Raw genomic sequence first — 57,671 nt, forward strand, 5'->3', positions numbered from 1 at the left:
ACAACAACTGAGCAGCCCGGGCGGTGTGCTTAAGTTCTTAATAAAATACAACACCATATTCATCTTCTTGTTATTGGTGCTGTTTTCCGCAATCATTTCAGATGTATTCTTTACCTCGGTGAACCTAAGTAACCTTTTAAAGCAAGTATCGGGTATCGGTATTATAAGTATCGGCATGTTGATCGTCATCTTGACCGGCGGAATAGATTTGTCCGTAGGTTCCATGGTGGCCCTATTGGCCGTGACCTTTGCCATTCTCGTTAATATTTTCGCCTTGCCCTTGGCCATTCTTATTACCATTGCCATCGGATTTGGCCTGGGCAGTGTTTCGGGCTATTTGGTGGCTTACCAAAAAATGGCGCCCTTTATCGCAACCTTGGCGTTAATGACCGTAGCGCGGGGAATGGGCTTTATTTACTCTAAAGGCTCTCCGGTAACTTTCAAGACCTATGGCGGTTTATTTATGTCGGATTTTGCCAATAATTCCTTTTTGGGCATACCCAATATTGCCATTGTGTTTTTTATAATCGTGATTTTGGCGATGGTCATGCTCCGTCACAACGTTTTCGGGAGAATCGTCATTGCCATAGGAAGTAACGAGGAAGCCTCTCGACTCTCTGGAATCAAGGTAAACAAGTACAAGTTTTTGGTCTATGCCATATCTGGGGCCTTGGCGGCCATTTCGGCCATCATCGTAGCTTCGAGAACCAACCTAGGCTCACCCAATATGGGCATGGCCTGGGAACTGGATGCCATTGCCGCCGTAGTAATCGGCGGCGCCAGTTTAAATGGCGGTAGGGGTACGGCCATAAATACCTTGATGGGGGTATTGATCTTAGGCTTGATCAGCAATATCCTAAATCTTTTAAACGTGCCTTCATATCCACAGCAAGTCGTAAAAGGAGGGATCATCATTTTTGCCGTATTGCTTCAACGATTTGAGAATAAATAAACAAAGATCTTCCATGAAAAATTATAAATTAAACAGCACTAATCTTTCCCATATTTCAGAAAGAGTTTCAGTTCCAAAATACAACAGATCTAAGCTTAAAACGGGCATCGTACATGTGGGTATCGGTGGGTTTCACCGGGCACATGAAGCTTTTTATACCGATCAACTACTGCAAGACGAATCCGTCACGGATTGGGGGATATGTGGCGTAGCCCTTTTGGATTTCGACACTAAGATCTACAATACCCTAAAAGAACAAGACGGCTTGTACACCTTGATCGTCAAGGAACTGGACGGCACCCATACCCGACAGGTCATCGGTTCCATCGTTGAATATCTCTTCGCTCCGGAAGCCCCCATAAAGGTTATCGAAAAAATGGCGAGTCCTGAAGTCAAAATTATCACCTTGACCATTACCGAAGGTGGGTATAACTATAACGAGGCCACCAAAAAATTCGACTTTGACAATCCCTTGATCCAACATGATCTAACACATCCCAACAGCCCTAAGACCATTTTTGGTTACCTGACCCAAGCTTTAAAACTGAGAAAGGATAGAGGTCTCAAAGGATGTACCATTCAGTCTTGCGACAACATTCAGGGGAATGGCCATATGGCCAAAAGGATGTTGCTCACTTATGTTTCCACCGCAGCACCTGATTTGGTGGAATGGATAGAAAGCCATGTGTCTTTTCCCAATGCCATGGTCGACAGAATAACCCCGGCGACCTCGGAAGCCGATATTATAAACTTACGGGAAACTACCGGTATTGAAGATGCCTGGCCCGTGGTATGCGAACCTTTTAAACAATGGGTCATAGAAGATGATTTTATTGAGGGAAGGCCGGCATGGGAAACCGTAGGGGCACAATTTGTAAACAATGTCGAGCCCTATGAAAAAATGAAACTGAGCCTTCTAAACGCCGGACATTCCGTACTGGGCATTCTAGGCGCGCTACTAGGATACGATACCATAGATGAAGCGGTGAACAACCCAAACGTAAGAAGCTTTTTGAACAGCTATATGGATGTCGAGGTGAGTCCCGTTTTAGGCGATTTGGAAGGCATCGATTTAAGTGACTACAAGCGATCCCTGTTGGAAAGGTTTGGAAACATCAATATAAAAGACCAGATCGATAGAATCTGCTCTGAAAGTTCCGCCAAGATCCCCATATTTATTTTACCGACCGTAAATGCCCAATTAACGGAAAACGGACCCATAAAGCGCGCCGCCTTTGTCATTGCGGCTTGGGCAATCTATAGCTTGGGGAAAGATGAAAAAGGCCATGTCCTGAATATCAAGGACGCCATGGCTTCCTTGATAAGTGAAAAAGCCAAGGTCGCGGTAGAAAACCCGAAGACCTTTTTGGAAATAGAGTCGGTATTCGGAAAACTCAAAAACGATTCAAGCTTTGTAGAGGCGTACACCCAAGCCTATAAAAACATTATGGACCAAGGTGTGGAAAAATGTGTGATCGCTATAAACCGTAACCAGGAGAACAACAATTAAATGAAAAATATAGTCTGTTTTGGGGAAGTTTTATGGGATGTTTTCCCCACACACGAAAAAATTGGGGGAGCCCCCTTGAACGTAGCGTTACGCTTACAATCCTTAGGTAACCAGGTATCCATCATCAGTAGGATAGGTGAGGATGAAAAAGGCAAGGAGATAGAGAAAAGCATCATAGAAAAAGGGATTAACGCCGAAAACTTACAAGTAGATCAAGAGTTGAACACGGGAATAGTACAGGTAAGCTTGTCCCAAAACGGTTCCGCTTCCTATGAGATTACATTTCCCAGGGCTTGGGACAACATAAAAATAGACGACAAGGCGATAAAAGCGACCCAAGGGGCCGACGCCTTTATTTACGGGAGTTTAGTAGCTCGCGACAAACGATCCAAACATACGCTTTACGAGTTATTAAAATTAGCAAAGTATAAGATTTTTGACGTGAATCTCAGGGCGCCCTATTATAACATGGAAGTTCTGGGCCACTTGATGAAAGCGGCGGATTTTATTAAGTTCAACGACGATGAGATTTTGGAAATCGGTCAAGAACTGGGCTCCGAATCAAATGCTTTGGAACAGAACATTAGTTTTATAGCAAAACGTACCGATACAAAATCTATCTGTGTAACACGTGGGGCGCATGGGGCTATTTTGTACTACAAGGATAACTTTTACCAGAATAAGGGCTACCCCATTGAAGTTGTGGATACCGTAGGGGCCGGCGATTCTTTTTTGGCATCATTGACCAACGGCTTAATAAAAATGGAAGACCCGCAAAAAACCATAGATTTCGCCTGTGCCATAGGAGCTATGGTAGCCGGTAGGGAAGGGGCCAATCCGATATTTACCCCGGAAGAAATCCAAGCCTTTATCAAAAGTCGCCAATAAATCACGACATGGCTTAAAGACATAAAAGCAGCCGCCCGTAATAAGGGACAGCTGCTTTTTATTTACAAATTGTTTCGTGATCAGTTACACGAAGTAATACTACCTAGATTTTGGTTACATACTTTAGGGGTATTATACTTTACGTTTAAAACGTAATTATTGGGAAAGCCCTGAACACTGGAGGTGCTTACATTGACGTTATAATTGCCAAGGCTGTTGTCCCTTTTCGTGTTATCGATGGTAACTCCCAAGGAGGGTCCGTTATACTCGAACCCATCTGGACCTGGCCGACAAACCTTAGAACGTTCCGAACAGGGTAAATAGGATAAGAATGCCTGCTTGAGTTTGGCGCCAGTACTCTTATAGGTTGCCTTAACATTGGTTACCTTAGATGTGGCGAATTTCCCTGGTTTGATTCCGCTAACGGCAGGATTGGAGTGGTTATACGCCGCTTCGTTAAAGTCGTTTGCGATACGTGCCGCCCATGTTCTTCCGTTATTACGTTTGTACACGACTTCTACCGAGCCAGCTCCTAGAATACCTTCAATATAGTTCTTGAAAGCGTCGGCACTTGCCCTATTCCCCTTATCGAAAATCTCTATAAAACCGTGCTCTACACGTACGGCATATGCACAACCGATGGCGGTTACATCATCTATGGTCACTTTACCGTTTTCCATAAAATGGGGAGAGAACATTACCGGGGTCAAGCCATTGGTATTCTTGATCTTTGTAGCAAAAATATCCCTTACCCCCCCTTTTTTAGCGGTTTTCATAGCGAGGTTGTCGGTTTCTAAACGCAAGGTTACCCCGCCCGTACAACTTAGATTGTTGAACAGAATGTTATCTGCCGCGTACGCCTGTATGAGTCCATATCCCGTATGGGCATTCGCCTGGTCTATATTCTCAATAATACCTTTATGTGGCCAAGCATTGCCTGCCTTATCCGTAAAGCTTACCAATATCGAAGCAAAGATGGTTTTTTCATCCTTGATCGTAAAATTCGATATTTTAAAGTTGGTTACGTTACCAACATCGGCTACAATTTGGTTTTTAGAACTGTTGCCTCTTAGGTCTACTATAAACTTACCTCCTTTACCCACTATACTGGCGTTTTCTATTTTTTCCTCTGTTTTACTGGCAAAATCAAAAATTCTGTGATTCTTCGCAGGAGTCAACCCCTTGGTCGGATAGATTACCGTTCCCTTTTCTATTTCAAGATGTACATTAGAGCGCATTCTAATTTTGGTCAAATAGTACTTTCCCTTAGGAAGGGTCAGTATACCACCGGTATCCGATAAATCTTTGATAGCCAGGTTTAATTTGCTACTATCATCGTTCTGATCATTGTGGTTAACACCGTAATCCGTGACCAGGTTTTTTTTATTGGCCCGTACATTCTGACCCGGTGGGGTATAAAATGAAGAAGCCGCGGCCCTCAATTCAGTTGGAACTTCCGAAATTTCGGAGGTATCGTTTTCCGTCACTTCTTTGGTGCATCCTATTGCCATTATGGCAATTGACGCTAAATAAACAGGTTTAAATTGTAATTTCATTGTAAGAATTTAAGGTTAATAATGTCGCAATCTATAGTGTATTTTCCTACTTATATAGAAGTTAATTAATACACTTAAACACTATTTTACCTTTACCCCCCCCTTCCGACAGGGGCCAATTATAAGTAACGGTCCTACACCCTTCCACCTCTTTTACACAACCACCTGATATTAAGTATTTTATAATTAGCAAGCCCCAAGAATTCAAGAGGTTAATAAAATGTAAGTCAAAAAAGAAGGCATCATTTATTAAACTAGAATTGCACCAAAACCAGATTAACTCCCTATAGTTTAAACGTATACATCAAAGGGTATGAAGAATAGTTTTCACAAAAAAACTTCCCATAACAAGAATGGAATAGTAGAACCCAAATAAATAAGGGGCACAATTTCAAAAAATTTAGAAAGGCCGATAGGTTAAGGATAATTTGTAGAAAACCTATGTTTTACAAGCCTGTATTGAGATAATGTAGAGTTATTTTCTGCACTTGTCAAGTTTTTTTCGAGGTGCGTTTTTGAAATAAAAACCTTACAAATTTTAGTTTTGCACTCAAGAAATTATAAAACATACCCCATGAACTTAACTAAAATGGCTGTTTTCGCAGCAAGTCTATTTTGTCTCGCCTGCAAGAATGATATAGATACCGAATTGGAAAAAAAATCCATACCGGAATCTGAAATTCAAAAGTCGGAAGAAAAACTACCGAACGAAGAAGAATTGACCCCGACCGACCCCGATGAAGAAACGAACAAGGAAGAAACTGTTACAGCGAACGCGACCTATGATTTTACCGGAAACACCCCACCTCCGGCACCCCAAGGCATGAAATGGGTAAAAATATCACAACTTTCCGATGAGTTCAACAATGGTTTCAATACTGATAAATGGACCAAATCGCTTTGGAACTATGGTGTACCCGTACAAATGAAGGCCGAAAACTCTGGAGTTAGCGATGGCAAACTGTGGATCAAAGCTACCTTGGGCAACGACCCCGAGCGTTGGTTCGAAACCTCCCGTGTTATGTCGAAGGCCCAAGTCAATTACCCCATGTATACCGTAAGCCGTATTAAAGGGGCCCATATTTCGGCCTATAATACCTTTTGGTTGAACAATGGGAATATTTCCAACCGTAACGAAATTGACGTTATAGAGAATAACTCCAACCCCTCCTGTAACTGTCAGCCCGATTTCCCTTGGCAAATGAATTCGCAATATTTTCACGTGGTCAATGACGATACCAAACGTAATAAGGGCAATTTTGACAATCGCGAACTCTCCGATGCCAACCCGCTTAAGGGCGTAGCTTGGAACGAAGAATACCACACCTTTGGCGTTTGGTGGAAAGACGCCACACACATTCAATTTTACCTAGATGGCGAACCCGCCGGAAGCGTGGTTTCGGCACGTGATTTTACCCGTGAGCTAAATATCATATGGGACCTATGGACGGTTGATGCCGATTGGCTCGGGGGACTTGCCAAAAAGGAACATCTGTCGAACAACAATATCAACACCATGAAAATAGACTGGATACATACCTATCAATTGGTAGAGGAATAACTATTCATAATAGTGAGTTGTTTAGTTGAATAGGGCATTAACATTACGTTTTTGCCTTATTTTTTTACCAACCGTCCAATACACACTGCATGGTATAGGGTTCGGTCTTCGATAGGGGAAGGTCTTGTAGTTCATCGCCCAGGTAATTGCCTTCGGCCATACCCGTAACATTGTTAAAACGGTAAGACCAGCAGTACCTTAGGTTGGGATGCGCTTCGGAGTAGGTCACTAAATTATCGACCAATACGGCATTGTCAAAATCGGTAAACGACATAAAATAACCGTAAAATTTATTACGCCTTACATCGGCATCCGAACTTTTGTACATATACATGCCACAACTGTTACAAACATTGTCATGAACATAGGTCGCACGGTTATGTCCTTTGTCCCCGCCACCTGAATACTGTATATAGCCTAACCGGCCATTGACCGAGCCATCGACCATGGTAATGGTATTTCGGGCTATGATGTTATGGGTTTTGTGCCAGCTTACAATGGGGCCGTCTACATAGGTGCTTCCTTCCCCTTGCTCCATAACGTTATCCAATATATAGACATTTTTACCACTTGTATTTACGATATCACCTCCCGTATTATGATGGAAATAGTTGTCTTGGATCAAGATATCTTCATCTACTCGGCCGGCACCCTCAATATCGATTCCAAATTGCGGGCTCGTTCCCTTTATATGATGAATCTCATTGTCGGTAATCGTAATGCGCGTACCGCCCACAATAGAAATTCCCTGCCTTCTGTTATTATAAATATCATTGTTGGTAAATGTAACATCGGTAGCCTCCAATACTAGGGAACCGTCGCCCGTGGTATTTCTGATAATCATATTATCTACAAGAACAATATTGCTGTCGTTCCAAACACAAATACCGTGGCCCTCGTCATGAGCAGTGTTTCCGTCGCTCTCCCGTGGGGTAAAAACATGGGTATCCCTATCTCCTTGAACAATACCGTCCCTGATTATTATATTATCGCCATCTAAACTGATTACACAATAGTTCCACTTGTCATTGGTATCGATTTCCAAAATAGCACCTTCACTAAATACGAACTCCGTATTCCCATGAATTTCAATACCCCCTTGGTATATATCGTTTTTCTCTTCCCCGACCAGGTAGTGGCCTTCAGGCAAGATTACCCGCCCATATCCTTCGTCGTGCGCCCAATCGATAGCGGCCTGTAGGTTTGCCGTGGTTTTAAGAGGGTCGGTTCCGTCATTTGGAATATCCCACTGCTCCAAGTCTATCGTATATTCCTTGGTGTCGGCCATACTCGGCAATTCAACTTTGAACTTTAGCTTAGGCAAGCCTTGGTCGTCTAAGTCCTCGGAATCGGCTCCATAAGTAGAAGTCGTTCCCCCTAGGTCTAGCACATCCTTTTTACATCCGGCCAGTGAAAGCAGCACGAAGATCAGTAGGTAAGTTGTTAGGTTTCTCATTTCTATAGAAAATAGGGCTTTACACCAATTGAAACTCCTTTTTAAAATGAATAGTATGTGTATTTTCCATTTTTCGATAGATTACACCGTATGAACGGGGCATCCTAAGCCGTAGAAAACCGCTTGATCAGGAGACATCCCGCGAAAGCAAATTCCAACTACATCAAAACATTTACTATATTGTAATGCAGCTGAAGTGTTTGGCCTTAACGGGATTTATTTTCGGGGGATTAAAACCGTTGGCCGAACAACATCGGAATATGACAAAAAGAATAAGCCTGATCCTTATATGTTTTACCTTGGGCAACCTGTTCGCACAAAGTGATAGTACCGAGATACGCCCCCGAACAAACCTGATCAAAAAAAGTATTTTACCCCTGTCGCTCCTCACTACCGGTATCCTCTTATCCGATAGCGGGTGGGAGCAAAGCCTGAACGCCACCATCGTTGATGGGGTAGGCAACGACTTTCGCACGCATATTGACGATTTTTCGAGATATGCCCCCATAGCCACACTGGTTATTGCAAACGTAGCCGGTGTCAAGGCGAGACACCACTGGTTCGACCAGACCAAAAAACTGGCCGTTTCCATGATCTTGACCGATGTGTTCACCAGGGCCATAAAAAATTCGGTGTACAAGCTCAGGCCCGATGGTTCCGACAAAAATGCCTTTCCTTCCGGGCATACCTCCATCGCCTTTGCGTCGGGTGCGGCAGTCTACGAAGAATACAAAGACACCAATCGATACCTGGCCTATAGCGGCTATGGATTTGCCACCCTTACGGGAGGTTTACGCTTGGCCAATAACAAACATTACCTATCGGATGTATTGGCCGGGGCGGGAATTGGTATTCTAGTGACCCGGCTCGTTTATCATTTTGACTATCTCTTTCAATGGAACCCCTTTTTAAAATGGAAAAACGTAAGCCTTATTCCCCGCTATAGCGATAGGACACTGGGACTCTATTTTTCCAAATCCTTTTAAGCTTGAAGCTAGCAAAAGCGGCCCCAAATTCTTGGCTCTTTCAAAAAAATAGTTGCATATTGCAATTAATTAAATTCAAAAATCATCAAAACAGAGCAGTTCAACTCTTCCTCGCGACTCATAAGTGCCACAGAACGACTTCTATCGGCGCATTTGCAACGCGCCTTTCAGGAAAACGGCGTTGAAATCACCATTGAACAATGGCGGATTTTGTTCTATTTATGGAAAGAGGACGGTATCAACCAACAGGAACTGGCCAAGCGGTCGAAGAAAGAAAAAAGTACCATGACCCGCCAGCTGGATACTTTGGAAAAAAAAGGATTGCTCATAAGACGCTGCCTTGATGAGGACAAGCGCAACAAACAAATATTTTTGACAAAACAAGGAAAGGCACTTGAAAACAAGGCCTTAAGCATTGCCAATACGATAACGGAACTATCGGAAAATGGTATCGCCCCCGATGAATTGGCACAGTTCAAACAGGTTTTGCACAAAATTATAGAGAACTTAGAATAGATGTTTATAGACAACGATCAAATAGAGAAGCTTTTACCCATGTCGGAGTGCATTGAGGTTATGCAGGCACTGTTTCTCTTAAATGCCGAAACGGATATCGTCAATCCACTCCGCACGACCATGCCCTTACACAATGACAGCCATGGAATTATGGGCATGATGCCCGCCTACATACGCCCGTATGAAGTCATGGGGATCAAAGTGTTGAGTATTTTTCCCGATAACTATAAGAAAGGACTCAGCTCGCACCAAGGGGTTATCCATCTCTACGAAACGCGTACGGGACAGTTAATGACAAGTTTGGATGCCGATGGTATTACGGGAATCAGAACAGCGGCCGTAAGCGCCTTGGCCACAAAGCACTTGGCGATTCCTAAGGCCAAGACTTTATGTATTCTTGGTAGTGGGGTACAGGCAAGAAAGCACATTGAGGCCATGCTTGAAATCCGCGATATCGAAAAGATTACCCTATGGAGCCTCAACAAGAGTAGTGCAGTACGACTTGCCGGCGATATGGAGCAATACAAGGAAATTGATTTTAAGGTCTGCGACACCGTAAGGGAAGCGGCCATCGACGCCGATATTATCTGTACGGTTACCGCCGCTACGGAACCTATATTGGAAAACGCCTACCTAAAACCCCATGTTCACATCAATGCCGTAGGGGCCTGTACGGCAACCACCAGGGAACTTGCCTCAGAAATCATCAATACCTCTGATGTGTTTGTAGACAACCGGGTTTCGGCGGCCAATGAGGCAGGAGAGCTGTTGCTTCCGGCCAAGGAAAACGGTCATGATGCCCTTGACTTCGTAAAAGCCGATATGTCGGAACTATTGAAAGATTCCAGCCTGTACGATGCATCCAAAAAAACGGTGTTCAAGTCACTGGGTATCGCCTCTGAGGACTTGGCTGCGGGACTGCATTGCTATACTAATTTGAAGGGATAATCCCTACAGCACAAATATTGAACGGCTACCGTCGATTGCTTTATCAACCTCGCTTATATCCCTGAATCCCAACCCCTTCAAATGGGTTACCGATTCTCTATTGCCATTCACTGAAAAGAACCGCCTATTCACTGATTCTTCAAAATAGCAGTCTTTCTATTCCGCATCTTTGTACCCTAATACAAATTCTCAAACCCATTTAAAATGAAAAAAATAAGCCTATTGCTCGTACTGGCAATGCAACTTACCTTTATCGTTTCCTGTTCCGACGATGATGTGACCAATACAGACAGCGACTCGGAGACTACCGAGGAGCTCAACGACGAAACAGGGGATGAAGACGCCTATGTTGAACAGTACGCCGATACCGATTTTGAGGCCACGGATTGGACCGACGCAACACACAGCAAATCGGCCGACCCTGATTTTGAGGAAGTCTTTGCCGACAACGCCGTAAAACGTATAGACCTAGTGATTACCGAAGAACGTTGGCAGAGCATGCTTGACAACATGACGTCGTTATACGGTGAATTTGGGGGCGACTTCGGTGCCGGAAGTGGCCCTGGGGCAGGAGGCCCACCTGCTGGAGGAGCCGGTGGGGGAGGACTGGTAGAAATCGACGAGGACCCGATTTTCGTACCTGGTGAAGTTTTCTATAATGGAAAGGAATGGTATCGCGTAGGCCTTCGCTTTAAAGGAAATTCAAGTCTACAATCAAGCTGGTCCAGTGGTATCTTAAAACTATCGTTCAAGCTCGATTTTGATGAATTTGAAGATGAGTACCCACAAATTGACAACCAAAGATTCTACGGTTTCAAAAAACTAAGCCTTAAAAACAATTACAACGACAAATCGATGTTACGCGAAAAAGTGGCCACCGATGTATTCAGGGAAGCCGGATTGGCCAGTTCACATGCCGCTATTTACGAAGTGTATGTTGACCATGGCGACGGTCCTGTTTACTTTGGGGTATACACCATGGTAGAGGAAGTAGACGATACCGTAATCGATACCCAGTTTAGCGATAACGACGGCAACTTGTACAAACCTGACGGCGATGGGGCCAGTTTTGCCGAAGGCACTTTCTCCGAAGAGGTCTTTGTTAAGAAAACCAATGAAGACGAAGCCGATTATTCCGACATCCAAAGCCTTTTTGCCGCACTACACGCCGATAATCGAACAAGCGACCCCGAAGCTTGGCGAGCCAATTTGGAGACTGTTTTTGACACCGATACCTTCTTAAACTATCTGGCGGTGAATACGGTTATTCAAAACTGGGATACCTATGGTAGAATGACACACAACTACTTTCTTTACAACAATCCCGATACCGAAAAACTGGCATGGATTCCGTGGGATAATAACGAAGCCCTACAAAGAGGAAATCAAGAAGGCGCCTTGGCCTTGGATTTCTCCGACCTAAATGAAACGGAATGGCCCTTGATCGGTTATCTATACGAAGATGCCACCTACAAGGCCAAGTACGACGACTATGTTCGCGAAGTAGCCAGCAATATCTTTAGCGTAAGTAATATGCAGGCCAAATATTCGACCTATGCCGCATTGGTAGAGCCCTATGCTACCGCTGAAGTCGAAGGATACAGTTTCTTGAATTCAAGCGCCGATTTTCAGGCAGCCATAAGTGAACTGAACAGCCATGTGTCGGAAAGGGCAACGGCAGTCGATAATTATTTGAATTAGTAATATGGATGTAGTGTGATGATGCTGATATAATTCTAGAGGGGGAAATCCGGTTGCCATAGGTAACCGGATTTTTTATTATTACCATGGTTTAGAACCTAAACCGTATCGATAAGGAAAACTGGCTTATGGGTGGAAGCTTCGGTATATTCGTTTGTCCGGCAAATATCCCTACTTCCAAGACCCTCTTTTTCTTCATTCTATAACCAAGGCCCAAGTTCACGTTGATTAGGCCTCCCTGCTCGCTCCCACTACCTTGATCGATGTCATAGGTCTTTCCCACACGTGTAAACAAATAGGTCTTCTCGTTCACATCGTATTTAAAAACTAGGGAAGGCGTAATTTGCTCATGCGTTCCAAACTTGGCGTAATTGCGTTCTAGGCCGGCGCTGAACTTTTCAGATAACTGGTAATCAAAATAACCTGTTGTAAAGACTTCTCCGTTTATACCCACGGGAGTCTCAAATCGGTATTGCGATAAATTGGTGATCAATAAGGAATCTAGGGAGACCTGTTCTTTAGGGGCTATTTGACCATACAGGGAGGAAGAAAAATAGAAACCGAAAATCACAACTACAAGATTCCGCATGAATATAGCTTTTAGCACACCTTTTTCCAAATACAGGAAATAGACTACATCAGGTTTGGAGAAGGACTATTTTTTGATAGAAGTTTAACAGTGATGCTTACCATAGAAGAAAAAAGCTCATGGCTTCGTTCTAAATTCCTTTTCCGATATCATCACAAAAATTCCATCGATAAAATTCGGGGTTCCGTATAGTCAAAAGGGCCAGACTTCTATTCCTTTTTATAGTGTAGCCACATAGTTTCACCTTTGAAGTGTTAATTAAAAATACGCTTAAATGAAACTATATATACTAATGGCAAGTTTTTTAGTCGCCCAGATCGCTTTTGCCCAAGAAGCAGATACTTCTTCGGCCCCTAAAGTGTGGTCTTTGCAAGATTGTATCTCCTATGCCATAGAGAACAATATCACGGTCAAGGATGCCACCTTGAGCAAGAACATTTCCGAAGTAGACTACAGCAAGGCCAAATCATCACGATTGCCCAATCTTTTCGGTAGCGCCTCACAGGGATTCTCCAACGGAACCACCATAGACCCGATTACCAGCGATTATGTGTCGGACCAGATCCACAACACCAATTTGGGAGTCAATAGTTCCGTGACCTTATTCCAAGGGAACCAGATCAATAACCAGATCCAACAGAACAAACTGCTTCTGGAGCAAAGTAGTCTATTGGAAGAGGAAGCCAAGAACAGTATCGTAATCAGCATCTTGGAAACCTACCTACAAACACTTTACAGTAAAGAAGGAATCACCATTGCCGAAAGCAATCTTGAAGCATCGGAAAAAGAAGTGCTAAGGGCCAAATCACGCCTAGATGCCGGGTCTATAGCATTGAGCGACTACACCGAGGCCCAAAGTCAGGCCGCCACCAACAAATATCAGTTGATCGCCGCCAAGAACGACTATGCACAACACATCATAACCCTGAAACAGTTATTGGAACTATCACCTTTGGAAACCATGGAAATTGAGACCATGGCCGAAAACTCCGACCTAATCAACCTCGAACTCAACAAAGAGATCATTTATAGCAATGCCCTAGCATATTTACCCGAAGTGGAAGCGAGCCAGACGAACATCGCCATAAACGAAAAGGAACTGGATATTGCAAAAGGAGGTTACTTGCCCACCTTATCCTTGGTCGGTAGCCTAGGAACAGGATACACCAGCCTGAACGACAACACCTTTGGTGATCAATTAGATGTCAATTTCAACCAGAAATTAGGGTTAAGCCTAAGCATTCCCATCTTCAATAGAAACCAAACCAAGGCCGCGGTAAAGACCGCTGCAATAAATATTGAAAGAGCCCAATTACAAAAGCAAAGTGTAGAGAAAGAAGTCATAAAAAAAGTAGAAACGGCCTATGAAAATGCCGTGTCATCGCAAGAACAGCTTATTGCGGCCCAAGCCTCTTTGGAAGCGGCGGAGCAGTCCTACAAATTGGCCCAGAAAAAATACGAATTGGGGGCCCTAAGTACCACGGACCTAGTGATCAGCCAAAACACTTACACCAATGCCCAACAGAACTATTTACAAGCCAAATATCTAAATATTCTTTACCATCAACTCTTACAATTCTATCAAGGAAACGAAATTAAACTTTAACTAAAATGAAAAATAAAAGAAAAATCATAATAGGCGGTCTTGCCTTGGTTCTCATAGCTTTTGTCGCATATAGCTTTCTAAACGGAGGTGATAGCGTAACGATTGAAGCAAAGACGGTAGCGGCCCAAAAAGGAAATGTAACGACCATGGTTACGGCAACCGGAACCATTGAGCCCATCACCCAAGTGGAAGTAGGTACCCAGGTATCGGGGGTCGTCGAAAAGATCTATGTGGATTATAACAGTGTGGTTACCGAAGGACAACTGATTGCCGAGTTGGACAAAACAAACCTCAAGGCCGCTACCGTTCAGGCACAAGCGGCCTATGACAATGCGGTCAGTCAGAGAAACTACACCAAGACCATCTACGAAAGACAAAAGACCTTGTTCGAAAACCAAGTTATTAGCCAATCGGATTTCGATGATGCGGTATACAATTACGAAACGGCAAAAGGTAACGTAACCCAACGTTTATCGGACCTACAAAAGGCCAAGACCAATCTGGAATACGCCAATATCTATTCTCCCATAGACGGGGTCGTACTGTCGAGGGATATTGACGAAGGCCAAACGGTCGCGGCCAGTTATAGTACGCCCACGCTTTTTACCATTGCACAAGACCTAAGGGAAATGCAAGTAGAAGCCGATGTAGATGAAGCCGATATAGGGCAGGTTCAAGAAGGCCAACGCGTAAGTTTTACGGTAGATGCCTATCAAGGAGAGATATTTTCCGGAATCGTAACACAGGTGAGGCTCAACCCCACGGTAACCTCAAATGTAGTTACCTACACCGTGGTCATTAAAGCCGACAACCCTGACTTGAAGCTTAAACCAGGACTAACGGCTACCATTTCCATATACACCTTGGAATTGAAGGATGTACTATCGGTCGAAGCCAAGGCCATCAATTTTAAACCGAGCCCGCCGGAACTAATGGCTTACAACAAACAACAGAACCTAAGTATGGCCCGACCCGAACACCCTATGGAATCGGATGAAGAAGCGACCGTAGTTTGGATCTACGGAGCCAATGGGGCCATATCTCCACAGAAAGTGACCCTAGGGGCCAGCGATGGGGTAAAGGTTCAGATTTTGAGCGGAATAAAAGAAGGCGATCAATTGGTCTACAGTCTAAAATCGGAATCCACTATAGCCACCTCTGAACCTAGCGGCTCAAGTGAAAGTCCTTTTATGCCCAAACCACCGGGAAGCAAAAAGAAATAACAAACAGCCATGAGCAAAGAGATCATTAAAATACAAGATTTAAAACGCGACTTTACCATGGGCACTGAAACGGTCCATGCGCTACGGGGTATCTCGTTCGCCATTAATGAAGGCGAGTTCGTGACGATTATGGGATCGAGTGGTTCTGGAAAAAGTACCTTACTGAATATTTTGGGCTGTTTGGACCAACCTACATCGGGCACGTATGAAATTGACGGGCTAAAAGTAAAGGATCTGAGCCGAAACGAGTTGGCTACCATCCGCAACGAGAAAATCGGTTTTATTTTTCAATCGTACAACCTGTTGGCACGTACTTCGGCCATTGAGAACGTAGAACTTCCCCTTTTGTACAATAGCAAGGTCTCTACCGAAGAACGTCGTGAACGTGCCATAAAGGCATTGGAAATGGTAGGTTTGGCCGACCGCCTGCACCATACACCTTCACAGCTTTCGGGCGGTCAGCAGCAGCGTGTGGCCATTGCCCGTTCATTGGTGAACAATCCGGTAATGATCCTGGCCGATGAGGCTACGGGAAATTTGGACACCCGCACATCTTACGAGATCATGTCGCTTTTTCAAGAACTGAACAAGCAGGGCATCACCATCACCTTTGTTACCCACGAACCCGATATTGCCACCTTTAGTAGTAGAACTATCGTATTGAAAGATGGTAATATCATTCAAGATTACTTGAACGACAACATACAATCGGCAGCAGAAGAATTAGCAAAATTACCTAAAGAAGACCATTGACCATGAGACTATTAAACTTATTAAAAATAGCCTATAAAGCTATTGTCCTTAACAAGTTAAGGACCTTATTGACCATGTTAGGAATCATTATTGGCGTGGCTTCGGTAATCGCCATGTTGGCTATTGGCGAAGGTTCCAAGGAAAGTATTCGCAGTACGATCTCGAGTATGGGTTCGAACATGATCACGATACGGCCGGGCGAAGATGTGCGCGGAGGGGTACGGCAAGATGCCAGTGCCATGGAATCGCTTACCCTAGATGATTATTACGCCATTAAAGAAAAGACCGAGTTATTGAGTTATGTTTCTCCCTTGGTCAATGGGGGCGGTCAGGTCATAAACGGATCAAATAACTGGCCTTCTACGATTTACGGGGTAAACCCCGAGTATTTAGACATTAAGGTGGTCGGCCTGCAAAGCGGAAGCATGTTTACCGATGCCGAAGTAAAGTCCGCCTCCAAGGTAGCCGTGATCGGGCAAACGGTGGTCGATAATGTCTTTCCCGATGGAACCGACCCCGTTGGGCAAATGATCCGTTTTAACAACATTCCCTTTATGGTCATCGGGGTACTCGAGGAAAAAGGGGAAAACACCTTTGGCCAAGATCAAGACGATGTGGTCATTGCCCCTTATACCACGGTTCAAAAGCGTATTCTGGCCATTGACCATTTAAACCAGATCATGGCCTCTTCCATTAGTGAGGAAGACGCTCCGGATGCCGTTGAGGAAGTGACCGAAATTTTACGGGCCCAGCACAAACTATCCGCCACCGAAGACGATGACTTTCATGTTCGTTCTATGGAAGAATTAATTTCTACCTTTAGCTCCACCAGTGAAATGCTGACCATTCTTTTGGTAGCCGTAGCGGGTATTTCATTGCTGATCGGCGGTATAGGGATTATGAACATCATGTATGTTTCGGTAAAGGAACGTACCAAGGAAATCGGTCTGCGAATGGCCGTAGGAGGGAAGGGTTCCGATATTTTGATGCAATTTTTGATCGAGGCCATCCTTATTAGCATTACCGGTGGTGTCCTTGGGGTCATCTTAGGATTGGGAGCTACCGTTTTTATTGAAAAGTTCTTACATTGGCCCACAAGTGTGGCCTTATATTCCATAATCATATCCTTTGCCGTATGTGCGGTTACAGGTATATTTTTTGGATGGTACCCCGCAAGAAAAGCTTCGGTCTTAGACCCGATTACCGCATTGCGCTATGAATAAAACAGTTATGTATAAAAACAAAAAAGTAATATTCTTTCAGCATCTACTGATATGGCTTGTCCTATTTAGTATGCCCTATATATTATCATACGGGCAAGATCCGGATATCAATAGGCTTATCGCCCACTTTTTGGTCCCGATGTTGTTCTATGCGATTATTTTCTATCTCAATTTTTTCCTTCTGATAGACAAGTTCTTGTTTCCCAAGAAAACCCTTAGGTTCATCCTTATCAACCTTATGGCCATTGCTTTCTTTATGTTTTTGAAAGAACTGATAGAGGACCTCTTTTTTCAAGATCTTACGCGAAAACCTCCGGGTGATAATACAAAAGATGGGCCGCCCATAAAACTGTTCCTATATGTGCAGATGATTTCCTATGCGGCACCCGTACTTTTTTCCATTGCGATAAAAACCACGAAGCAATGGATGAGGACGGAAGCGGAACGCAAAGAGGCCATTAATTTTAAACTACAGACCGAACTGCAGCATTTGCGCTATCAATTACAGCCGCATTTCTTTTTCAATTCGCTGAACAATATCTACTCATTGGTCGATATTTCCCCGGAAAAGGCCAAATCTACCATTCATAGCCTAGGGAAGCTCATGCGCTACCTTTTGTACGAAACCAATACGGAATTGGTGCCCCTCTCCAAGGAGATTGAATTTATGAGAAAGTATATTGACCTTATGAAATTGAGGATTTCGGACAAGACGGAAGTGGAATCTAGTTTTCCGGTTGCCGATCCCTCTATAAAAATTGCCCCGCTATTATTTATATCCTTGATAGAAAATGCTTTTAAACACGGGGTTTCCGCCAATAGGGAAAGCATTATATCCATTGATATGACGACGCAAAAAAACACGGTGAACTTTACTATAGAGAACCACAATTTCCCGAAAGAAGACAATGACAAAAGCGGTTCGGGCATCGGCTTGAAAAATCTTGAAAAACGTTTGCAGTTATTATATCCCAATAAATATACCTTTGAAAAGGAACTCAAAACGGGGGTTTATAGGGTTCATCTAACAATAGAAACTAACTAAGCATCATAGGGCCCATATTTTTTTGAATAGTATTGAAAATGATAAACCAAATACTCTAATCCAATTATAACTATGTTGTGAATAATATTTCTTAGTGTTATTAAATAAGTACAATAACCTTACTCAAGTTATCTTATTTCATAGACACAATTCGTTCAAACTTTAATATATGAAAGATGCCTCTAAGCAAACGCTTGTAGAGCTTTTTAAAAAACTTTGGGATTACGTTAAACCTTATAGAAAATTGGTCATTGCGTCTTTAATCCTAACCATAATTGGCGCATTATTGGCGCAGGTTAATGCGTTAGTATTACGCTACACCGTTGATGAATTAACAACCTTAAGTAACGCTAATAAAACACTAAAAGAAGGGTTTACGCTATTAGCCATAATTAGCATTATTCTTCTATTAAAAGAAGGTTTTTATGCACTAGTACAATTTGGTCAAAAGTTCTATGGAGAAAAAATGAAAATTTACATTTCAAAAGACTTTGCGCAAAACATTGTAGAACGCATATTGACTTACAAAATGGCCTTTTACAGTTCTCCAACTAATGAAAGCGGCAAATTACAAACCAGAATAGATTTAGGCGTTACAAGCCTTACGCAGTTGGTAAAAAACTTTTTTATTGACATATTACCTTTATTCTTTAATGCTTTTGTCGCTTTAATTATCATGTTTAACGCCAACGTATATGTGGGATTAGTGAGTCTATCAATTATTCCACTTTTCTTCTACATAAGCAGTCTACAAGCTAAAAAATTGAAAGGCTTTAGACGCACCATGAGGAAGTATAGAGAAACAAAAAATAATGGCATTATTGGTTTAATAAATTCTATTACCGTTATAAAATCTTTTACAAGAGAAAGTTTTGAAAGTAAAAAGCACGAAGCCATTCAGTTAGACATGACTGAAAATCAATTACAAACAAGAAAATTAAGTTTCTTATTTGACGGATTGAAGAAATTCACAGAACAATTTGGAGTCGTAATTATTATCATATTAACCGCTTATTTTGTTTTAAATGGTAGCATGACTATCGGCGCCATAATGTTTCATATTTTACTATTTAACAATGTATCGGCACCTATACAACAATTGCATCGCATATATGACGAAGTACAAGATGCGATAATATATTCGGATGCGTTTTTTGAAATTATGGACGCCGATGAAGAAACAGAATTAAGTGGTACTTATATTCCCGAAAAATTCACCGGTACTTTTGAAATTGAAAATGTAGATTTTGCATATCCTAACGGAACTAAAGCCCTTTATGATGTTTCCATGGTTTTTAAACCCAATACGATAAATGCTCTAGTTGGTCTAAGTGGTGCTGGAAAAAGTACAGTGATTAATTTGTTAGATAAGTTCTACGCACCCACTTCAGGTAAAATACTTTTAGATGGTGTTGATTTACAAGAGTATGATACGCATTGGTTAAGAGATAACATCGGATTGGTATTACAAAAGAACCATATATTCAATGGTAGCATTAAAGAAAACATCCTTTACGGAAAAGAAAATGCTACAGACGACGAGGTTGTAGCAGCAGCAAAACAAGCCTATATTCATGAGCAAATTATTCAATTGCCAGAGGGCTATAATTCAAAAGCAACATTATTATCTGGAGGACAACAACAGCGGGTTTCTATAGCACGATTATTTCTAAAAAACCCTCCTATTATTTTTCTTGATGAACCCACGGCGAGTTTGTATGCCATAGCAACTGAAAAAATCAAGAAAAGTTTAGACGCCATAAAAAAAGGGCGAACGGTAATCGTTATTTCCCACAGTATTTCTCAAATAATTGACGCCGAAAATGTCATTGTTTTAGAAAAAGGAAAAGTTATCGAACAGGGTACGCATGAAGCATTATATAATAATGAAAGTGCTTATTTCAAAATATTTAATGCGATGGCAAATAGCTTAAATATTGATAAAATTAAAAACACATTAAAAGAATAAATTTCTGATTTTAATTTCAAAACAACTATAAAGATTAAAGCGAAAGACTATGAAATATTTAATTTTAATTATCCTCGTCGTCTTATCTTTTAGTTCTATTTCCGCTCATGAAGGTGGACATGGAATTCCATTAAAACAATGGGAGTTAGCAACAAATAAATTATTCAAAGCCGATTTTATTAAATATGAAAACGATGAAGTTTGGCTTTTGGATAGCGACCATACTATTAGAATCTTTCAGATTTCAGATTTTTCGGACGAAGATCAAAAGTATATTAAAAACAAAAGTGAATATATCCATTCTTTAAACACCAATACGACTATTGAAAGTGGTTCGCAATCATTTTCAAGTTATAATGGGGCGCTCATTGGTTTGGGTATTTTTCTTTTGTGCTTCTCTCTTTTTAAATTGATAAAACAAAAAAAATCAATTTACCTGATCCATGGCGTACTTGGTTTAGGTGTTGTTTTAATTGTATCGTGCAAAGACACTAGCATCCCTAAAACCGGGAGAAGGGAAGTACCATCAAATGACGTTTCACTGATGCAAACCTATTTTGGCAAGTTTGAAGGTGTTACAACACGTTCAGACGAAAACTATCTCTATGTTTCATCAAATGGCCTACCGGATCACGACATGATGGTAGGTATAACAAACTGGCAACAACAAGTTCCTATTAACCAAGATTACACGGGAGATAATAGTTGGGCCATTCCCATCCATCCAAAAATGGCGGAACATCCGCTATCTACAAAAACCAATTTGTTAAAAGGTGCAATTGCCGTTGCCGTAAACGGAATTCCCATTTTCAACCCTTTGAACAATAGGGGGGAAGATGCCAATGCTATTGGGGAATTGGACAATTGGGGCGGACATTGTGGTCGTGCAGACGATTATCATTATCATTTACCGCCATTACACCTACAAGATCAAGTGGGCACCGGCAACCCCGTGGCCTATGCCGTAGATGGTTTTCCTGTCTATGGTGAAACAACGGACACCTTGGATGCCTATTTAGGAAAAACAAACCCCGATGGTTCGTATCAATACCACACCATTAAGGAATATCCCTATTTTATTGCGGGCATGAGAGGGGAAGTACAATTAGACCCAAAAACTAAAGCGCCCGAAAATCAGGTGTACCCCCAACCGAGAACACAGGAACTGCGACCTGCATTAAGACCCTTACGAGGTGCTAAAATTATCGATTTTAAATCGTTGGGAGAAAATTCATATGCCTTGACATACAGCCTGGATTCAAAGGAATATACCATAAATTATGGTTGGAACAGCGCAGGTACCTACACCTATGAATTTATAAATCCCGATGGTACATCAACCGTTGAAACCTATAAGCCGAGACAAAAATGAGCTATTCAAAATACTTAATCCCCATATGTTTCCTTTGTTTAATGTCCTGTAAAAACCGGGACAAAGCGATTACAAAAGTTAATCACGATGATTTTAAAACGATCCATTCCGATTTTAAACTAACAAGTGTCGCGATAGGGAATGGCGTTTTATTGGATGCCTACAAGTGTGAAGAGAAGGTAAACGATGTTGAAAACTCCATACCGCTTTCGTGGCAAAATGTACCTGAGGGCACTAAATCTTTAGCCATCGTTATGTACCATTATCCGAAAAAGGATGATAAGACCGAGGTCAATTCGTATCTGTTATTATGGGGCATTGACCCTGAAACAACCGAAATACCATATAAAATGGCTTCCAAAGGATCTTGGTTTATGGGATCGAATAAAGATGGTACGGCCATTTCCTATACATCGCCTTGTTCTCGTGGAAAAGGCAAACACGAATACACCATAGCCCTTTATGCCTTATCGGAAACACCTGCTTCCTTACCTAGGGAACACAGTTTAAGTGTAGATTACAATGTATTTATGAATGCATTGGCCACCGTGAAAATTATTGATAGGACGACTTTAACATTTGTAGACTCTAATTAAATTAAAACAAGCATAAAATGATGTACGTAAAGAACTTTATACCAGTGCTTTTTTTCGCCTGTTTCACCTTGATAGCGTGCAAAAATAGTAAAAAAAATAAACCTGAAAATCCAGAAACTTATACAGGAATAGCTTCTGTATCACAAGGGCCGGCAACCGTGCTTACTCAAAACATATTTGAATGTGATAGAGGTAGAAAAGCGCCAATTGGTACATCTACTGCAACAGATGGTAGTCAATGGACGGTTCCCGCTGAGGTTAATTTTACCGATGACAGCTTTCCTTTTGCTTCGGATTTGTTTAATCCTTGTACAAAAGTGGAATATCGATCTGCCGATGAGGCATTGGCCGCTTTGGATGGGACGGATATAATAGAAGTGGATGCCGATGGCGAACTGATTACGGCCTATGTATTTGCCGATAACTATTTTGAAATGTACATTAATGGCGTTCCTGTGGGAAAAGACAATGTGCCTTTTACACAGTTCAATTCCAACATCCTTCGATTTAAGGTGAACAGGCCTTTTACGATAGCCATGAAATTGGTCGATTGGGAAGAAAACAGTGGCTTGGGCTCCGAGGCCAACAGGGGGCAGGCATTCCATCCGGGAGATGGCGGTATGGTCGCCGTGTTTAAAGATGCCAAAGGTGATATAATTGCCACAACAAATTCCGATTGGAAGGCCCAAACATTTTACACGGCACCCTTAAGGGATTTGTCCTGTGCATCAGAACAAGGATCCCTAAGGTTAAGCGATGCTTGCAGTACCGAAGACTCCAATGATGGTACATCGTATTACGCGTTGCATTGGAAAACACCTTTAAATTGGCAATCGGCTGATTTTGATGATGGCGAATGGCCTAATGCAACCGAGTTTACCAACAATACTATAGGTGTCGATAATAAACCGGCATATACCAATTTTACGGATGTTTTTGATAATAGTGCGGCTGATGCCCGATTTATATGGTCTACCAATGTAATTTTAGACAACGAAGTACTGGTTAGGTACACAGTAGATTAAATACAAAAAATTACTTTTGGTCAAAACAAAACCTAAATGGAAGCAATACAACTGAAGTGCATGATCGTAGACGACGAGCCTATGGCCCTGAACCTAGTGGAGAGCTATGTGGAAAAAACGCCCTATCTGATACTGAAAAAGAAATGCAATAGCGCCATAGAAGCTATTGAATATATCCGAACCGAAACGGTAGACCTACTCTTTTTAGATATTCAGATGCCCGACCTTACAGGACTCGAATTTTCTAAAATGCTGCCCAAACATACCCGGGTCATTTTTACCACGGCCTTTGACCAGTATGCCTTGGAAGGCTTTAAGGTAGAAGCCTTGGATTATTTGTTGAAACCTTTCGACTATGCCGAGTTTTTGACCGCTTCTAACAAAGCCTTGGAATGGTTTACCCTGCTTCGAGGCCAACACAAAACCTCGATTTCCGATGAAAAGGAATTTCTCTTTGTAAAATCGGAATACAAGCAGTTGCGCATTAAACTCTCCGATGTACTCTATTTTGAAGGCTTAAAGGACTATATCAAGATATGGCTGAAAGACAATCCCAAACCGGTGCTCACCTTGATGAGCCTAAAAAATCTGGAAGAGGAACTACCCGAAGCCCAATTTATGAGGGTACACCGCTCATTTATCGTATCCTTAAAAAACATTGAAGTCGTTGAGCGAAGCCAAATCGTTATCAACGACCAGCGGATTACGGTTTCGGAGCAATACAAGCCAAAGTTTTTGGAGTTTATCAATGACAATTCATTGAACACCTGACTTCTTCCATTATCGTCCTAGTGTATATCTAGATTTTTACCCAAAAAGGAAAAGAGCCGATTTCCCACTAAAATATAAAAGCCCGAATAAGCCTAAGTGGTTCAAAATAAAGGCGTAGCTTTGCCGCTTCAAAAAAAAGTCTATGAAGCGTATCGGTCAGTATAAGAAGTTATTTGGAATTGAAAAGGAGATTGAACTTAAGGCACTTAAGTCAACCTACCGCAATTTGGTCAAGGAATGGCATCCGGATAAATTTCAAGAAGGCGACGCCAAACGCGAAGAGGCCGAAGTCAATAGCCGAGCTATCATCGACGGATACCACTTTTTGGTGAGTATCGCCCCTGAGACCATAGCGGCAAATTTGGAAGCCTATACCGAAACGATAAACAATTCGGGTATTGCCGATTACGTACACAAGGGCATGCTTTTGGAAATTACCTTTTTAGACGGTACTACCTATGAGTATTTTGGTGTTACCAAGCCCGTTTATATGAAAATGGTCAATTCCAATAAATTGAACCGTTTTGCGAAACGTAGCATTTACCCAAACTACATTTACAGAAAATCCAAACGTACGCTTCAAGAAGCTTAAGCCTTGTTTTTTAATACCATTACAAAAGGGGCTTATTCTTTTAAGTCCCTTTTTTTCAATCAAATCGTCCGTCTTTTTACACAATTCGCCGACGCCCCCTGCCTATCTTTGCTTAAATTTATCATATGTCGAAATCATTTTCAGCTTTAGGGATCAACGAACAACTGCTACAGAGTTTAGCCCACCTAAAAATTTCCGTTCCCACCGATATTCAAAAGAAAACCATTCCCGTCTTATTAAAGCAAAAGGATGATGTAGTGGCCTTGGCCAAGACGGGAACCGGTAAGACCGCGGCTTTTGGCCTGCCCTTGCTTCAATTGATACATACCGATAAAACAGAGGTACAGGCCGTTATTCTATCGCCAACACGGGAATTGGGGCAACAGATCTACGAGAACCTGGTTTCCTTTGCGGCCCATAGTCCCGCTATATCCATTGCTTCCGCTTGTGGCGGTATTCCCATAAAACCACAAATAGAACGGTTAAAGGAAACAACGCATATTATCGTAGCTACACCCGGCCGATTGATCGACCTGATCCAACGGAAGGCCGTTAGCCTAAAAAAACTAAGGTACTTGGTCTTAGACGAGGCCGACGAGATGGTAACCGCCCTGAAAACGGACTTGGATACCCTAGATGCCGAGATGCCCAAATCGAGACGTACATTGCTCTTTACCGCCACCATGCCGGGAACGGTAAAGCAATTGGTACAGAACTATATGTCGAAGCACGTAGTGCACCTAGAGGCCGATATGGCACAAATGGGCCACCAAGGCATCGACCATAAATATATGGTAGTCGAACCTATTGAAAAACTCGAGGTGCTGCTCCACTTTTTAAATAGCAAAGAAGGGGAGCGCGGAATCATCTTCTGCAAGACCAAAGCGGCAGTGAATAAACTGGCAAAGAAATTGGCCATCAACAAATTTTCTTCCGGATCCATTCACGGTAGTCTCACCCAAGGAATCCGAGATCGGATCATGGGGCAGTTCAGGGAAGGGTTTATCGATACTCTTGTAGCTACGGATTTGGCCGCCCGTGGTATTGACGTTAAGGAAATATCCTATGTGGTGAATTACCACTTGCCCGACACCTATGAAGCCTATGTACACCGAAGCGGCCGTACGGCTAGGGCAGGGGCAAAGGGACTTTCATTAACCATTATCCAAGAAGAGGAACGGAAAGACATTCCGGAATTTGAAAAGGAACTGGGACTCGTTTTCAACGAACTTAAAAAACAAGGGGCCGAAGATAGGGAAGAAACCAATTTGGTACTGTGGGCCAAGAAAATTTTCAAGACCAAACCGAACCGAAACCTTTCCCCGGAAACTAAGGAAAAAATAAAAACCATTTTCCATCATTTGACCAAGGAAGAATTGATAGAAAAAGTACTGGCCGACCATGTGATGCACCACACCACGGCCAACCACAAAATAGAGGCGTCTTCAAAGCACTGATCCATGGCCAACAACATTCGTAATCAACAGGATATTTTAGCGAAACTCAAGATTTCGGCATTGAACCCCATGCAAGAGGAAGCCCTTGACACCATTGCAAAAACCACCAACACGGTTTTGCTTTCGCCAACGGGCACCGGTAAGACCTTGGCCTTTCTTTTGCCCCTTATCGACAGCCTAGATCCCGAGTGTACCGAAATACAAGCCTTGATCTTAGTGCCCTCACGCGAACTGGCCATACAGATCGAACAAGTGGTCCGTGATATGGGCTCCGGTTTTAAGGTGAATGCGGTATACGGCGGTCGACCTATTTCCAAGGATAAAATTGAATTAAAGCATACACCAGCGATCCTCATAGGTACACCGGGAAGGATTGCCGACCATTTTGGTAGCGGTCGTTTTTCTAAAACGGATATCAGGACCTTGGTCTTGGATGAGTTTGACAAATCGCTAGAAACGGGATTTGAAGGTGAAATGAGTACGATCATCAACCAATTGCCCCATCTGAACAAGCGTATACTTACTTCCGCTACACAGGGGGTTGAAATTCCGAAATTCGTTCGATTGGACCAAGCCGTAACCATCGATTACCTAGCGGCCAAAAAAGAATCGAAACTGACCATAAAAACCGTGATTTCACCGGATAAGGATAAATTACGGACCTTGGCCGAACTGCTGCTCCACCTTGGCGACCAACCCGGAATCATCTTTTGCAATTTTAGGGAGAGCATCGAACGTGTCAGCGGGTTTTTAGATAAAAACAGAATCCAATATACCTGTTTTTCAGGGGGGATGGAACAAAGGGACAGGGAACGTTCATTGATCAAATTCAGAAATGGCACTAGCCGAATATTGATCGCTACGGATTTGGCGGCAAGGGGCATAGATATTCCCGAGTTGAAGTATATCGTTCATTACGAACTTCCCAGGGCCGTAGAGGAATTCACCCACCGTAATGGCAGAACGGCCCGTGTAGATGCCAAAGGAACGGCCTATGTCTTGCAATACAAAAATGAACATGTACCCGAGTTCATCAAAGGTGCCGAAAGTATCGCTATTGGCGAAAAAACGGCCCGCAAACCCCAGTTGTGGGAAACCCTGTTTATTTCCGGCGGCAGAAAGGACAAGATCTCAAAAGGGGATATTGCCGGACTCTTCTTTAAGCAAGGGGGTATCAAAAAAGATCAGTTGGGCGTTATCGAGCTCAAACAAGATTGTGCCTTTGTGGCCGTTCCCTTGTCGATTGCCGATCAGTTAGTCGGAACATTGAACAACTCGCGCTTAAAGAACAAGAAAGTTCGCGTTTCCATTTTGTAAAAATAGCGATAATCGCCCCTTAATTTTAATGAAAAACTTAAACTTGGGCGCCGATTATTTGTCACCTATCAGCGGCTTCCTTTAAAATTCCCCCTCCGAAATGGGGCCAAACCCCTCTTTTGAAGAGCAAAAAGACATGGATAAGGCATAAAAAACACCTAATCTTAATCGAGTACATTTTACGGATATCTTCCTAAAACCACAACTTACCACAGAATACCGTCTATAATCATTGAACAATGAGTGCATATTTAGGCCAAATGGGCCGAAATTCAATGAATACTTAAAAGTTGGTTTTATAAGAAGTTGAAAATAAGTAAATTAAAATGTTGAATGTTGGGAAATTGGCGCCATCTTTGCAAAACAATAAGTACTATAAATTTTTAATTACATTACAATGAGTAAAGGAACAGTAAAATTTTTCAATGATACAAAAGGATTTGGTTTTATCACTGAAGAAGGCGTTGAAAAAGATCACTTTGTACACGTTTCAGGATTAGTTGACGAGATTCGCGAAGGCGATGAAGTTGAATTCGATCTACAAGAAGGCAACAAAGGTTTGAACGCAGTGAACGTAAAAGTTATCTAATACATATACTTTAAGTTTTACAAAAGCCCATCTTAATCGATGGGCTTTTTTTGTGCCCAAAAATTTTACCCGAACAGCTTCCCGACATGCACAGTGCCTTCGTTGTGGCGGCCTCAACTAGGCCAGCCAAGGATCCGGATCAATTCCCAAGCCATTAAAAATTTAATAAGGACAAGCGCCCCATTCGTCTATAACTTTAAGAGTTGTATAGATATAAATGCGGTATTGGTCTATATACTTCTTCCCCTTCAATTTATAAGACTACTTTTGCAGCTCTATAAACAAGTACTAAACATAAAGTCATGAAAAAAGTAATAGCATCGGTGGCTCTCGTAGCCGCTTTATCAAGTTGTAATAGTGTAAAGAACGTAAACACATCCAATGTAGCGGATGCCGCAACACTGTTGAGTTCATTGAGCTCAAATTCGACCGTTCAACAAGTGGCCAGTTTATTTAGCCTATTGGATACGGATAAGAACGAAGCCATCAGCTCAACGGAAGCTATCGGTTCGGTTTCGGAGAACTTTGAACAATTGGATTCGGATAACAATTCAAGTCTTAACCTTACGGAACTACAAGGCCTTCTTGCTTTGCTGAAATAATAGGGGAGGAAAAGTATCGTATAACTAGGCGTGTTCTATTCGAATACGCCTTTTTTGTACCCTAAATTTAAAATACCGTGGTTTTCTACATCTATAGAATCCCCCAATTCATAGATTGAAAACATCCCCTCGTCTAGTTTGTGATAAAAACAGCCATGTGAAATTAAACCGAGGTGAAAAATAAGTGTCAAAGTAGTGATCGCAATCCTAAAAGTTTAACTTTTTAAATCTTATGCATCATGAAAACAAACATTAAAACATACGTAGTAGCTTCTTTATTTTTAATTGCATGTACTGTTTCGGCTACGGCCCAAACCCGTAAGCGTACTAGCACAAAGGTCACAACGACCAAAACTGTAGTGAAGACCACCCCGAACAGGGTATCGAGCAGAAAAGTGGTCTACAGAACCCCAAAAAAGAAGGTGGTATCGGTAAGAACCGTGCCCAACAGAACGGTTATTAGGCACAAGGGCAATGACTATTACTATTCCAATAATAAATTTTACACCGTATCACGAGGACGATACATTGTGATAGCCCCTAAAATTGGCTTTAGAATAAAAACCCTTCCTTCAGATTACCGAAGGGTACGTTTTAACAACCGGGTGTATTTTTATGTGGGCGGAACCTTCTATACCGAGGTAAACTCAGAGTACGAGGTAGTAGAGCCTGAAGTAGGCACCATAGTATATGAGCTTCCCGATGGTTATGAAAAAGTAAATATAGACGGGCAAACCTATTTTGAGTTCGCCAACATCCTTTATGAAAAAGTACAGGTAAATGGCACGAGAGCCTATGAAGTGGTGGGTATCATAGATATGGAGTAAGCGTAAAAACACCTGTATGCAATAAAAAGGGCGGCTACCGACATAAGGGTAGCGGCCCTTTTTTATGGCCCGGCCGAGCAAAAAGCCTATCGTATCGATTAACGGTCATCACAGGGAATTCACCAGCCCCATTTCCCATAAAATAAAAGGCCCATTTTGCATAAAGCCTTCAAAATAAAGATGTAGTTTCGCGCGGCATAAAATTTTACGATTACGGAGTACAATTATTCCGATAAAAACAGGAGGAAGGATGAGTGAAGCGTTGGAAGGAAGCCCAGAAGTAAGCTTAGAGGAAGTAGAGAAGTGTATTGCCGTGCTAGAACGATTGGTGGCCGACACCGATCAGATATTCGAAATCCCAAAAGAACAAAGAACCACGCTCATAAAGGTGTCGGGGCAATTATCCCGCCCGAGTAGGGAAGAGTTCTCGAGAAGAAAAAAAGACGCCAAAAAAGCGGCCAAGCGAAAGCAAGCGGCCAAAGACAAAAGTGCCCGTAACCAGACCGGTATTCGACACGCCCGTGAGGCCTCGGTGTTTGTGGCCCCAAAATTACTGGCTGCGGCCGACCTAGCGGCAAAGGATACTCCGGAATTGGAATCGCCCCGCGACTGCTACGTCTGTAAGGCCAAATTCACCAAGCTCCACCATTTCTACGATACCATGTGTACCGAATGCGGAGACCTAAACTATGCCAAACGCTTTCAAACGGCCGACGTAAAGGGCCAAGTGGCAGTGATTACAGGTTCACGCCTAAAGATCGGCTACCATATCAGCCTAATGCTCTTACGCGGAGGGGCCACTGTTATTGCTACCACCCGTTTCCCCGTGGATTCGGCTCTACGCTTTTCCAAAGAGGCCGATTTTATGGAGTGGGGCCATCGTCTTAAAATACACGGACTCGACCTAAGGCATATTCCCAGCGTGGAAATTTTCTGCAACTACATTGAGCAGAACTACGAAAAGCTTGATATTCTCATCAACAATGCGGCCCAAACCGTCCGGCGTCCGGCAGGTTTCTATGCCCATCTCATGCTAAATGAAGAAAGGCCCTTTGAGAGCTTACCCAAATTTGCGCAAGATGTGCTGGCCGACCATAGGAGTTGCCTAGGAGAGCTTAACGAACTCACTTCCGCGGCATCCTCCAACAAGAACATGCCCGTTTCATGGCACGGTCCCGAACCCGGCATCGGTTTACGCTCTTCCGCAAGATTGTCGCAGATCCCCTATAGTTTTGACGCGAGCCTAGTCGCCAAGGAGGTCTTCCCCGAAAGTGAACTGGACGCCGATTTACAACAAGTAGACCTGCGTAAGACCAATAGCTGGCGTTTGAAATTGGGAGCCATTGAAACCACTGAAATGGTAGAGGTACAATTGGTAAATTCCGTAGCGCCCTTTGTCTTGTGCAACCGCCTTTCCGAAATCATGAAAAAGGAAAATACCGGGCAAAAACACATTATAAACGTATCGGCCATGGAAGGTAAGTTCCACCGATTTTTTAAGGAATCGCGACACCCCCACACCAATATGGCGAAAGCCGCCCTGAACATGCTTACCCATACGGCTTCGGGTGACCTGGCCAAATTCGGTATTTATATGAATGCGGTAGATACGGGCTGGGTGACCGATGAAGACCCTGCGGAATTGGCCAAAAGAAAGCAGGAAGTCCATGATTTTCAACCCCCATTGGATATTGTTGATGGTGCCGCCAGGGTAGTGGACCCCTTGTTCGACGGTATCAATACCGGAAAGCACTGGTGCGGAAAGTTCCTAAAGGATTACTTCCCGATTTCTTGGTAGTAAAAAGCTTGGCGTTTAGGCCGTGACGGTACGGGAGTGTTCCATAAAGTGATTTTCTAGGCGCTTCAACTGCGGATGGGCTTTTTCGGCATAGATTACAAACTGGCTTTTCTTAATGCTTGCCGCCATGGCGATCAGGCCTGTAGCTTCCTTTTTGTTCGATAGGAATTCGGCATCGTCGACACTAATGATTTTCAATTCGGAAATACTTACGCCATTGGTCAGAAACAGGTTGTGAAGCGTTTTGGGCGTGGTAATCAAAATATCGATACCCAAGTATATTTCGGACTTCTGCACGTCTATATGCAGCTGCTCGTAGCTGGCATACACCCGTAACGAACTGTATTTGGTATATTCTATAAAGGTTTGGTACAGTTCCAGCACCTTCTCTTTGTTCTCAACCATAACCACCGCCCTTGGGGCGTCTCCTATAGCCTCGCATTTTAGCTTTTGCAAGGTGGTCAAGACCAAAGTGGTCGTTTTTCCACTGCCTTGCTTAGCGAAGGCAAAGACATTTATACCACTTTTGATTACGGGAATGCTACTTTTTTGAAAGGACGTTGGCGTTTCAATTTCCAAACGCTCTAAATTCTCAAGCAAGTGGGGATGTAATTTTCTAAAGGGCATACGCTTTATCTACTAAAATTGAGGTTCTTAATCCGATGTGTTCCAAAACGCAAAGATAGGGACAACCATTGGGGAAAGTGAAATATGGGCGACAACTTATTTTAAATTGAAGATCGGCCTTAAAAAAAAACGGAATTACCGTCTTTCAGGAGCATGCCAGAGAACGCCAAGACAACAGCCCCCAAAGCCCAATCGCGTAGCGCCTGTTAAAAACTTATGTAAAAGCCTTATGTAAATCTGTAAGGTAGGTCTTCGTAGAGGTGGTAAATTAGAGGGGTATAAAAAAGAAAGATATAGAATCGCGGGTATTATAGAAAGGATGGCATCAACAACTATATCCCATTGTTGTTAGCCGTAATACCCCCCACTCAACTGTAACATTAAGAACTTGATCAAGTCTTTAGAAAAAGAAAATTGATGACTAAAAAACTGTTTGACATATTACTAATACTATCATTGCTGATTCCAAATTTAGCAACTTCCCAAAGTATTGTTTCAAGTGTAGACAGCCTATACAAAGTAAATAATAATCAACCCGGATTTTCAATAGCTGTGTTTAAGGGGAACGAAATCCTGCTTGAAAAACAATATGGAACGGCTAATCTTGATTATGGTATTCCAATAACAAATGAAACGGTATTTGATATTGGTTCAATTGCAAAACAATTTACGGCAGCAGCAATTTTGTTATTAGAGAATGAAGGGAAATTATCTTTAAAAGAACCCGCTTACAAATATATCGATAAGCTTCCTAGATATAAAAAAGGCGACCCAACTATAGAACAATTGTTAAATCAAACTAGCGGAATACCGGAAGTTGACCCATATTTCTATTTAACAGATTTATCTTTTAACGACTTACTTACACAATCTAGAGTTAGTAATATCATAGTAAATTTAAAAGAGCTCAACTTTAAACCTGGAGATTATTTTGAATATACTAACGCAAACTACATTTTGCTTGCTAATATTATTGAAAAAGTATCAGAAAAACCTTTTGTAGAATATCTACAAGAGCATATTTTTTCACCACTAAAAATGGAAAGTACCATCAAAAAAAATAATACGTACAACATAATAAAAAATAGAGCTATAGGGTATATTGAAGATGAAGGAGCTTACTACAAAATGCATTTGCACTCTGCAATCTACAATGGAGATGGTCAAATTATGACTACATCAAAAGATATGTTTAATTGGCATCAAGGAATTCGTAATTCTACTATCGGCACACCTGAATTGTGGAAGAAAATGCATACTAAAGCAAAGCTAAATGATGGAACCATAATCGACTTTGGGTTAGGAGTTGAATTTGAAACACATAACGGTTATTCCGCTATGGGATTTGACGGTATGATCATGGGAGGGTTCGTTTCGAAATACTTGTACTTTCCAGAATTGGATATTGCGTTTTTTACCACACAAAACACTTTTGAAGAGGACTTTGAAGAACGATTCTTTCAGCTTGTGGATTTATATATTACAAACAAAGAGCAAGATAACACGAATCAAAAGTTAGAGAATGTGATTATTGAACTTCCTAAAGATGAGCTTAAAAAATATGAGGGTTCTTACATCTTTCTTGGTAATGAATATGAAGATATAAGAACTGGAACAATTAAACTAAAAGAAAATATTTTAGTTTTAAAAACAAGAGATGGGGAAGAAATAGGAAAATTAGAGCCTCTTGGCAGTCAAAAGTTTTTGATGGGTGGCAACATTATTGAGTTTGATACTCAAGCAAATAAGAAACAATACAAATTTTATGCAAATGAAAACGAAAAACCTTGGCTATTCAAAGAATTTGAACCTTACGGGCATACAGAATTAGAATTAAAAGAACTTGAAGGTATTTATTTAAATAAAAGTTTACAAGTAGCTAAAGAAGTTAAATTTGAAGATGGTAAGTTGCAATTACATTATGGACGAGGAGCATACAGCGTTGAAATGAAAACATTATCTAAAGACCTATTCAATATTCCAAATTACCCAATACAATTTAAAAGAAATAAAAATGGAGAGATAATTTCGATAAAAATTATGGGATTGGAATTTGAGAAAATATAATTACTATGGCTAACAATAGTAAGCGTTGCACAAATTCCTAATTCCTAAAATATAGCGCGTATAACCGCTTTTTAAAGCGGTTTTGTCTTTTAGACCACTGGCCAACCTATTTTTTTTGGGGTAACTTACATATTGACGAACATTAAAACAAACGATAATGAAAACACCTTTTAAGGTATTGTTTTTACTCTTCTTGACTATTTTTTGTACAAAATCTTTTTCACAGAAAATAGTTGAATACTACGAACCATTAAAAAATGATAGCATAAGGGTTGGAATAGGAGAAAATGACTTTTTGCCTTTTATTCAAAAAGGTTATACCCTAATGCTTCCTGAAAATAAGCAAATAAAAGGTGTGCTCATTTTCCTCGAAGATTCAAAGTATGACAATAAGAACAGGAGCTCAAAGCAGATGTATACTCAAGCATCGGAAAAAGGCTTTGCGGTATTATCTGTTTCAACCGAAATTCCTCTTGATTTTTACTTTTCTAAATCATCTATGATTTCTACGCATAAGCTAATTCAAGAAATCTTTACTACCCAAAATTTACCAAATGACAACATTTTCTTTTTAGGAACTAGTTTAGTAGGGCATCGAGCAATGCGGTATATTAAATTTATGAAAGAGAGTGATTTCGAATTTCAACTCAATATAAATGGTATTGTCATTTGCAATTTTACGATGGATTTTACAAGAAAATGGTATCAACATAAACGAGATATAAGAATTAACCGAATTGACCTTTGGGAACCAAAATTTATAAACTATCTATTGGAAACGAACTTGGGAGGAACACCAAAAACAAATCCCGAAAATTATTACAACTTCTCATCGTATAGTTATTTTGATGAAAAGAATGAAAATGTTAAGATTTATAAAGACTATAATATTCGAGCCTATATTGAACCCGCAATAAAATATAAGCTGACAAAACAACTAAGAACGTTATACGAGAATAATGCGACAGACATGGTTGGATTTTTAGCTGAATTGGAACTGGATGGAAATAAAAACACAGAATTAATTGTTTTACAACCCGAAGACAATCCATCAGAAAAAAAGAATACTCAATCAACTTGGGATGCCATAAATAAAGATGAACTTATGGATTGGATCCAAAAGCAGACGAAAAAATAACTACGCAGAAAAAGGGTTACAATTAAATGATAGAAAATATTATACATAACAATGAAAATTTAAACGTTTCATTGAACAAGAAAAAAATAGAGGTGAGCGGATATTTTTCAGATGGATCTAGGGCATTTTTGCTGAATTACGGCATTTTTGAAGAAACCAGTATTAAAATTTATGATTTTAAGGTATTTAGAAAAAGGGAAGGCTTAGGAACAAATGTTCTAACTGAATTTGAATTATGTTCAAAGAAAAACGGTTTTAAAAAAATATTTGGTGAGCTAACTAACAACCCCGATTATTCTCCACCAGAAGTCTTAATTGGGTTTTATAGTAAAATGGGGTTTGATGTAAGACCAAAGAAACGAGGAATGCAATATGCTGAAATATCAAAAAACATTTAGTTTGAAGATAATGATGATATAAATACGTCACTCAAATTAATTGTATTACAAAAGTAAATAACCGTTTACAGATACTTGGGCTTGTTTTCGCAAATGGACTTCCTACTTATACAGAGAACAAACGGAAACGAAAAAATATGTGCTTACCCATGCTTCATCGAAAGTTCACTACTTTTAATTCCCGCACTAACCATAGACAAACGCATCAGGTTTTTCCGTCTTCGCTCGGGTTTTTTCCGATTGAAACCTAAATTTGTATAAAAGCTGCGCTACAAATCGGGGAATGAACAGTTTAAAAGACATGCGATTTTTTCGTCCAATATTGTATCATTTTTGGCGTTTTATATATTCAATGAATTTCTTTGGTCACCTGTGAATAAATTGTTCGTTGACGGAGGAAAAAAAAGGGAAGCCCCAAATTAGGAATAGCGGCCCATGAATAATTTATGCCAGAATGTCAAGACCGATAGAAAAATTAGAGAACTTATTAAGTAAGCCGCATAGAATAGTTGTTGTCTGTGTACTTTTTTCCGTTTTTTTATTTTTGCTATCCGCATGTTTTATTAAGGTGGCCAATTTTGCCTATGGCCTTACACTTTCCCTGGTAATGCCAATAATTATATCTTACCCCATATCCTTAGTGGTTATAGGTTATACCAAGAAGATCAAAAAACAGAAGCAGGAACTCGCTGAATTAGACATCATTAACAAAAAGCTGTTTACGTTAATATCACATGATATTAGGAGTCCTATGGCCACCTTAAAGGGTTTGGTCGACTCTATGGCGTTCAATGACTTCGATAGGGAAACGGAAAAAGAGTATTTGGGGCGCCTGTCAAAACACATTGCGACCCTTGATCTATTTTTAACCGATTTATTACAATGGTCTCAAGACCAAATTCAAGGCAAACCCGCAAAATCTTCCTTGTTCAAGTGCAAGGAAACCATTGTCCAAATCGGGGGGTTGTTCGAAGCGATGCTACTCGAAAAACAAATAGATTTTACCCTGGGCGATTTGAACGGCACCATATATGCCGACCCGCGGAACTATGCTTTTGTGGTTCGAAATGTTTTGCACAATGCCATTAAGTTCACCCCGAAAAAGGGTAGCATAAATGTTTGCCTAAAAACGGAAGGCCATGAGGTACATACCATAATCAAAGATTCTGGAGTGGGACTTTCCAAAGTAGAAATAGATACCATATTCGAAGGTGAAAAGCTCTTTACCCAATTGGGTACATCAGAAGAAAAAGGAACCGGGTTCGGGCTAAAGGCTTCTATAGATTACCTAAAGAAAAACAAGGGCAGGTTAAGTATAGAGAGTACGCCGGGGAAAGGGACGAGCGTTTCTATAATACTGCCGAATTCGCCTCTTCCGGCGTAATTGTCTACAAAATCCCTTTTATGCCCAATTTATAAAATAGGCTGTAATTCAAACCTTCGGCATTCTTATTAAAATAGAATTTACCCTTATCGGTGGCCTATCCGTCCAATTCCCAAATTTTACAGAACAGACACAAAACCTTACCGATTATACAATTGTATGACCACCAAATAGCCTTCCAAGATACATTTGTATTGATGGTTTGGGCCAGCTTAATTGTTTCCGCTTGATACCATCCCATTCCCTCCAATTTCCCCCCTGACCATATAGTCTAACAAAAGTACTCCCGCTTTGTTGATTTTATTCATCTTAAAAAATTATAGATCATGGCATGTAGAAGCGTATCAACATGGATTACCGAAAAGATTTTAACCCCAGTTTCCCGATTCATTACCGAAGCCAAGGAAGTATGCGAAAACATAGGGCAATGGGTAGAGGAGCAGGTGAACCAACCCATTGAAGAATGGGTGAGCCAAGAAGAGCGCAAATGTAAAAGACAAAAGTGCAAATGGTGGTGTGCTTGCTGTAACAAGTGGTTTTGTTGGATTGTGGTCGTCGTAGTCAAGGTCGTTACTTGGGTCGTGGTGACCGTTACAAAATGGGTGGTCACCTTGGTATGCCAAATAGTGACCCATGTGATAGGGATCGTGATCGAACTCGTCCTTAAAATAATTCATAGATTGGTGACCTTTCTGGTTTGTCTTTTTACCGATCCGCTTCAGGCCTTCAAAACCTTGTGGGACCTTTGGAACGATATTGTCGACACCATTGAAGATATCATTGATTTTATCGGGGTATTGTTACAGGACCTAAAAGGCATGCTTTCCGACATCGGTAGATTGTTGGAAGGACTAGGACGAACATTCTGTATATTCGGGAAGGTGCTGTGCTCCATATTTACCGCTATTTTCGGTTTTTTCAGCGGCATATTCGCTTGGCTCGAGGATATTGTCGATATTCTTGCCGACACCTTGGAAGGACTCAAAGATTTAATCGTTGGCCTGTTAACCTTTAATTGGTGTAAGATACAAGGGGGACTTGGTATTTTAAACATTTTCAGGTTGATTCCTTCGGTCACCCGCTTACTCGGCCAGGTGTTCTACGTAGGCCCCAAGGGACTCGTAGAAAAGGCCAAGATCGAAAATATAATCGAAACGGCCCTTGAAGAAGTTTTTTCAGATGACCCTGAAAGATTGGAACGCTCTAAAAGAAAAGCGCGTCTTGGGGGGGACCCTATCGGAGTTCCACTTACAATAGATCCCCGTCGTCTGGCCATCAGAAGCTCCGATTTTCTAAAACGCCTACATGATGAAGGTATTTTAAATTTACACGCCTTGGCAGGAAGGGTCTCTAACTGTAGCGGTAAGTTTATTTATTCGGCTTTTGATGGAGAGGTCGTATATACGGGCACATCTACCAAAGTAAGCCAGAGCGATCTCGACGACTTTATAAGTCTTGGGCCCAATTCGGTACCTTCCTTTACCGCTTATCCCATTAAGAAAGCTACGTTTAAAAGATATCTCGACCTAGCGAGAAGAAAAGGCTTTCAAATCGGCCTGAACTTTACATGGCCTTCGATTAAAGATTTGGTCGTAAGCTCCTTGCAACACGTTCCATTACAATCCGATACCGCCGATGATACGGCCCAACGCGAGTTATTTGCCTTAATGGGAAGACCTGTCGAAAATGAAGATTTGAGCACCGTTCCCACCGTAGCCGTCTTCGGGTATCGAGATCTTAGCCTAAACGGGTTAACCTCATGGTACAGGCCCGAACTGGCAGAATTTAGTCCGTCAGGCGTTACTTTTAGAACCCGTTTTCCCGAAGTAGCCTTAAGGTTCGTTCCCATTCATGAAATAGGTCACTATTACGGGTTAAACCATGAAGATCATGACAACCCGGCCTTAATCATGTGGACACCCAAAGAAGGCGGAGGAATTGTCAAGGCCATACCGGAATATCTGCTCTTATCGGGAGAGGCCAATTTCACCCTTGACGATGCCGAGGCTACATGGAACTACATTACCACCACCCAACAGGCAAGAGACAGCATACTGCCATAACCTTGAGAAAATGATCTATATCGTAAAAGACTTAGCGAGTTTGGAAGAACTGAAAAGCAATCCCAATTTAAAGCAGGTCTACAGAAAAATACAATTGGACGAAAACCTGCCGCTTTCAACTCGGTATTCCAAGCAACTGAACAAGTACTACTACGCCTGTGGTTGCCAAGAAGGCTCAATGGCGGTATTTGCCTGTATGGTAGGCATGGCCACCGCTTACTTTGTTACGGACGGACAGTTTTTCGATACCTGGTGGAAGGGAATCGCCGTATTGGTCATTGCGGCCCTTTTAGGAAAAACCGCTGGTATCGTCTACGCCAAATTAAAGCTGAACGAAACCCTTAGGGCCCTTAAGAAGGCCTTGGCCACCACCTGAGCGTATAGCTTGCCATGCCGCTACGAATACAAAATCAAGAAAACCTACAGTCCGCTGGAAGCCCCTAAAAAGGTAGCGCCTATAATGGCGAATATCCGTTTGTTGCTTTTAAAATGGATGCCTTCCTTTTTGCCGATCCTGGAGTACAGCAATACCGAAAATATAATCAGAAAGAATCCGATCCATTGCCATCCATAGGCTTTTCCTTTCCTGCTAAGACATTTTAGGTAGTCTCATACACATATTCAAAATCAATATTGAAACATCACTCATAAAACTCCGCCACCTCATCTAAAGATTTCCGTTCAATATCCGGAACATAGGTAGGCGACTTTGGATAGCCCACCGGCAGTAATAAAAAGGCACGCTCATTACTTGGTCGGTTCAATAACCTCGCTAAGAAATTCATAGGGCTAGGGGTATGGGTCAAAGTAACCAATCCCGCATTATGTATAGCGGTAATCAGCATGCCACAGGCAATGCCCACCGATTCGTTCACATAGTAGTTGTTGAGTTTTTCGCCATTGGCGCCAAGGTCGTGTACCTTTTTAAAAACCACGATCAACCAAGGGGCCACTTCCAAAAAAGGCTTGTGCATATCGGTACCCAAGGGTTCCAGGTCTTTTTTCCAACGCTCACTCATTCGACTCTCATAGCTTTCCTTTTCTTCCGCCTCGGCCGCTGCCCGTATCTTTGTTTTTAGCTCGGGGTTCGATACCGCACAAAACGTCCACGGTTGCTTATGCGCTCCCGATGGCGCCGTAGCGGCCGTTTTGATCAAGGTTTCTATAACTTCCTTGGGTACAGGGGTATCGGCATATTCCCTGATCGACCTTCTCTGCTTCAGATAGGTATAGAAAGCCTGGCTCTGTTTTATCAGTTCTTCTTGTGATAGGGCATTTTCTTGATATAGAACATGCGTATGGCCGTTAACGGAAATATGGGGTTTAGGCGACATGGTTTGAAGGCTTTTTTTTGAACTGGGTTTTGCCTGCAAAGTTATTGGTTTTTTTAGAAGGCTTTCGTATTTATTTCCATTAGGGACTTTCTTGAAACCAAAAAATCCCTCAAACATCGTTCAAGGGATTCAATTCGATAAAGGCCTTGTACCTTGGTTAATTCAATAGTTTACCTTGCTTGGCGGGAGTACCATATGCTTGTTGGAATTTTTTGGCATCCACCTTAAGTTCCTGCATTAGAACTTCGCTATCCATACCTTGCCGTAAAGTACGGTCGCCATAGTCGGTATAGCTCTTTCCGTTTATGGAATAGACCGTGGTATTCAGGTTGGGTACATAAACCACCTTTAGATTTTCAAAATTATTCTCCCTTAATTCGGCGGGCAACTGGTTCAAATCGTTCTCATATTGATGGTTGATCAGATCCGTTACCTGATATTTACCTTCCTTATTTGATATCGATATGGTCGTTACTACCGTATTATTTAACATTAAGGGAACGATTTTTTTATGTTCCGGTTGTAATACGCTCGCTATACCGTTTTGCTTATACTCCAACAATTGGTCAAAATTTACTTCGTGGAATGCCAAGGGCCTGGCGGCCCGGGCATTTTTTACAGCTTCTGGGTCTATTCCGAAATCGAATTGCTCGCCCGTTTGCTTCAGCGCTTCCACCAAATCGGATTTTCCCTTTTCAACCGTCTGTTCAAGATTATCATTACTTTGGGCTACAGCTTGGACCATAAAAAAGAGCAGTGCCATACCTATAATCGTTCTTAAAGTTTTCATTCTTTCTAGGTTTTATGTTTTTAAATTTTACTGATACCGTACCAAGTTCTCCAATGTGTGGCCGTACCTGTAGGATTGACATATTCTTCATAAGTGATCATTCGTTCTGTCCCGTTACAGGGTGACCAAGGATCGTTGAGTACTACATAATTGGTGCCAGCTATACTCACATAGCCCCGCACGGCCACTACATGGCCCACTACATCCGGTGTTCCATAGGCATAACCAAGAACATCTTTGTTGCAATAGATGCTTTTTTTCAGTTTATCCCAACTCAAAGCGGTGGTGTCTTCACTGTACTTTACTCCCGCAAAGGTAAGTTCAAGCCACCCCGGCCTGTTACAATCGTTTGTTTTAGGGCAACTTTCGCCCGTATTTTCAAAATCACAACAATTGGTCATACTAAACCTATGATTCGCCAAATCACATTGGCTCACGATTTTTCCTTCGTTTTGCGCAATCATCTGCGTTACCGCGGCCCAACACCAATTTCTGGTCTCTTGTGGCCTTAAAGTGTTGTTTACACTTCCGATTGTGGCACTAGGGGTGCAACAACTCTGATACATGACCATTAAAAGTACCCCACCAATTAGTTTGAATACATACTTTATTCATAATACGTGTTTTATAAGGTTAAAAAATAATTACCGAGGGAAAGATGAGTGTTAAAAATATACTGAAATACAACACATTAAGTTCAATAATGTGTAAGATATAAGAAAAATTATACAACTAAACATCTTGAATGTATAAATCACATAAAGAGGCCGCACATACGCTCAAATTCATTTCAGCGCCCCATGCCCCTTACAATAAACCTTTTATACAGTGTGATTTACCATTAACACATATCTAGGTCCGTTTAAAAGAATTAATTTTTACATTAAGTATAAGTTTTGAACAATGGCCCAGGTTCATCCCCGTACCGCCGCTCCCTATGGGTTATATCTAAAAATCACTTAAAACAAGATATCATGGCAAAAACGGAATTTCACAAAATGGATTATTCAGGAGACTATCTAGAGGTAGGAGCCACGCACAACTGGTGGCTTACGCATAGCGACTATACCCGAGTAAATCTAACTAGTGTACAGGTTAACGTAACCGCACATCCTTGGGTCTTTTTACCGCATTATTACAGTCTTATACCTTCGGAACTATCGGTTGAAAACGTACGTTCAAGGGTAACCGAAAACGGCTTGGTAATGTATTTCAGGGTAAAAAATACAGGACCAAACCCCGTAGCATATTATGGAGTAGGCATAAGTTTTATAGACGAATAAATACAATATCATGGAAAAAAGAAAAAACAGAATCACCGTTCACGCTACCGAAAATGGAAAGATAAAGGCAACTATCATTCAACCTGAGGGGAAAATGAGAGCCCAATTAGTATCATCTGCCGGTACCTATGCGGTAGAAATTACGGATCATAAGTTTCACGGCACGGTAAAACCGGAAATCTTTATGGAATTCAATAAAAACTTTAAAGTAGAATGGAAGCAAAATAGTGGCAAACTAACCGGTATTGATACTTCCGAAAAAGGTAAATAAACTTTCTCTTGTAAAACTACAACCGATTCATTTTTAGATACTTAATTGTAATAATACACCATCTATAACAACCATTGGCTTCCTGAAATATCAGGGAGCTTTTTTTAGGCCCTCGACCGAAGCGCCCCTTAATAGTTCACAGAAAGACCTTCCTGTAACACTCCACAATTCCCTCTATACCATCCCCTTAACTTCACGAACAACATTCGGTTATGCTTTGCGTTATCTTAATGTTTCCCCTAGTTGGAGGCTCTTTTTTAAGTCCAATTCATTAAAATCGCAAAAAAGATGAAGACCATATGTTTTTTTTGGGTGCTTCTGGCCGCCTCTCTATTTCCTAGCTATGGACAAAGCCTAGAAGAACTACCCTTATTCGACATCTCACAATTGACCTATGAGGGTGCCTTTCGCATAAAGGCCAGTACCAACGGCGTATCGGACCTCAACTATTCCCAAGGGCCCATTGCCTACAATTACGAGAACCATTCCCTTTTTATCGTCGGTCATGCCCACCAACAGGCCGTAGCGGAATACGCCATTCCGGAAATCGTAAAAAGCGAATCGCTTTCGGAGCTGAACATGGTAGAGCAACCTATTCAGGTTTTTAGCCCGGTACTATCGAAGGCCTCGGAAGGGAATCCCGAAAAAATAGATAGGGTAGGAGGCCTTTATTACGTAAACCAGGGCGGCCAGGCCAAACTGATTGTCAATGCCTATGAATATTACGACGCCCCTGCCGACAATACCTTAAGTACCTTGATCGTAAACGATGCCAATGCCTTGGAAACCTCATCGGTCAGCGGGTATTACCGCTTTGAAGGCAGTCCTCCGGCACATAGCTCGGGCTGGATATCGCCGATTCCGGAAGACTACCAAGAAGCTTTGGGCGGTGACCATATTACCGGTCACTCGAGCGGTATTCCGATCATATCAAGGGCCAGTGTGGGGCCCTCCGCCTTTGCCTTCGATATAACCGATGCCCTGAGCACCAGCAGTACGATAAAGACTACGACCTTATTGGATTTCAGTCTAACGAATCCCTTGCACAGCGACCTCAGCAACGAATCGAAGACCAATGATATATGGACGCATCTGTCTAGGGCCACCTATGGCTTTATCATACCCGGTACCCGAACCTATTTGACCATTGGCAGCAGTGGGGGATACGAAAGTGGTGTTTGCTATAAATGTGTACAGGACAACGGCAACCTTTGCGGCGGATATTGTACCCCACAGGCCAAGGACAATTACCAATATTACTGGCTGTGGGACATGAACGATTTGATTGCCATAAAAAACGGCACCTTAAAACCCTACGAGGCCCAACCTTACGACCACGGGTTTTTCAATACCCCGTTTCAGGCCAATGGCTCGAAAAAAATCGGTGGGGGTGCCTTTGACCCCAGTACCGGAAACCTCTATCTATCCGTTCAGAGCGGAGACACCGAACAAGGGACCTATGCCAGGCCACCCGTTATCGTCGTCTACAACACCAATGGTGAGGTATTGACCGAAAACCGGCCCATTGACACGGTCGAAATTTCAATGTACCCCAACCCGACCAAAGGAATACTCTATATAGAGGGACTCGGTTCAAAATCGATCATACAGATAAACGATATGGGCGGAAAACTGATACAAAGCCTTACTACCGACAAGGGCAGGTACGAACTCGATATGGGCCAACTCTCCTCTGGCGTCTACGTGGTATCCGTACGTGACCTGGCCAGCCGAAAGGTCGTTACCGAACAGATCATCAAGGTAGATTAAAATCCTTCGCCATAACCATCCCAACTATCGTAAAATAGAAAAGCAGAAGGCCGATAAGACCTTCTGCTTCTTTTTTGGGACGCCTATAATAGTATATGGGACGACTTATTCTCTTTTCAATTTCCTTCTAAAGCTATATAGGGTTTCAGAGATGGTAAACCAACAGAAATAGAATATCCCACCCGAGAAAATTATATCGCCGATCATTCGTAACCACTTCAAGGTCTGCACGGTCGGTGAGTACAACAATTCCGAATCGCGGGCAAAGGAATACCCTTCGGTTATGGAGGTGTAGGCCTGAATGATTCCTATGGGAAGTAGGCTAAAAAGCACCATGGCCACCAATCCAATATTGAGGAGCCAGAAGGCGCGGGTCAGTTTTTTGCTTTCCCAGGCCCGATCGGAATAGAACCGCAGGCAGATCAAGATGAATCCCATCCCCAACATACCGTATACGCCGAACAAGGCGGTATGGGCGTGTACGGCCGTCGTATTCAGCCCTTGGATATAGTACAGGGCGATCGGTGGGTTGATAAGGAAGCCGAAAACACCGGCCCCGATAAAGTTCCAAAAGGCCACGGCAATAAAAAAGAATATGGGCCATTTGTATCTTTGCATCCAAGACCTGCTTTTTAGAATGTTCCAGTTTTCCCGTATTTCGAAGCCCATAAGGGTCAGGGGAACCACCTCAAGCGCACTAAAGGTCGCCCCCAAGGCAATGGCCTGAATAGGCGTACCCGAATAATAGAGGTGATGTAGGGTTCCGATAATCCCTCCCGCCAAAAAAATGGAAGCCGAGGCTACGGACACCCGACCTGCCGTTTTTGCCGAGATGATTTTCATTTTAGAAAAGATAAAGGCGATAACCACCGTAGCAAAGACCTCAAAGAAGCCTTCTACCCAAAGGTGGACCAGCCACCATCTCCAGTAGTTGATTACCGGTAGACTACTGTTCTCCCCATACATAAGTCCGGAGAAAAAGAACATACCTATGGCCATAACCGAGAGCAAGAGAATGATCAACAAATGTTTTGAGGCATCGTTCCTACGGATGGCATATACAATATGCCTACTTACCATAATGACCCAAAGCACCAGTCCTATCCCCAAGAATATTTGCCAAAAGCGGCCAAGGTCCATGTATTCGTAGCCTTGGTGGCCAAAAAAGAAATTCGTGGTCAGATCCAGGAATTGGTGTACGCCGAGCCATTCGCCCAGCATGGATCCCAAAACAATGACAAGCAAGGCGATGAACAGAAAATTGATACCGAATACTTGGTACTTCATTTCCTTGCCCGAGATCATCGGTGCCAAAAACAATCCTGTCGCCAGCCAAGTAGCCGCAATCCAGAATACCGCCAACTGGGTATGCCAGGTACGGGTAATCGAATAGGGCAGGTAATTGGCCAGGTCAAAACCGAAGAAGGCCTGCCCTTCTACCGTATAATGTACGGTTAAGATACCCAGAACCACCTGTAGGGCGATCAAGAGCGACACCACGATAAAGTACTTGAGTACCGCCTTTTGCGAGGGAAACATTCTCATTCCCGTCAAGGGGTCACTGTCGGGCTTGGTTATGATTTCCCCTTTTTCATGGTTTCTTAAATAGTAGTAAGTAAGAATACCGATGAACAGGAGCAATAGTACAATAGATAGGCCCGACCAGACCAGGGAGCCCTTGGTAATAAGGTTGTCGATCAAGGGTTCGTGCGGCCAGTTGGAGGTATAAGTATAATCCTTTCCCGGTCGGTTGGTAGTCGCCGCCCAAGAGGTCCAGAACAAAAAGGCGTTCAACTGCTCCAATTTTACCGGATCGGTCAAGGCCCCTTTCGGAATGGCATACTCTTCCTTTCCTTCGGAGAAAATAGAGGTATAATGCTCCACATTGGCCTTAATGGCCGCCCATCGCTCCTTCGATATGGTCAGGGTTTTGTTGGTCTCATCAAAGGTGTTGGTCTTGATATCTTTGATCAGACGGGCTTTTATGGCCGCCTTGTTCTCGACATCCAAACTGTTATAGGGGCGGTTAAAATCGGCTTCGGACCAGTATTCCAATAAAAATACGGCCTCTTTGTGTATCCAATCGGCCGTCCAATCGGGGGCGACATAACTACCGTGTCCCCAAATGGATCCAACTTCCATACCGCCAATGGACTCCCAAACATTTTGTCCGGTTTGAATATCCTCCTTTGTATATACGGTTTCCCCCGTATCTTTCACCCGTACCAGCTCAGGTATGGGAGGTTGTTTTTGATAGACTTCCGTTCCTACCCATATAAGCACTATAAACGAGAGTATTACCACACTGGCAAATGCAATCCAAACTTTTTTCATCTTCTAAATTTTATTGGGAAACTTGGTTAACACGTTCTACGGAATCAAGGACTGAAATGGACAAGCGTACGATACAATCTGAAATACAATCCAGATCATGGGGTACGTTGGCTTCCAATGCGATTATATCGCCCCGTTTAAGGAGTTGTTTCTCGCCATTAATACCAAAGTCGACTTCCCCTTCAAACAGTTCTATAACTATGGGGTAGGGGGCCTTGTGCTCCTTCATAAATTGTCCCTTCTTCATAAGGATCCTGAGTTCCTTGGTATTGGGGGTTTTAAACAAGACCGTCACTGTAGGACTTGGGTGGTCTTGATAGCTTATGTTTTCGATTAAAGATGCTTTATTCATGGTTCTATATATTGATAGGTGATAAGCCTAGCGTCCTAAGCCTTTCGATGTTTATATTCTTAAGCTGTTCAATTCATAATTAGTGATTTGCATTGCTATACCGATGCTTACATAAAGGAAGTCTACTTCCTTTTGGTTTAATAAATATAAAAAGGTCTTTTTATCCGATTTAAGATTGTTATGCGTCATAAATTCATTTTAGAACCGTACTCTCGTAAGATGTACCTCATCACAGCTTATAAAAAGTGCGAAGACCACATCTAGCTAATACGGAAGCAATATCCTTCTAATTATCGGGGCGAAATTAAACCTAAAATTAATAACGGACAAATTAATCCGATTTATATTTTAACTATAACTTGAAGATAAGGTTTTGGTTAGAATCAAAATGGCTTCAACCTACATAATGGAGATTTTCTTTCTATAGAAGCAACGTTTCAACTCCTTGTGAATCTCAGAAATAGCGGCAAGTATTTAAATTTTCTTTAAAAATATTCATATACAAATACTTATTTGTAAGTTTATCCCTATTTAAATATTCGTTTTTTACTACAAATAAATTTATTACTAAATCCCATTTCAAAACCAGCACAATAATTTTAAAATACAATTTGGGATAGCCCCATATTTATTCATCACTTAAATTAATACCTACTATGTTTAAATTTTATCTGTATCCTGTTCTATTCCTGGTGTCGACCATTTTCTGCCACGGGCAGGAAATAGGCCTAGCCACAAAGGAAGATCAGGCCCTTAAAAGTTCAGCTGCTTCATCCACATTTTTTGAAGACATCAAAACAAAAGATATTGTTTCCGACAACAGTATCAAATGGATTCAATTTGGACCCGGTATGAGCGGTAATAATAAATCAGCCTTTTGGCACCCTACCGATCCCAATGTATTATTTATTGGTCCGAATATGGGTAATTCATATAGATCTACCGATAAAGGTCTTACCTATGAAACCATAATGGACGAAGACGGTCCTGGTCACAAGACGGGTATGCGAGGTCCTTTAGATGCTACCTCCTTTGATTTTTCACGTCAATCACCCAATCGTGGTTTTTGCACGGACAAGAAAAACCTAGGAATCTTTCAAACTTGGGACAAAGGAAAAACCTGGACCAAACAAAAGTCATCATTAAGTACTTTCGGAAGATCATATCTTTCATCTGTTGCGGTAAACCCCAAAGACGATGCTATTTGGTACGTTGGGGGTGGTCGAATGCGGGATATGGGTCGGATCAGTTTTACCAAAGCCCGACCACACGGTATCTTAGTAGATGCAAATAGCCAAGGGAAAATTTGGAAAAGCACCGATAGGGGAGCTACTTGGACGCTCAAAAATTCGGGTTTGAACCCTAAGGCAGAAATTGAATCCATCGTAGTTGACCCAGTAAATACGAATATTGTTTACGCAACTACCAATTACGGTTTTTATAAAAGTACAAACGGAGGTAATACTTGGGTTCAAAAAACAAATGGCCTTGACCATGATGTTTTCCGATCTTTTGATATCCACCACAACAAATCGAATAACGAAGTAACATTGTACGCTTTAGTAAATGTTACTTGGAAAGTATCTGATTCTGGTAAATCGATAGTAGATTCTAAAGGCGGTGTTTTTAAAAGTACCGATAGGGGGGAGAGCTGGAAAAATATTGACGGCAATTTAGCTATCAATATGAAAATATTGGGTTCCGATTCACAAGTAAAAAAGCAATTCTATCATAATGTAGGTCATTATTTTGGAATTACGGACAGTGAGGCCGCTTCCAAATACCCAGATTTACCAACAAGTATAACCATTCGGTTTAATCAAATTGAGGTAGACCCCAACAATCCCGATAATATCTTTTTGGCCAATGAGTATTCCAACTTTTCTGAAATAAATTTTAAACCAGGGTCTATCTATAGCACCTCCAATGGCGGACAAAATTGGAATGTAATTTTCAGGAATGGTAAAAACTGGAATTCAGGCCCCCACGTAAATTATTGGACCGGACGAGGAAACACTATGGGCACCAATGTTAATTTCAAGTATTTGAAACGTTGGGAAAACCGCGACACCTACGACCGGAAAGGGTGCAATTTCATCAAGTTCAATGCCAATGGTACGATTTTGCACACCCAACTCGCCAAGATATCCTTAATGTCTTATGACAAGGGAAAAACTTGGGTCGATATTGACGATGAAGAAGTAGGCTTGAATTCTAACACTTTTGTCGGTGCGGGAAACAGTAATGTTCCGGGACACGGATTCTACCAACATCCACTGATTTCCAATAAGGTCTTTTGTGCCGGCGGAGAGAACGGCTTATGGATTACAAGCGATGGAGGCGCTACGATTAGACCTGGTGCCCAAGCAGCTAAGTACAAAAACTTATTGCCCCCTAATGAAGTTTCTTTAAGCAGCTATGCCATACACCCTACCAATACCAACATTCATTATGCCCTTTTCTTCAGGCAACACGGTGGGGGTAAAATCTATAGGTCGACCAATAACGGTGCTACTTTTGTAGAGTGGGGCACACCTATTCCCAAACCTTGGCCCCCTGCCAAAGGAGACCAATCTGTACATCAACTAAGCTTACTGTTCGACCCCAACGACCCTGACACTATGTATTTTTGCGTACCGCGCTCATCCACAAAATTAGAATGGGTCGGCGATAGCGTGACGGGTTGGGGAGTTCATAAGTCTACCGATAAAGGAAAAACATGGTCTAAGGTGAACAATGGGCTTCCGGCGAGTTTAGATGTATCTAGACTGGCGTTCGATCCTAATTCATCCAATACCTTGTATGCTACGGTAGTTGGTAACAACGGAGGGCTTTACAAGACCGTAAACAATGGAAGGTCTTGGTCTAAAGTGGCTTCTACCAGTAGTATTTCAGGTACAAGCGGAATAAACGATATTCATTTTGACAAAGATGGAAAAGTATACATAACCGCCGGTTTTATTAATTCTCCTGCCAATGAAGGAGGGTTATGGGTAAGTAATAACAATATGAGGACTTGGACCAAAAAATTTGATTATCCTTGGGTAAATCGGGTGGAGGTCGCCAAATATAACACTGATGTAATTTTACTCTCTACTTTGGCTAATTCAAAAGTAGACTTTAGAAATGCAGGAACCTACCTATCTAAAGATGGCGGTAATACGTGGATAAAAATAAACAAAGGGAATGGACAATCGGACCGGGTTAACGATATAGCTATAGACTATACCATTCCAGGAAAGTATTACGCATCTACCCGAGGTAGTGGTTGGTATGTAGCAACAGACCCACAGCCCAACTCCGCTAAAAAATCGGACGTTTCCAGCTTTCAGATAGAAGAAAGTAAAGAAAATATCATTTCCGTATACCCCAACCCCGTTAAAGAGACTTTGTCTTTTAAAAATCTCTCGGATGACAACCATAACTTGACCATATACACCATAGATGGACAATTGATAATGAATACCATCTATAAAAATACACCGTTAGATGTATCGCATTTAAAATCGGAAGCCGTGTACTTTTACACCATACAAGATGGTGGTCAACGTTACTCCGGTAGGTTTATAAAAAAATAGAACTTTCATGCATGATTAAGAGGTCCGCCGTATATTTCATTTTATACAGCGGACTCTTTTTATTTCAAATAGATAGATGAAAGTCTTACTAATATCCGTATTAATTCCTTTGCCCTCACCTATGCCAACATGCCGGTATTCGAGGGAAAAATGAAACTCTTCAAGAAGTCAGATATCAAACAATTAGACCAAGTCTGCTTCAATGCCCCCGATTTTGCGTTCGGTCTGACCTATCTATTTCAGAACGAAGGTTACTTTGGCAATACCTCTCTTTATAAAAAATATCAAATACAAATCAACCCCCTAAGAAATGAAATCGTATCGAGTTTTACCTTGGAGCGGTCAGGGGAGGGAGGCACCTCCTTAGAACTCTCGCCCATTAGTATCGGGGTCACAAAAAAACGACAGCGCAAGAGCGTACATACCATAACCCTAACCTTTAGCCCAAAAGCCAAATAGGGACGGGACCAAGACTTACTTCAAAAAACACAATTTGCGTAATGGTATTCTTACTAAGTTTTAGTACTTTTAAATTCCCCAAGATTTTTAATTTTCCCCTTTGATTTTCGTGTAGCCGATGTATTGAAATTCCTCGAACCAGGTATTTCAAGCGAAGCATTTTTATTCGGCAGCGGAATCAAATCGAAGCAACATAAACCGACCGTTCATGAATATTTATGAATTTCTTGAAAAGGCCATTGCCAACGGGACCATTGCCAAGGATGCCTTGGACAAAAATAGGCTGGAGCTGACCAAGACCTTGTTCGACAAGGCCGATGCCAAACTAAACGCGGCCATCTTAGACCAAAACTTAAAGCTTAAGGACAAGATAAAAAACGGAACCATTGATCCCAATGTCATCTCCCTGGGGCGTATTACGGAAACCTTTAACAACAAGATCGAATCCCGGCCCGTAATAGACTTGGTGCAACAAGGCGGGGGTATGTACGGTATTGCCTTACTCGGCTATACCTATATCATGGAAAAAATCGGAATACGCTTTTACAGTCATGGCGGTACCAGTGCCGGGGCGATCAATGCCTCCTTTCTGGCGGCCATCCCCAATAGCATCTACGAATGTCATTCCATTTTCTCCGAACCCGGTGTACCTAGACAGGCTACGAAATCGGAGTTGCTTACCCATGTCATTACCCATACCGACTTCAGTAGCTTTATGGGGACCCAAGGTATCATTGGCCGTATTCAACGCAGTCTGTTCAAAAGGTTTAAATCGAAAGTCCTTCGCTTCTCCCTATTGGCCACATTGTTGCTCTTCTTGGTGATTTGTTTCGGGGCATTTGGAATCATCTATAGTACCAGCAACGGCTTAAGTGGTCTTGAAATCCGGTATTTTGATTTTATCATCGGTACCTTGAACATTTTTGCCCTGATGCTTTTGATCTATATACTGTTCGTAAAAGTATTGGGCCCTTCCTTCGGTATAAATTCCGGGGATGAGTTCTACCGATGGGCCGATACCCTCTTTGCCCTAGTGGGGATCCGAAACACCGAAGATTTCGACACCCGTTTGAGCGAAACCAAGATCAGCCCTTCAGAACCCACCGACCTGGCCCGTTTGGTACTGATTTCATCGAATCTCACCCATAATAGGATCGTAAAATTTCCGGAGCGCGCCGTTGATTATTGGGGGAATTCCCAAAAGGTAAAGCCCGCGGCCTATTTGAGGGCCACCATGTCCATTCCCTTTATCTATAAGACCTTTGTTCCTGAAAGGAAGCACTACGACCAACCCGACGACGACGACCAGATTCTTCTCAAGGCCCGCTTTGTTGATGGGGGCATGCTATCAAATTTTCCTATTCGGGAGTTTCACAAGACCAATGGAAATCCACCCAGGTTTCCCACGTTCGGTGTTTTGCTCAGCGATATCGGACTCAACCATAGAACGCAAATTGCCAATATCGACAAGAACAAATTGCCCAATTCTACCCTCTTGCAATATTTGACGTCCTTTTTTAAGACCTTTAGGAATTTCTACGATTACGAATTCATCTTTAGTAACGACGAAATCAAACAAAGGGTGGTTACGGTCGATACGGAGAAATTTAACTGGCTCAATTTCTGGATGGACGACCCGACGAAAACCGAACTGTTTTTAGCAGGCGTCGATGCCGCCATAGCGCAAATCGATAAATTTCAATGGCACGAGTATGCCCCGAAGCGAACCCCGGAAAAAAAGAAAACCCAAAATCCATCCACATGAAAAGGAAATTAAATCTGTATAGTGGACTTTGGGCCATTTCCCTCCTTGCCGTGGCCATGGTTCTTCTTGTCTTCTACTTTGATAGCACCTATTATATACCGAACCCGTTGAACATACAGTTCAGTGCCAATATGGAAACCTTTACCCACCTTATCGGGGAAAATAGCACGGTACTCCGTCGCCATACGCTGTTGGATTTTTTCTTTATCCTGCTCTATTCCTTCCTCTTTTTGTTTTCCGTGAAGATTTTCGAGCTTTCCCTAGAGGCCGAGTTCAAATGGTACTACTATGCCTTGTGCCTTGTTCCCGGCCTAGCCGATATGTTGGAAAATTTCCTGCTTTTGAATATGCTGGACGACCACATGACCACCCCGAAGTTCTGCACCTATTATTGGGCAGTACGACTTAAATGGAGCGTGATAATCGCCTTTATCTTAATGTCCTTGACCATTCTGCTCTACTACGGTCTATTGTTATGGGGAAGGACCTATAATTTTTTGACCCTCTTTTTTAAAAAGAAAGGGCCTTGAGTAGGCTGTATCTACAAAAAAAGACCGTCCTAAAGCTTTAGGCGGTCTTTTTTTGCATTGTATATAGAGGCTTATTCTTCCTCGCTCGATAGCACATCGGCCATTTCCAGTTCCTCGTCCATTTCATTGGATGCAGGTACGGAATTTTTCAACTGGGTAAATTTCTCTAATCGGTCCATTTCATCCTCTTCCCCCGAGAAATATGGGAATACGTCCATAATAGGGGATTCTGAGATAGCGGGAATGGTGTAATCGCCCATAGTATCCTTCATTACCGTAACGGTATTGTCATAGGCTTCCTTTACATCGTTGGCCTGTACCAAGAGATACATATTGGTTTTGCGCTCCTTACCGCTTTCCTCGTCAAAGGCTACCAAAGATACCTTGGACTTAAACCAACGGTCAGAATTTTCGAAAGGGTGTATTTCGGCATAATTGGCCACCTTGATATTCGTGATCTTGATTTCTTCGCTATCGCTCAAATAGGCCGACATTTCTTCGGTTATCCTACTTTCGGCTTCGGTATACGAAATGGCATCCACTAAAAACGGTTCCGTTTTTATCTTTAACATGCCTGAAGCTTCATCTATTTTTTTGTATTTAATCTTGCATTCGTACCAGGTTGCACTCATATCTTTTTGTTTTAAAGAGGCCAAATATAGGGTTTAGCATCGGCCCGAAAAGTCAAAAAATCGAATAGATATCCACAATTTTACATCCGGTTTTGTATGTTTCGGAGCGTGAGATGGTTAAGGATTTTTAAGCGGGAAGCAACTCCTTTTCTGACCACTTTGCTTTGCCCGAAAAACAAAAAGTCCCGCTAAAATAGTGGTATTTCAACGGGACCCTTGTATTCTAATGACGTGAAATCAAGATAGGGCAAGGCTATTCCTTTTTCCCACCGCCTTTAAATTTATAGGTGATTCCAAAATTAAGTCCGAATGAAGAATACGGTACTTTTTGCGACAACTCTTTTGAAGTATCGGTATTGGTGTTCGATAGATTATCTACGTAGGTCGTTTTACGGCTATAGTCCTCGGGCAAGTTATCTAAGGTATACAATCCTTCTACGGCTACGGTACCATCGGGAAGGACAATGTTCGTATTGAATTCCGCAATTTCAGAATCTTTTCGTTTTAAGCTTATTCCATAGAACTCGGCCTCTGCAAAAATGCTAAAATGGGAGCTTAAGTTAAACTTATAACCAAGGGCACCGACAAAGCCTAAAGGAAATTTTCCATGAAAATCCTCTTTATAGTTGGTCTCAGAATAAGAACCTTCCGGCACACCTAGGGCACTGGCTTCCTCTTCATTAAAAACCGATTTTTGATACACCACACCTTCCGTCTTTCCCCCTAATTTCAACAAAGCCCCGAAACGCCCGTAAACGTTATTGGTGAATTTGTATACTACCGACGCCGAGGCACCAAAGGCACGGGCCCTGGCAACCGCATCCACTTGCAAATTGGGTAAATTGACAACGGAAATGTCTTGATCGCTTCCTTGCAAGTACCCAATACCGAGATCCACACCAAAGGAATCGTCAAAGAAGTAAGTCCCCCTTATCTGAACGTTGGCACCTTCACCATAACTTCCATAAGAGTTTTCCGTTTCCGACAAGCTCACCCTTTCCCCCAGTTTCATTGTGGCACTCCCGATGGCATACCCGGAACTTAAGGAAACTTCCATCTGTCCGAAAGATAAGGCGCTAGTTAAAACAGCTGTACATACTGTGATCAAATGTTTCATACGAAATGATTTAAGTTTTTAAAATAGAATTACAAAACCCCGACTTACAGAAGCTATATTTTGGAATCTCTCTTTACCGCTTATGGGAATTTCACTTCCCGACACGGTAAAACATTCCATAGTCATGCAGAGTACAAATCAAACTGTACTACAAAGATTCTTTTTTAAAAGAAATTTCTCGCTATTGAGTACGGGTTTTAACACCTATGCCTCTTTATTGCTAACGATTTCTTGGAAAATGATAATGAAAAGTCAGTTTAATGGAAAATAGGAAGAGAATCTACAATGAAGATACCCCAATATAGCCCAAAACTAGCTCGGTCTTGTAGGTTGAAGCCCGATGAACAGTAGGGTATAGATCAGTAAGAGTAACAAATACCACGTATTAAAGACCAAGTCTAGGTAATCGATCTGTCCTTTTGCAAAGCTTAAAATCATCAAGACTTGCGCACCATAAGGTAGGAAGCCTTGTGAGATACAGGCAAAAATATCTAAAATGGAAGCGGTCTTTTTCTTGTCTAAACCGTATTCATCGTTGATAGATTTGGCTATTGGTCCGGCAATGATAATGGCTACGGTATTATTGGCAATCGCCGTATTGATCGTACCCACCAGGGACGCCATACCCAACTGGGCGCTTTTCTGGTTTTTAATCCGCCTTTTGATATGGACCAATATAAAATCGATTCCCCCGTTTTTTTGGACCAAGGCCGCCAAGCCTCCCGTGAGCAAAGACAATAGAAAAATTTCCGTCATATTCGTAAATCCGGTGTAGGCGATTTTGGTCGATTCCATAAGGGTGAAATCCCCAAAAGCTATCCCTAGAAGTCCCGCTGCAATCGCCCCCAAGAGCAGGGTCACGAACACATTGACGCCCGCAACGGAAAGGAGAATAACCAAAACATAGGGCACTATCTTAACCACCGAATAGCTGTACACTGCCGTTTCGGTTTCTATCGACCCTAGGTCCCATCCCTGAAAGAGTAAGATACCGATAGTGAACAAGGCCGCGGGCACGGCGATTTTAATGTTCTCCTTAAACTTATCGCTCATCTTACAGCCCAAGGATTGTGTGGCGGCAATGGTCGTATCCGAAATCACCGATAAATTGTCACCGAACATACTGCCCCCTAACAAGGCGCCGCACAAAAGGGCCAGATCGGCACTGCTCTCCTCGGCAAAACCGACTACGATAGGGGCCAAGGCCACGATGGAACCGACCGAAGTACCGGTAGAGATCGATAAAAACCCGGCAATGATAAAGATGCCCACATAGATATATTGAAGGGCGATAAAATCCAATCCCAAGTTTACGATCGCCTCTACACTGCCCGTTTGTTTGGTAAGGGCGGCAAAAGCCCCGGCCAGTAAATAGATCAGGCACATGGTCAGTATTTTTTCATCGCCACAGCCTTTTAACAAGGTAGCTATTTTTGATTTTACCGATGGGCCGAACATAAGAAACGCCACGATAATGCCCACAATAACCGCTATAGGGGCCGGTAAGGCATAGAAATCGTTTTGATAGATACCAACGCCCAAAAATGTAAAAACGAAGACCAACAAGGGGATCAAAGCCGAAAATTGGGGGCTAAGCTTATTCGAATGTGCCATTTCTCTTTATTCTTTTCAAAAAGGAAACAGCTGTGGATAAGCAGAAGTATGGGCTAACATTGGTTCCAACTAATTGGCTTATCTCTTTAGCACCTTGCTCGTTAATGCAGGTTGCTATCTCCGTTCTTGAGATTCTTGATAATAAATTTAAGCCCGCAAAAGTAGGACATAAAAGCTGTTGGGCCTCTAAAAAAAAGTTAATTTCCGGATCTTCTTCCTGTTTTTTTATTAAGCCCTTAACAGCGACCACAAATACCGGAACCACTCATAAAAATTAGATAACCAACCACTTACAAACCTATCTTCATATCCTATGGATAGCACTTAGATAGCCCTGGCTCGCTCGACCATACTATAGTCTTATCATTTGCGTTATGCTATTTCTCAATTGAAGCCTTGGGAACCTAACCTTTATCTCTTTACATTATGAGAAAACCAGTGTTTTTAACAACAAGTGTTCCCTTTTTTAAAACACCCCTACGCATAGCTTACCGATATAGGCCGTAATTCCCAGTTTTATCCCTTGACCGAATTTAAGGGTAACGCCACAAAGGGCATGCTCCGTAAATCGCCTTAACCGCCAATACCGTATAAATATCCCGGCCAAAGACCTTGATCTATTATAAAAACAAGAAAATCAATTTTAAATAACAACAAATGAGATTATTCCCCATTATTGCCTCCTTTCTCTTCTTCAACTCAGTTTTCTCTCAGGAGGAATACATTAATATAGATAA

At 42.0% G+C, this 57,671-nt stretch carries 52 protein-coding genes, 1 pseudogene and 1 riboswitch (2 of these 54 cut by a window edge); of the genes and pseudogenes, 39 read left to right on the forward strand and 14 right to left on the reverse strand.

What is annotated here, in order from left to right; translation table 11 throughout:
• The 3 genes in view from B4Q04_RS09185 to B4Q04_RS09195 are tightly spaced (at most 13 nt apart) and all read left to right on the forward strand, a layout consistent with a single transcriptional unit that may run on beyond the window.
• Positions 1-952 carry the 3' portion of an ABC transporter permease gene (locus B4Q04_RS09185; RefSeq protein ID WP_013995585.1) on the forward strand. The gene continues 17 nt to the left of window position 1, outside the view, so 952 of the gene's 969 nt are visible here — the last part of the coding sequence; its start codon lies beyond the left edge, outside the window; its stop codon occupies positions 950-952.
• Positions 953-965: 13 nt separating this feature from the next.
• Positions 966-2,462 carry a mannitol dehydrogenase family protein gene (locus B4Q04_RS09190; RefSeq protein ID WP_013995586.1) on the forward strand — a complete coding sequence of 499 codons (1,497 nt, stop codon included), beginning with the start codon at positions 966-968 and terminating at the stop codon, positions 2,460-2,462.
• Entirely contained in the window at positions 2,463-3,350 is an 888-nt protein-coding gene (locus tag B4Q04_RS09195) for a carbohydrate kinase family protein (protein ID WP_088696626.1), read from the forward strand.
• An 80-nt stretch (positions 3,351-3,430) separates the two neighbouring features.
• On the opposite strand, the gene B4Q04_RS09200 is transcribed toward B4Q04_RS09195, so the two are convergent.
• Positions 3,431-4,906 carry an Iota-carrageenase gene (locus B4Q04_RS09200; RefSeq protein ID WP_088696627.1) on the reverse strand — a complete coding sequence of 492 codons (1,476 nt, stop codon included), beginning with the start codon at positions 4,904-4,906 and terminating at the stop codon, positions 3,431-3,433.
• 574 nt (positions 4,907-5,480) lie between these two features.
• On the opposite strand from B4Q04_RS09200, the gene B4Q04_RS09205 reads away from it, so the two are divergent.
• On the forward strand, positions 5,481-6,467 hold the full coding sequence (locus B4Q04_RS09205; RefSeq protein WP_013995590.1) for a family 16 glycosylhydrolase: 987 nt from the start codon (positions 5,481-5,483) through the stop codon (positions 6,465-6,467).
• 64 nt (positions 6,468-6,531) lie between these two features.
• On the opposite strand, the gene B4Q04_RS09210 is transcribed toward B4Q04_RS09205, so the two are convergent.
• The gene (locus B4Q04_RS09210) at positions 6,532-7,923 is read right to left on the reverse strand and encodes a right-handed parallel beta-helix repeat-containing protein (protein WP_088696628.1); all 1,392 of its coding nucleotides are present in this window, start codon (positions 7,921-7,923) and stop codon (positions 6,532-6,534) included.
• Between the two features lie 260 nt (positions 7,924-8,183).
• Here B4Q04_RS09210 and B4Q04_RS09215 point away from each other — a divergent pair, with 260 nt between their 5' ends.
• The 4 genes from B4Q04_RS09215 to B4Q04_RS09230 all read left to right on the forward strand — a co-directional run bounded on the left by B4Q04_RS09215 (position 8,184) and on the right by B4Q04_RS09230 (position 12,074).
• Complete coding sequence (locus tag B4Q04_RS09215) at positions 8,184-8,909, forward strand: phosphatase PAP2 family protein (protein WP_161496058.1); 726 nt, start codon at positions 8,184-8,186, stop codon at positions 8,907-8,909.
• A gap of 153 nt (positions 8,910-9,062) precedes the next feature.
• Entirely contained in the window at positions 9,063-9,425 is a 363-nt protein-coding gene (locus B4Q04_RS09220) for a MarR family winged helix-turn-helix transcriptional regulator (RefSeq protein ID WP_013995593.1), read from the forward strand.
• Positions 9,426-10,373 (forward strand): ornithine cyclodeaminase family protein, encoded by a 948-nt coding sequence (locus B4Q04_RS09225; protein WP_088696630.1) that lies wholly within the window; start codon positions 9,426-9,428, stop codon positions 10,371-10,373. It begins immediately after the preceding gene.
• 204 nt (positions 10,374-10,577) lie between these two features.
• On the forward strand, positions 10,578-12,074 hold the full coding sequence (locus B4Q04_RS09230) for a CotH kinase family protein (protein WP_013995595.1): 1,497 nt from the start codon (positions 10,578-10,580) through the stop codon (positions 12,072-12,074).
• A gap of 91 nt (positions 12,075-12,165) precedes the next feature.
• Here B4Q04_RS09230 and B4Q04_RS09235 read toward each other — a convergent pair whose 3' ends face one another.
• Entirely contained in the window at positions 12,166-12,663 is a 498-nt protein-coding gene (locus tag B4Q04_RS09235; RefSeq protein ID WP_088696631.1) for a hypothetical protein, read from the reverse strand.
• A gap of 274 nt (positions 12,664-12,937) precedes the next feature.
• Here B4Q04_RS09235 and B4Q04_RS09240 point away from each other — a divergent pair, with 274 nt between their 5' ends.
• From B4Q04_RS09240 to B4Q04_RS09320, 17 genes are all read left to right on the forward strand, one after another.
• Entirely contained in the window at positions 12,938-14,269 is a 1,332-nt protein-coding gene (locus B4Q04_RS09240; protein ID WP_088696632.1) for a TolC family protein, read from the forward strand.
• Between the two features lie 5 nt (positions 14,270-14,274).
• Positions 14,275-15,492 carry an efflux RND transporter periplasmic adaptor subunit gene (locus B4Q04_RS09245; RefSeq protein ID WP_013995598.1) on the forward strand — a complete coding sequence of 406 codons (1,218 nt, stop codon included), beginning with the start codon at positions 14,275-14,277 and terminating at the stop codon, positions 15,490-15,492.
• Positions 15,493-15,501: 9 nt separating this feature from the next.
• Positions 15,502-16,245 (forward strand): ABC transporter ATP-binding protein, encoded by a 744-nt coding sequence (locus B4Q04_RS09250; RefSeq protein WP_013995599.1) that lies wholly within the window; start codon positions 15,502-15,504, stop codon positions 16,243-16,245.
• Between the two features lie 2 nt (positions 16,246-16,247).
• A complete protein-coding gene (locus tag B4Q04_RS09255; protein ID WP_013995600.1) occupies positions 16,248-17,468 on the forward strand; it encodes an ABC transporter permease in 1,221 nt (406 codons plus the stop codon).
• Positions 17,469-17,538: 70 nt separating this feature from the next.
• Positions 17,539-18,513, forward strand: coding sequence for a sensor histidine kinase (locus B4Q04_RS09260; protein ID WP_231854776.1), 975 nt, complete (start codon positions 17,539-17,541; stop codon positions 18,511-18,513).
• Between the two features lie 169 nt (positions 18,514-18,682).
• On the forward strand, positions 18,683-20,482 hold the full coding sequence (locus tag B4Q04_RS09265; protein WP_088696633.1) for an ABC transporter ATP-binding protein: 1,800 nt from the start codon (positions 18,683-18,685) through the stop codon (positions 20,480-20,482).
• 49 nt (positions 20,483-20,531) lie between these two features.
• A complete protein-coding gene (locus tag B4Q04_RS09270) occupies positions 20,532-21,854 on the forward strand; it encodes a YHYH protein (RefSeq protein ID WP_013995603.1) in 1,323 nt (440 codons plus the stop codon).
• Between the two features lie 41 nt (positions 21,855-21,895).
• The gene (locus B4Q04_RS09275) at positions 21,896-22,450 is read left to right on the forward strand and encodes a YbhB/YbcL family Raf kinase inhibitor-like protein (protein WP_052725623.1); all 555 of its coding nucleotides are present in this window, start codon (positions 21,896-21,898) and stop codon (positions 22,448-22,450) included.
• Positions 22,451-22,467: 17 nt separating this feature from the next.
• The gene (locus B4Q04_RS09280; RefSeq protein ID WP_088696634.1) at positions 22,468-23,475 is read left to right on the forward strand and encodes a hypothetical protein; all 1,008 of its coding nucleotides are present in this window, start codon (positions 22,468-22,470) and stop codon (positions 23,473-23,475) included.
• A 36-nt stretch (positions 23,476-23,511) separates the two neighbouring features.
• Positions 23,512-24,246 (forward strand): LytR/AlgR family response regulator transcription factor, encoded by a 735-nt coding sequence (locus tag B4Q04_RS09285; protein ID WP_013995606.1) that lies wholly within the window; start codon positions 23,512-23,514, stop codon positions 24,244-24,246.
• A 142-nt stretch (positions 24,247-24,388) separates the two neighbouring features.
• On the forward strand, positions 24,389-24,838 hold the full coding sequence (locus B4Q04_RS09290; protein ID WP_013995607.1) for a KTSC domain-containing protein: 450 nt from the start codon (positions 24,389-24,391) through the stop codon (positions 24,836-24,838).
• Positions 24,839-24,963: 125 nt separating this feature from the next.
• Positions 24,964-26,295, forward strand: coding sequence for a DEAD/DEAH box helicase (locus B4Q04_RS09295; protein WP_088696635.1), 1,332 nt, complete (start codon positions 24,964-24,966; stop codon positions 26,293-26,295).
• A gap of 3 nt (positions 26,296-26,298) precedes the next feature.
• A complete protein-coding gene (locus B4Q04_RS09300; protein ID WP_088696636.1) occupies positions 26,299-27,612 on the forward strand; it encodes a DEAD/DEAH box helicase in 1,314 nt (437 codons plus the stop codon).
• Between the two features lie 397 nt (positions 27,613-28,009).
• Positions 28,010-28,201: a cold-shock protein gene (locus B4Q04_RS09305; protein ID WP_013995610.1), complete on the forward strand. Its 192-nt coding sequence runs from the start codon at positions 28,010-28,012 to the stop codon at positions 28,199-28,201.
• A 302-nt stretch (positions 28,202-28,503) separates the two neighbouring features.
• The gene (locus B4Q04_RS09310; protein WP_013995611.1) at positions 28,504-28,803 is read left to right on the forward strand and encodes a hypothetical protein; all 300 of its coding nucleotides are present in this window, start codon (positions 28,504-28,506) and stop codon (positions 28,801-28,803) included.
• 239 nt (positions 28,804-29,042) lie between these two features.
• A complete protein-coding gene (locus B4Q04_RS09315) occupies positions 29,043-29,630 on the forward strand; it encodes a DUF6515 family protein (protein ID WP_013995612.1) in 588 nt (195 codons plus the stop codon).
• A 250-nt stretch (positions 29,631-29,880) separates the two neighbouring features.
• Positions 29,881-31,428 (forward strand): SDR family oxidoreductase, encoded by a 1,548-nt coding sequence (locus B4Q04_RS09320; RefSeq protein WP_013995613.1) that lies wholly within the window; start codon positions 29,881-29,883, stop codon positions 31,426-31,428.
• Between the two features lie 15 nt (positions 31,429-31,443).
• On the opposite strand, the gene B4Q04_RS09325 is transcribed toward B4Q04_RS09320, so the two are convergent.
• Positions 31,444-32,055 carry a DEAD/DEAH box helicase gene (locus B4Q04_RS09325; protein WP_088696637.1) on the reverse strand — a complete coding sequence of 204 codons (612 nt, stop codon included), beginning with the start codon at positions 32,053-32,055 and terminating at the stop codon, positions 31,444-31,446.
• Positions 32,056-32,472: 417 nt separating this feature from the next.
• On the opposite strand from B4Q04_RS09325, the gene B4Q04_RS09330 reads away from it, so the two are divergent.
• From B4Q04_RS09330 to B4Q04_RS09355, 6 genes are all read left to right on the forward strand, one after another.
• A complete protein-coding gene (locus tag B4Q04_RS09330) occupies positions 32,473-34,122 on the forward strand; it encodes a serine hydrolase domain-containing protein (RefSeq protein ID WP_088696638.1) in 1,650 nt (549 codons plus the stop codon).
• Between the two features lie 157 nt (positions 34,123-34,279).
• The gene (locus tag B4Q04_RS09335; RefSeq protein WP_013995616.1) at positions 34,280-35,260 is read left to right on the forward strand and encodes a hypothetical protein; all 981 of its coding nucleotides are present in this window, start codon (positions 34,280-34,282) and stop codon (positions 35,258-35,260) included.
• Between the two features lie 26 nt (positions 35,261-35,286).
• Positions 35,287-35,658 carry a hypothetical protein gene (locus B4Q04_RS09340; protein ID WP_013995617.1) on the forward strand — a complete coding sequence of 124 codons (372 nt, stop codon included), beginning with the start codon at positions 35,287-35,289 and terminating at the stop codon, positions 35,656-35,658.
• A gap of 607 nt (positions 35,659-36,265) precedes the next feature.
• Entirely contained in the window at positions 36,266-37,042 is a 777-nt protein-coding gene (locus tag B4Q04_RS09345) for a sensor histidine kinase (protein WP_161496059.1), read from the forward strand.
• Positions 37,043-37,368: 326 nt separating this feature from the next.
• Positions 37,369-39,105: a hypothetical protein gene (locus B4Q04_RS09350; RefSeq protein WP_088696640.1), complete on the forward strand. Its 1,737-nt coding sequence runs from the start codon at positions 37,369-37,371 to the stop codon at positions 39,103-39,105.
• Between the two features lie 10 nt (positions 39,106-39,115).
• On the forward strand, positions 39,116-39,481 hold the full coding sequence (locus B4Q04_RS09355; protein ID WP_013995621.1) for a hypothetical protein: 366 nt from the start codon (positions 39,116-39,118) through the stop codon (positions 39,479-39,481).
• A 47-nt stretch (positions 39,482-39,528) separates the two neighbouring features.
• Here B4Q04_RS09355 and B4Q04_RS22925 read toward each other — a convergent pair.
• From B4Q04_RS22925 to B4Q04_RS09370, 4 genes and pseudogenes are all read right to left on the reverse strand, one after another.
• Positions 39,529-39,672: pseudogene (locus B4Q04_RS22925) on the reverse strand (permease); the annotation flags it as partial.
• 74 nt (positions 39,673-39,746) lie between these two features.
• Entirely contained in the window at positions 39,747-40,439 is a 693-nt protein-coding gene (locus B4Q04_RS09360) for a nitroreductase family protein (protein ID WP_088696803.1), read from the reverse strand.
• A gap of 157 nt (positions 40,440-40,596) precedes the next feature.
• Positions 40,597-41,229 carry a hypothetical protein gene (locus B4Q04_RS09365; protein WP_088696641.1) on the reverse strand — a complete coding sequence of 211 codons (633 nt, stop codon included), beginning with the start codon at positions 41,227-41,229 and terminating at the stop codon, positions 40,597-40,599.
• A gap of 20 nt (positions 41,230-41,249) precedes the next feature.
• Positions 41,250-41,795: a C39 family peptidase gene (locus B4Q04_RS09370; protein WP_088696642.1), complete on the reverse strand. Its 546-nt coding sequence runs from the start codon at positions 41,793-41,795 to the stop codon at positions 41,250-41,252.
• A 408-nt stretch (positions 41,796-42,203) separates the two neighbouring features.
• On the opposite strand from B4Q04_RS09370, the gene B4Q04_RS09375 reads away from it, so the two are divergent.
• From B4Q04_RS09375 to B4Q04_RS09385, 3 genes are all read left to right on the forward strand, one after another.
• Entirely contained in the window at positions 42,204-42,512 is a 309-nt protein-coding gene (locus B4Q04_RS09375) for a hypothetical protein (RefSeq protein WP_013995631.1), read from the forward strand.
• Between the two features lie 10 nt (positions 42,513-42,522).
• Positions 42,523-42,783, forward strand: coding sequence for a hypothetical protein (locus B4Q04_RS09380; protein ID WP_088696643.1), 261 nt, complete (start codon positions 42,523-42,525; stop codon positions 42,781-42,783).
• Positions 42,784-43,071: 288 nt separating this feature from the next.
• Positions 43,072-44,553 (forward strand): T9SS type A sorting domain-containing protein, encoded by a 1,482-nt coding sequence (locus B4Q04_RS09385; RefSeq protein ID WP_088696644.1) that lies wholly within the window; start codon positions 43,072-43,074, stop codon positions 44,551-44,553.
• A 105-nt stretch (positions 44,554-44,658) separates the two neighbouring features.
• Here the strand turns inward: B4Q04_RS09385 and B4Q04_RS09390 are convergent, their stop codons facing one another.
• The 3 genes from B4Q04_RS09390 to B4Q04_RS22700 are packed head-to-tail and all read right to left on the reverse strand — an operon-like array spanning position 44,659 to position 47,428.
• A complete protein-coding gene (locus B4Q04_RS09390; RefSeq protein ID WP_088696645.1) occupies positions 44,659-46,887 on the reverse strand; it encodes a nitric-oxide reductase large subunit in 2,229 nt (742 codons plus the stop codon).
• A gap of 10 nt (positions 46,888-46,897) precedes the next feature.
• Positions 46,898-47,239 (reverse strand): cupin domain-containing protein, encoded by a 342-nt coding sequence (locus B4Q04_RS09395; protein WP_088696646.1) that lies wholly within the window; start codon positions 47,237-47,239, stop codon positions 46,898-46,900.
• Between the two features lie 51 nt (positions 47,240-47,290).
• Positions 47,291-47,428, reverse strand: coding sequence for a hypothetical protein (locus tag B4Q04_RS22700; protein ID WP_161496060.1), 138 nt, complete (start codon positions 47,426-47,428; stop codon positions 47,291-47,293).
• A 467-nt stretch (positions 47,429-47,895) separates the two neighbouring features.
• Between B4Q04_RS22700 and B4Q04_RS09400 the strand changes: the two genes are divergently transcribed.
• From B4Q04_RS09400 to B4Q04_RS09415, 4 genes are all read left to right on the forward strand, one after another.
• Positions 47,896-50,817: a VPS10 domain-containing protein gene (locus B4Q04_RS09400; protein ID WP_088696647.1), complete on the forward strand. Its 2,922-nt coding sequence runs from the start codon at positions 47,896-47,898 to the stop codon at positions 50,815-50,817.
• 129 nt (positions 50,818-50,946) lie between these two features.
• Positions 50,947-51,276 carry a trypco2 family protein gene (locus B4Q04_RS09405; RefSeq protein WP_088696648.1) on the forward strand — a complete coding sequence of 110 codons (330 nt, stop codon included), beginning with the start codon at positions 50,947-50,949 and terminating at the stop codon, positions 51,274-51,276.
• Between the two features lie 208 nt (positions 51,277-51,484).
• Complete coding sequence (locus tag B4Q04_RS09410) at positions 51,485-53,041, forward strand: patatin-like phospholipase family protein (RefSeq protein WP_088696649.1); 1,557 nt, start codon at positions 51,485-51,487, stop codon at positions 53,039-53,041.
• Positions 53,038-53,571: a hypothetical protein gene (locus tag B4Q04_RS09415; protein WP_123772352.1), complete on the forward strand. Its 534-nt coding sequence runs from the start codon at positions 53,038-53,040 to the stop codon at positions 53,569-53,571. The genes B4Q04_RS09410 and B4Q04_RS09415 overlap by 4 nt, the downstream gene beginning before the upstream one ends.
• A 71-nt stretch (positions 53,572-53,642) precedes the next feature.
• On the opposite strand, the gene B4Q04_RS09420 is transcribed toward B4Q04_RS09415, so the two are convergent.
• From B4Q04_RS09420 to B4Q04_RS09435, 3 genes are all read right to left on the reverse strand, one after another.
• Entirely contained in the window at positions 53,643-54,203 is a 561-nt protein-coding gene (locus B4Q04_RS09420) for a DUF4494 domain-containing protein (protein WP_013995641.1), read from the reverse strand.
• A 253-nt stretch (positions 54,204-54,456) separates the two neighbouring features.
• On the reverse strand, positions 54,457-55,320 hold the full coding sequence (locus tag B4Q04_RS09425) for an outer membrane beta-barrel protein (RefSeq protein WP_013995642.1): 864 nt from the start codon (positions 55,318-55,320) through the stop codon (positions 54,457-54,459).
• A 312-nt stretch (positions 55,321-55,632) separates the two neighbouring features.
• Positions 55,633-56,934, reverse strand: coding sequence for a Na+/H+ antiporter NhaC family protein (locus B4Q04_RS09435; protein WP_013995644.1), 1,302 nt, complete (start codon positions 56,932-56,934; stop codon positions 55,633-55,635).
• Positions 56,935-56,983: 49 nt separating this feature from the next.
• Positions 56,984-57,081: riboswitch (SAM-I-IV-variant riboswitch) on the reverse strand.
• 510 nt (positions 57,082-57,591) lie between these two features.
• Here B4Q04_RS09435 and B4Q04_RS09445 point away from each other — a divergent pair.
• On the forward strand, positions 57,592-57,671 hold the start of the coding sequence (locus tag B4Q04_RS09445; protein ID WP_088696651.1) for a WG repeat-containing protein. Its footprint extends 1,507 nt past the window's final position; the window shows 80 of its 1,587 coding nt (coding positions 1-80); the start codon lies at positions 57,592-57,594; its stop codon lies beyond the right edge, outside the window.

Origin of the sequence: Zobellia sp. OII3, from assembly GCF_002211465.1 — a bacterium.
Lineage (GTDB): Bacteria > Bacteroidota > Bacteroidia > Flavobacteriales > Flavobacteriaceae > Zobellia > Zobellia galactanivorans.

Excerpts from the sequence above, each read along its gene's own strand:
- B4Q04_RS09190 (WP_013995586.1), top strand. The coding sequence starts at position 966 with ATGAAAAATTATAAATTAAACAGCACTAATCTTTCCCATATTTCAGAA.
- B4Q04_RS09195 (WP_088696626.1), top strand. The coding sequence starts at position 2,463 with ATGAAAAATATAGTCTGTTTTGGGGAAGTTTTATGGGATGTTTTCCCC.
- B4Q04_RS09200 (WP_088696627.1), bottom strand. The coding sequence starts at position 4,906 with ATGAAATTACAATTTAAACCTGTTTATTTAGCGTCAATTGCCATAATG.
- B4Q04_RS09205 (WP_013995590.1), top strand. The coding sequence starts at position 5,481 with ATGAACTTAACTAAAATGGCTGTTTTCGCAGCAAGTCTATTTTGTCTC.
- B4Q04_RS09210 (WP_088696628.1), bottom strand. The coding sequence starts at position 7,923 with ATGAGAAACCTAACAACTTACCTACTGATCTTCGTGCTGCTTTCACTG.
- B4Q04_RS09215 (WP_161496058.1), top strand. The coding sequence starts at position 8,184 with ATGACAAAAAGAATAAGCCTGATCCTTATATGTTTTACCTTGGGCAAC.
- B4Q04_RS09225 (WP_088696630.1), top strand. The coding sequence starts at position 9,426 with ATGTTTATAGACAACGATCAAATAGAGAAGCTTTTACCCATGTCGGAG.
- B4Q04_RS09230 (WP_013995595.1), top strand. The coding sequence starts at position 10,578 with ATGAAAAAAATAAGCCTATTGCTCGTACTGGCAATGCAACTTACCTTT.
- B4Q04_RS09235 (WP_088696631.1), bottom strand. The coding sequence starts at position 12,663 with ATGCGGAATCTTGTAGTTGTGATTTTCGGTTTCTATTTTTCTTCCTCC.
- B4Q04_RS09240 (WP_088696632.1), top strand. The coding sequence starts at position 12,938 with ATGAAACTATATATACTAATGGCAAGTTTTTTAGTCGCCCAGATCGCT.
- B4Q04_RS09245 (WP_013995598.1), top strand. The coding sequence starts at position 14,275 with ATGAAAAATAAAAGAAAAATCATAATAGGCGGTCTTGCCTTGGTTCTC.
- B4Q04_RS09250 (WP_013995599.1), top strand. The coding sequence starts at position 15,502 with ATGAGCAAAGAGATCATTAAAATACAAGATTTAAAACGCGACTTTACC.
- B4Q04_RS09255 (WP_013995600.1), top strand. The coding sequence starts at position 16,248 with ATGAGACTATTAAACTTATTAAAAATAGCCTATAAAGCTATTGTCCTT.
- B4Q04_RS09260 (WP_231854776.1), top strand. The coding sequence starts at position 17,539 with ATGCCCTATATATTATCATACGGGCAAGATCCGGATATCAATAGGCTT.
- B4Q04_RS09265 (WP_088696633.1), top strand. The coding sequence starts at position 18,683 with ATGAAAGATGCCTCTAAGCAAACGCTTGTAGAGCTTTTTAAAAAACTT.
- B4Q04_RS09270 (WP_013995603.1), top strand. The coding sequence starts at position 20,532 with ATGAAATATTTAATTTTAATTATCCTCGTCGTCTTATCTTTTAGTTCT.
- B4Q04_RS09275 (WP_052725623.1), top strand. The coding sequence starts at position 21,896 with ATGTCCTGTAAAAACCGGGACAAAGCGATTACAAAAGTTAATCACGAT.
- B4Q04_RS09280 (WP_088696634.1), top strand. The coding sequence starts at position 22,468 with ATGATGTACGTAAAGAACTTTATACCAGTGCTTTTTTTCGCCTGTTTC.
- B4Q04_RS09285 (WP_013995606.1), top strand. The coding sequence starts at position 23,512 with ATGGAAGCAATACAACTGAAGTGCATGATCGTAGACGACGAGCCTATG.
- B4Q04_RS09290 (WP_013995607.1), top strand. The coding sequence starts at position 24,389 with ATGAAGCGTATCGGTCAGTATAAGAAGTTATTTGGAATTGAAAAGGAG.
- B4Q04_RS09295 (WP_088696635.1), top strand. The coding sequence starts at position 24,964 with ATGTCGAAATCATTTTCAGCTTTAGGGATCAACGAACAACTGCTACAG.
- B4Q04_RS09300 (WP_088696636.1), top strand. The coding sequence starts at position 26,299 with ATGGCCAACAACATTCGTAATCAACAGGATATTTTAGCGAAACTCAAG.
- B4Q04_RS09305 (WP_013995610.1), top strand. The coding sequence starts at position 28,010 with ATGAGTAAAGGAACAGTAAAATTTTTCAATGATACAAAAGGATTTGGT.
- B4Q04_RS09310 (WP_013995611.1), top strand. The coding sequence starts at position 28,504 with ATGAAAAAAGTAATAGCATCGGTGGCTCTCGTAGCCGCTTTATCAAGT.
- B4Q04_RS09315 (WP_013995612.1), top strand. The coding sequence starts at position 29,043 with ATGAAAACAAACATTAAAACATACGTAGTAGCTTCTTTATTTTTAATT.
- B4Q04_RS09320 (WP_013995613.1), top strand. The coding sequence starts at position 29,881 with ATGAGTGAAGCGTTGGAAGGAAGCCCAGAAGTAAGCTTAGAGGAAGTA.
- B4Q04_RS09325 (WP_088696637.1), bottom strand. The coding sequence starts at position 32,055 with ATGCCCTTTAGAAAATTACATCCCCACTTGCTTGAGAATTTAGAGCGT.
- B4Q04_RS09330 (WP_088696638.1), top strand. The coding sequence starts at position 32,473 with ATGACTAAAAAACTGTTTGACATATTACTAATACTATCATTGCTGATT.
- B4Q04_RS09335 (WP_013995616.1), top strand. The coding sequence starts at position 34,280 with ATGAAAACACCTTTTAAGGTATTGTTTTTACTCTTCTTGACTATTTTT.
- B4Q04_RS09340 (WP_013995617.1), top strand. The coding sequence starts at position 35,287 with ATGATAGAAAATATTATACATAACAATGAAAATTTAAACGTTTCATTG.
- B4Q04_RS09345 (WP_161496059.1), top strand. The coding sequence starts at position 36,266 with ATGCCAATAATTATATCTTACCCCATATCCTTAGTGGTTATAGGTTAT.
- B4Q04_RS09350 (WP_088696640.1), top strand. The coding sequence starts at position 37,369 with ATGGCATGTAGAAGCGTATCAACATGGATTACCGAAAAGATTTTAACC.
- B4Q04_RS09355 (WP_013995621.1), top strand. The coding sequence starts at position 39,116 with ATGATCTATATCGTAAAAGACTTAGCGAGTTTGGAAGAACTGAAAAGC.
- B4Q04_RS09360 (WP_088696803.1), bottom strand. The coding sequence starts at position 40,439 with ATGTCGCCTAAACCCCATATTTCCGTTAACGGCCATACGCATGTTCTA.
- B4Q04_RS09365 (WP_088696641.1), bottom strand. The coding sequence starts at position 41,229 with ATGAAAACTTTAAGAACGATTATAGGTATGGCACTGCTCTTTTTTATG.
- B4Q04_RS09370 (WP_088696642.1), bottom strand. The coding sequence starts at position 41,795 with ATGTATCAGAGTTGTTGCACCCCTAGTGCCACAATCGGAAGTGTAAAC.
- B4Q04_RS09375 (WP_013995631.1), top strand. The coding sequence starts at position 42,204 with ATGGCAAAAACGGAATTTCACAAAATGGATTATTCAGGAGACTATCTA.
- B4Q04_RS09380 (WP_088696643.1), top strand. The coding sequence starts at position 42,523 with ATGGAAAAAAGAAAAAACAGAATCACCGTTCACGCTACCGAAAATGGA.
- B4Q04_RS09385 (WP_088696644.1), top strand. The coding sequence starts at position 43,072 with ATGAAGACCATATGTTTTTTTTGGGTGCTTCTGGCCGCCTCTCTATTT.
- B4Q04_RS09390 (WP_088696645.1), bottom strand. The coding sequence starts at position 46,887 with ATGAAAAAAGTTTGGATTGCATTTGCCAGTGTGGTAATACTCTCGTTT.
- B4Q04_RS09395 (WP_088696646.1), bottom strand. The coding sequence starts at position 47,239 with ATGAATAAAGCATCTTTAATCGAAAACATAAGCTATCAAGACCACCCA.
- B4Q04_RS22700 (WP_161496060.1), bottom strand. The coding sequence starts at position 47,428 with ATGACGCATAACAATCTTAAATCGGATAAAAAGACCTTTTTATATTTA.
- B4Q04_RS09400 (WP_088696647.1), top strand. The coding sequence starts at position 47,896 with ATGTTTAAATTTTATCTGTATCCTGTTCTATTCCTGGTGTCGACCATT.
- B4Q04_RS09405 (WP_088696648.1), top strand. The coding sequence starts at position 50,947 with ATGCCGGTATTCGAGGGAAAAATGAAACTCTTCAAGAAGTCAGATATC.
- B4Q04_RS09410 (WP_088696649.1), top strand. The coding sequence starts at position 51,485 with ATGAATATTTATGAATTTCTTGAAAAGGCCATTGCCAACGGGACCATT.
- B4Q04_RS09415 (WP_123772352.1), top strand. The coding sequence starts at position 53,038 with ATGAAAAGGAAATTAAATCTGTATAGTGGACTTTGGGCCATTTCCCTC.
- B4Q04_RS09420 (WP_013995641.1), bottom strand. The coding sequence starts at position 54,203 with ATGAGTGCAACCTGGTACGAATGCAAGATTAAATACAAAAAAATAGAT.
- B4Q04_RS09425 (WP_013995642.1), bottom strand. The coding sequence starts at position 55,320 with ATGAAACATTTGATCACAGTATGTACAGCTGTTTTAACTAGCGCCTTA.
- B4Q04_RS09435 (WP_013995644.1), bottom strand. The coding sequence starts at position 56,934 with ATGGCACATTCGAATAAGCTTAGCCCCCAATTTTCGGCTTTGATCCCC.